The sequence below is a fragment of the Streptomyces spiroverticillatus genome (assembly GCA_014650415.1).
Lineage (GTDB): Bacteria > Actinomycetota > Actinomycetes > Streptomycetales > Streptomycetaceae > Streptomyces > Streptomyces spiroverticillatus.
This window is the reverse complement of sequence record BMUX01000007.1, coordinates 345,247-400,899: the sequence shown is the minus strand read 5'-3', so window position 1 is coordinate 400,899 and position 55,653 is coordinate 345,247. Positions and strand designations below refer to the sequence as shown.

Below are 55,653 nucleotides of genomic sequence, written 5' to 3'. Positions count from 1 at the left end.
GCCTTCCACGTCGCGGAGTGCGCCGACCGCCTCTTCCTGACACCCTCTCAACTCCCCTCCTCCGTAAGCGCCTTGTCCTTCGGCACGTGCTCCCTCGTACTGGAGCCGGGCGCGAGCGGGTACGAAGAGCTGATGCGGCGGGAGGCGGCACGCGGGGTGTTCGTCGCGCTCGACCCGAACATCAGGGCGGGCCTGATCGCCGACCCGGACGCCTACCGGGCCCGCTTCCGCAGCTGGCTGCCCCACGTCACCCTGCTCAAGCTGAGCGAGGAGGACGCGGACTGGCTGGGCCCGGACCTGCCCGGCTGGCTCGCGGCGGGCCCGGCGGCGGTGGTCCTCACCCGGGGCGCCAAGGGCCTGACCGCCTTCACCGCACACGGCGAATTCTCGGTACCCGGCGTCCCCGTCACCGTGGCGGACACGATCGGCGCGGGCGACACGGTGAACGCGGCCCTCCTCCACGCCCTCTCGCGCCGCGACCTGCTCTCCCGCGAGGCGGTGGCATCCCTGCCCGCCGACGCCTGGCACTCCCTGCTGACGTACGCGGCCCACGCAGCCGCCCTGACCTGCGCCAAGCCGGGCGCGGAGCCTCCTTACGCCGCCGAACTCCCTCCCGTCTAACCCCTCTCTCCTCGTATACATCTCCCTCCCCCTTGGGCGACGGGGCCCCCGGGGGCGGGACGGGCGGGCAAGGGGGCGGCCCGCCCGACACGGACCCACCCCCGTCCCGGCCCTCTCGCCACCGGCCCGCCCCGACACACCCCCCACACCCCGCACACCCCCCACACCGCCCCGCCCCACCCCCGTAACACCCCGAAATCCCCTCGTTACGCACCGAACGGCAACCCGAAACACCCCCTCCCTACCGTCACTCCCCACACCCCCACCCCCAACCCCACCCCAGGAGCACCCCCGTGACGGTCGATCAGACCCCCGCCGTCGAGCCCCACCCAACCCCAGCCCCCACCCCACCCACCTCCTCCTCCACCACCAGCACGGCGAGCGAAACCCTGGAGGACTACACCCTCCGCTTCGCCCCCCGCACCTACCGCCGCTGGACCCCCGCCGTCGTCGGCGCCTCCGCCCTCGGCGGCATCGCCTACATGGCCGACTTCTCCATCGGCGCCGGCATCGGCATGACCCACGGCACCGGCAACGCCCTGCTCTCCATCCTGGTCGCCGCCGCCGTCATCTTCGTTTCCGGCATCCCGCTCGCCTACTACGCCGCCCGCTACAACCTCGACCTGGACCTGATCACCCGCGGCTCCGGCTTCGGCTACTACGGTTCGGTGATCACCAGCGTCATCTTCGCGAGCTTCACCTTCATCTTCTTCGCGACCGAGGGCGCCATCATGGCGCAGGGCCTCAAGTACGCGCTGGGCATGCCCCTTTGGGCGGGCTACGCACTCTCCACCCTGATCATCATCCCCCTCGTCATCTACGGGATGAAGGCCCTCACCAAGCTCCAGTCCTGGACGAACCCCCTGTGGCTGGTCCTGATCGTCGCCCCGCTCGCGTACGTCGTCATCACCGACCCCGACTCCTTCACCCGCTTCCTCTCCCACAAGGGAACCGACACCACCACGGGCACGGGCATCTCCACCGCCGCCGTGATGCTCGGCGCGGGCGTCTGCCTCTCCCTGATGGGCCAGATCGGCGAGCAGATCGACTACCTGCGCTTCATGCCGCCCAAGACCGAGGCCAACAAGCGCTCCTGGTGGGCGGCCACACTGCTCGCAGGCCCCGGCTGGGTGGTCTTCGGCGCCCTGAAGCAGGCCATCGGCGTCTTCCTCGCCGTGTACATCGTGGACGCGGTCGGCGTGGCGGCAGCCGTCGAGCCGATCGAGCAATTCACCGCCGCCTTCAAGCAGTTGATGCCCGGCTGGCTGGTGGTCCCGCTCGCCCTGCTCCTGGTGGTCCTCAGCCAGGTCAAGATCAACGTCACGAACTCCTACTCGGGCTCCCTGGCCTGGACGAACTCCTACGCCCGCGTCACCAAGCACTACCCGGGCCGCACCGTCTTCGTCCTCGTGAACCTCGCCATCTCCCTCCTCCTCATGGAGGCGAACATGTTCGCCTTCCTCAACAACGTCCTGAGCTTCTACTCGAACTGCGCCATGGCCTGGGTCGTCACCGTCGCCACGGACATCGCGATCAACAAGTACGTCCTGAAGCTCTCCCCCAAGCACCCGGAGTTCCGCCGCGGCATGCTGTACGCGGTCAACCCGGTCGGCGTGGTCTCCTTCCTGGCCTCCTCGCTCCTCTCCATCGCCGTCTACTTCGGCCTCTTCGGCGACGCGCTCCAGCCGTACTCCCCGATCGTCGCCGTGGGCGTGGCCGTGCTCCTCACCCCGCTCATGGCCCTCGCCACCCGCGGCCGCTACTACCTGCGCCGCACGTCGGACGGCATCGACGAACCCCTCCTCGACGCGGACGGCAACCCGAGCGCCACAACGTACGACTGCGGTGTCTGCGCACAGCCCTTCGAGCGCCCGGACGTCCTCGCGAGCGCGAGCGGCGGCATCATCTGCTCGCTCTGCCTCACCACGGACCGGACCGGCGCCCACGTCCTCCCGGCCCAGTAGCCACACGTGGGGGGAGCCGGGACCAGGCTCCCGCCTCCCCCGTGTGCCCGGCCCCTGCCTCTCCGCGCGGAAGTCCCCCTTCTCTTCCGCTGGCTGACACGCCAGAAGCTAGGGAGCGGGGGCACTCGCCTCAGCGCGCACGACCAGTCGCCGCAGCGCGCACGGCCGCGTGCCCCAGCACGTACGACCACGCGCCGCACCGCACGCGACCGTGTGCCGCAACGCGCAGCCCGGGGACACCCACCGGAGGGGGAACGCCATGACGGACACCGACCCCACCAGGCCCGCACCCCGGCCGTCCCCTCCCCGTGCGCCCACCCTCACACCCGCCCTCACCCACACCGAAACCCTCCAGCACACCGTCTCGGAACTCCTCGTCCCCCTGCGCGTGACCGCCCCGCCCCACCTGCCCTTCCACGCCACCGTCACCTCGGCGGGGAACGCCGCGCTGCACACGGCCCGGCTGCGCAGCACCCCGCACTCCGTCCTGCGCACCCCCGGCCTGATCTCCTCGTCCGACGCCGACCTCTTCAAGGTCACCCTGCACCTGTCCGGCACGGCCCGCGTCGAACAGGGCGACAGACAACGCCGGGTGCGCCCCGGCGACCTGCTCGCCCTGGACACCACACGCCCCTATGCCCTGCACCTGCCCGACCCCTGCGACGTGGTGGTCCTCGGCCTCCCGCGCGGCCTGCTCGGCCCGCACGCCCGCGCCCTGACCCACCGCAGCGGCGAACCGATCCCCGCCGACACCGGCACGAGCGCCCTGCACACCCTCGCCCGACTCCGCGACCCCGACCTCTGCGCGGAATCGGTGGCCGCCCACCACCGCATCTCGGTACTCCCCCAAGCTCTCAACTTCGTTCGAGCAGGGGGTACCCCCTCCCTCCACCAGCTCTTCCAGGGCCGCGACCGCACCTTCACCGCCTGGCTCCGCCACGAACGCCTCACCCGCATCCGCCGCGACCTCGCCGACCCGGCCCTCTCCCACCGCACGGCGACCTCCATCGCCGCGGCCTGGGGCTTCCTGGACAGCACCCACCTCTCCCGTGCCCTGCGCGACGAATTCGGCTCCACGGCCGCCGAGTTGCGCAGGACCACGAACCCGTAATCTCGCCGAACGGCCCGGGACTCCGGGAAAAACGAAAAGCCGTGCCGGATTTCTCCGACACGGCTGACGACCCGCGAAAACGCTGGTCGGGACGACAGGATTTGAACCTGCGACCCCTTGACCCCCAGTCAAGTGCGCTACCAAGCTGCGCCACGTCCCGTTACTCGCCTGACCTGGGGTTTTCCCCGGCTGAGCGCGTACGAGAACAATACCGCACATCAGGACGTGGTTGCGAACGCCTTTACCCAGGTCGCGCCCACCCCGAGGGAGAGGCTTGACCTCAAGTCCACTTGATGTCCGAGGCTCGTGCACATGACGACACAGACGCACGAGAAGCGGACTCCGTACGGATACGAGGACCTCGGCCGCCTGATGGGCCTCATGACGGGCGCCGAGAAGCACGGCCCCGCCGCCACCTCGACGCTGGACGCGCTCTGGGTGCTCTACGACCGGGTGCTGCGGGTGACGCCCGAGACCGCCGGGGACAGGGGGCGGGACCGGTTCCTGCTGTCCAAGGGGCACGGGCCGATGGCGTACTACGCGGTGCTCGCCGCGAAGGGGTTCTTCGGCGAGGAGGTGCTGCCCGGGTTCGGTTCGTACGACTCGCCGCTCGGCCACCACCCGGACCGTCTGCTCGTCCCCGGTGCCGAGATCGGCAGCGGATCGCTCGGGCACGGGCTGCCGTTGGCGGTCGGCACGGCACTGGGCCTGCGGGCGCAGGGGCTGAGGGACCCGGCGGTGTGGGTGCTGCTCGGGGACGCGGAGCTGGACGAGGGCAGCAATCACGAGGCCCTCGCCTTCGCCGGGCCCGCGGGACTCGACCGGCTGCACGCGATCGTCGTGGACAACGCGTCCGCCACGCACGGCTGGCCCGGCGGCATCGCCTCCCGCTTCGAGGCCGCCGGCTGGTCCGCCGCCACGGTCGACGGCCGCGACCACGAGGCACTGTACGCCGCGTTCACCGCCCCGCACCCGGGCCGCCCGCACGTGGTCGTGGCCCGCGTCGAACCCAAGAAGTAGTGCAGCGGACGTCAACCTGCTTACCAAACAAGGGAGTTGACCATGGATACGATGCGGGACCGCTTCATCGCCACCACCTCACGCCTGCTGGACGAGGACCCCAGGGTCGCGGTCGTCCTCGCCGACATCAGCACGGACGGCTTCTCCGCCGCCCGGCGCAGGCACCCGGAGAGGGTGGTGAACGTCGGGATCAGGGAGCAGCTGCTCATCGGGGCGGGTGCCGGGATGGCACTCGCCGGGATGCGGCCCGTGGTGCACACCTTCGCCAGTTTCCTGGTGGAGCGGCCCTTCGAGCAGGTGAAGCTCGACTTCGGGCACCAGGACGTGGGCGGTGTCCTGGTCAGCGCGAACGCTTCGTACGACTGGCCTGCGGGCGGGTTCACCCACATGTCGCCGGGCGACGTGGCGCTGCTGGACACGCTCGACGGGTGGACGGTGCATGTGCCGGGGCACCCCGACGAGGCGGAGGCGCTGCTGCGGCACGCCGTCGCCGACGGGGACGAGCGGGTCTACGTACGGCTGTCGCTCCAGAGCAACGCGCAGGCCCGCGAGGTGCGCGGGGACGGAGGGTTCACCGCCGTGCGGCAGGGGCGCGGCGGGACCGTGGTCGCCGTCGGGCCGATGCTGGACAACGTGCTGGACGCGGTGGCGAGCCTGGACGTGACCGTGCTGTACGCGGCCACCGTACGGCCCTTCGACGGTGCGGCGCTGCGGGCCGCCGGGTACACCGACGTCGTCCTGGTCGAGCCCTACCTCGCCGGAACCTCGACCGCCGCCGCGAACGACGCGCTCGCCGACCTCCCGCACCGCGTGCTCGGCCTGGGTGTCGGGCAGCGTGAGCTGCGCCGGTACGGGGACATGGCCGAGCACCTCGCGGCGCACGGGCTCGACGCGGCCTCGCTGCGGGAGCGGATCGGCGCCTTCCTCGGGCGCTAGCGGGCGTCAGGACTCGGGGTCAGGCCCTCGGGGTCAGGCCCTCGGGGTTCAGGCCTCGGGCTCCGTCAGCTCCGGGTGGAGCGCCAGCAGTTTGCGCGGGGCGACCTGTCGCCAGGAGTCGAGGAGGATGGCGCGGAGCTCCTCCTCGTCCTCCAGGGCGGGCAGGCGGGCCCGCAGCCAGTCGTAGTTGTCGTCGTGTCCCTCCTTGATGAAGAACTTCTCCGGTTCCGCCTCGATCAGTTCGGCCCGCTCCTCCTTCGGGCACTTGAACGCCACCGACCTGTCGTCCTCGCCCAGCGCGGCGAACAGCTTCCCGGCCACCCGGAAGGTGGGGCTGCCCCAGGCGGGCTTCTCCGCTGTGTCCGGCAGGGCGAGCGCGACCCTGCGTACGTCCTCGGCATCGGTCATGGGAAAACCGTACGGGCCACCACTGACAATCGGCCCGAGCAGCAGGACCGAGCGGCCAACGCGGTCAGACGTGCTTGTCGAGCCAGGCCGTCAGGTCGTCCTGGACCTCGGCCCTGTTGGTCTCGTTGAGGATTTCGTGCCGGGCCCCCTCGTACCCCTTCCAGGTGAGGTCCTCGATGCCCGCGTAGCGCAGGTCCTCCAGGAGTTCGTGGACCAGGGTCATGCCCTGGTTGCAGGGGTCCTCGGTGCCGACCGCGAGGTGGAAGGGCAGGTCGGCGGGGATGCGGGCCAGGTTGCGCGGGTCGTTGAGCTTGCGGATGCCGTGCACCCAGTCGAGCGAGAGGCCCGTGCTGAAGGGGAAGCCGCAGCGCTCGTCGGCGGCGTACGCGTCGACCTCGGCCTCGTCGCGCGAGAGCCACTCGAAGCCCGTGCGGTGGGTGAACGCGTCGTTGAAGTTCGCGAACCGGTCGGCGGTGAAGGAGGCGACGGCGTCCCGGCCCTCCGCCTCGGCCTGCCGCTCCAGGTCCGTGATCGCCGCTTCGAGGTCCGTGCCGGGCAGCGAGCGGAAGACCCCCGACAGGATCACCCCGGCGAGCCCGTCCGGGTACTCCTGCGCGTAGTCGCGGGCCAGCATCGCGCCGAGGCTGTGCCCGAGCAGCACCACCGGCACGCCCGGGTGCAGGGTGCGGGCCTGGTCGCCGACCGTGCGCAGGTCGGCGACCATGTTCCGCCAGCCGTCGTCGCCCGCGACGCCGAGCCCTCCGGTGCCGGTGGCGGTCGCGCCGTGGCCCCGGTGGTCGGAGGCGAGGACCCCGTACCCGTGCGAGAGAAGGTGACGGGCGAAACGGTCGTAGCGCTGGGCGTGTTCCGCCGCGCCGTGCGCGATCTGCACCAGGGCGCGCGGGCGTCCGCTGTCGGGCAGCCAGGTGTACGTGGCGATCTGGACGCCGTCGTGCGCGGTCGCCGTGCCGGGGGTGCCGGGAGCGGTCATGGTCGGCCTGCCTCTCTGAGCTGGAGCTGACGGTGGCGGATGGGCTGCCCCCACGGGGGTACGGTGCTGACCCTCCCCCGGACCGGCCCGCTCATGCCAGCCCCCCGCACGCAGTGCCTCAGCCCCTGACCTGCCCCCGCTCGAAGTACGCCACCAGCTCCGGGTCCGGCTCCGCCACCCGGCGCGGTGTGCCGCCGTCGCGCAGCGAGTCCGTGGCCCGGACGCCCGCCGCCACGGCCATGCGTGCCGCCACCGGCGAGGTGTCCGTCGTACCTCCGTCCCGTACGAAGCGCAGGAACTCGTCCACGAGCAGCGGATCCGCGCCCCCGTGCCCTGCGTTGTCCTCGGCGGCCGGGATCTCGTGCGTCTCGTCGGCGTCGAAGCGGTGGCCGGAACGGCGGCTGTTCCACACCTTGACCTGGCCGCCGGGGCCGTCGCCGAAGTTCTCCAGGCGGCCCGCGTCGCCGATGACGGTGTAGTTGCGCCAGTAGTCGGGGGTGAAGTGGCACTGCTGGTAGGCGGCCAGTACGCCGTTGTCGAGGCGCATGTTGAGGAGGGAGACGTCCTCGACGTCGATCACGGGGTTGAGGGCGCGCTGGGTGTGCGGCGGCCAGTGGCCGTCCTTGGTGTACCAGTCGTCGGTCTTGGGCTCGCCCGGTGCGCGGCGGTGCGGGTTGTCGCCGTAGACCATGAGGTCGCCCATGGCCTGGACGTCGCGGGCGTAGCCGCCGGACAGCCAGTGCAGGACGTCGATGTCGTGGGCGGCCTTCTGGAGGAGCAGTCCGGTGGTGTGCTCCCGCTCCGCGTGCCAGTCCTTGAAGTACCAGTCGCCGCCGTAGCCGACGAAGTGCCGTACCCAGACGGTCTTGACCTCGCCGATCTTCCCGGCCCTGATCAGGTCGCGCATCAGGCGGACGACGGGCATGTGCCGCATGTTGTGACCGACGTACAGGCGGGTGCCCGTCTCGTACGCGGTGCGCAGGATGGTGTCGCAGTCCTCGACGGTGGTTTCCAGGGGCTTCTCGACGAAGACCGGTTTTCCGGCGCGCAGGGCCTGGCAGGCGAGGTCGGCGTGGGTGTGGTCGGGGGTGAGGACGAGGACGGCGTCGACGGACGGGTCCTCGATCACCGTGCGGTGGTCGGCGGTCAGGGCCGCGTCGGGGAAGGCCTCGGCGGCCAGGGCGCGGGCCCGCTCGTCGGGGTCGGCGAGGACGGCCACCTGGGCGCCGCGGCCGGGCCGGTGTGCCGTACGGGCGAGGCTGCCGCGCAGTCCGAAGCCGAGGACGCCGATCCGGAGGTCGGGCGGGGCGGGCATGTCCGGTGTGTCGGGTGTTTCGTGTGTGCCGGGTGTGTCCAGCAGATCGGTCATCGTGCGTGCTCCTCGTGCAGAGTCCCCTTGTCCGGTACGGGAGTTGACGTTAGCCCGCATACGTCCCGCAGGGCAGCCCACGCCTCACGCGACACCCCCGCCCCACCCGTCTCCGAGCCCACCCCTATTCGCGGCGCTCGATCTGCGCCATCAGCTCGGCGGCCATCGCCTTGATGGTCTCCAGGCCCTCCCGCCCCCACTGCCGGGGCTTGGTGTCCACCACGCAGATCGCGCCGAGCGCGATACCGTCCCGGTCGATGAGGGGTGCGCCGAGGTAGGAGCGGATGCCGATCTCGTCGACGACGGGGTTGCCCGCGAAGCGCGGGTAGTCGCAGACGTCCTCCAGGACGAGGGCCTTGCGGCGGGCCACCACGTGCGGGCAGTAGCCGTGGTCGCGGGCCATCGCCCGGCCGATCCGCCCGGCGGCGGCAGCGGCGCCCAGGTCGCTGCCGGAGTGGGTGCCGGTGGGGGTGTGCAGCCCGGCGAAGAACTGCCGGTTCTCGTCGATGAAGTTGACCATCGAGTACGGTGCGCGGGTCGCCTCCGCGAGCCGTACGGCAAACGCGTCCAGCATCGGGTCCGGCCGCCCGCCGAGCCCCAACTCCCGGAGCCTGCGCGCCCGTTCGGGCCCTTCCCGGTCGGCTGGGGTGAGCAGCAGATGGCCGATCCTGTCATGTTTCATAGGTGGGCTCCCGTCATGGGTGGGCTCCGTGGGCTGTGGTGGGGGCGGCGGGCGCGTGCGTGAGGAGGTGCTTGACGAGCGTGACGAGGGTGGCGATGCCGGAGGAGGCGAGACGGGCGTCGCAGATGACGATGGGGATCTCCGGGTTGAGGTCCAGGGCGCCGCGCACCTCCTCGGGCTCGTACCGGAAGGCCCCGTCGAACTCGTTTACGGCGACGACGAAGCCGATGCCGCGCTGCTCGAAGAAGTCGACGGCGGCGAAGCAGTCCTCCAGCCGCCGGGTGTCCGCGAGGACGACGGCGCCCAGCGCACCCTTGGAGAGCTCGTCCCACATGAACCAGAACCGTTCCTGCCCCGGGGTGCCGAAGAGGTACAGGACGTGGTCCTTGTCGAGGGTCATGCGGCCGAAGTCCATGGCGACGGTGGTCATGGACTTGTTCTCGACACCCTCCAGGCTGTCGGTGTCGGCACTCGCCTGGGTGAGGAGTTCCTCAGTGCTGAGCGGGTCGATCTCGCTGACCGCGCCGACGAAGGTGGTCTTGCCGACGCCGAAGCCGCCCGCGACGAGGATCTTCAGCGCGGTGGGGAAGACCTCTTCGGGATCGGGGCCACCGCCTCCGCAGCCGTCGCCCTCGTAGCCGTAGTCGCCCCCGTAGCCGGAGCCGTAGTCAGAGTTGTCGTCGTAGACCATCGAGCACTGCCTCCAGCAAGTCGCGGTCGGTCGGGGGGTGTTGGAGGATCGGGGCGTGGGTGAGGACCGCCCCGCAGTCCACCAGGTCGCTCAGCACGACCTTGGTGACGACTGCGGGCAGGCGCAGGTGTGCCGCGATCTCGGCCACCGACATGGGGTCGTCGCACAGGCCGATCGCCTGCGCGTGCTCGGGACCGAGGTGCATGGGCAGGGCGGCACCGGTGGCCATCACCATGGTCAGCAGGTCGAGTTCGACGCTGGGGCGGGTACGGCCGTTGCTGACCGTGAACGGGCGGACGAGCCGGCCTGCCGCGTCGTCGAGCCAGGGCCCGTCCTGCGGGGCCGCCACGTTCAGCGCCCCGGGCCGTTCGGTGCGACGCCCGCCCGTTGCCGCGCCGGGGTCACCAGGTACGGTCGTACGCTCTTGACCAGCATCGCCATCTCGTACCCGAGGACGGCCGCGTCCGCCTCCCGCCCGGCCAGCACGGCCAGGAAGGTGCCCGATCCGGCAGTCGAGACGAACAGCAGCGTCGAGTCCAGCTCGACCACCACCTGCCGGACCTCGCCGCCGTCGCCGAACCGCATTCCGGCGCTGCGGCCCAGCGAGTAGAGCCCGGAGGCGAGGGCGGCCATGTGGTCGGCGCTGTCGGTGTCGAGGCCGTGCACGGACTTCACCAGTCCGTCGGAGGAGAGCAGTACGGCGCTGCGGGTGTACGGAACCCGTTGTACGAGTCCGCTCAACAGCCAGTCCAGGTCGGTCGCTTGGCCGGTCGGCGCGTCGCTCGCCATGGGGGTCACTCCTTGGGGGTGGGGAAGTGCGTGTCGTGGGGATGTGCGGACTCGGGACCTGCGGTGGACGCGTCGTTGTCGGGACGCTCCTCCGTGCGCGGGTCCGCCGCCTCCGCCAGTCCGATGCCGCGCTGGAAGGCGGCCATCAGTCCGGGGTCGTGCAGCACGGGCTGCTCGTCGTCCTTGCGCGGGGCGGGTCCGTCCTTCAGTTGCGGTACGAGGTTCTCCTGGCTCCTGCGCCTCGGCAGCCGGGGCCTGCTGACCCGGCCGCGCACCGCACCGTCGGGCGTGGTGCGCGCGGTGCTGTGCACCGGCTCGGCGGGAACGGTGAACTGCGGCGGGGAGGTGAGCCCGTGGGTGACGCCGGGCACCGCGGCGGCCGGGTTGGGCCGGTCGGTGTGCTGGCCGCGCACGGGGAGCGGGGTGTTGCCGGTGGTCGTGGAGGGGGTGGCGGCGGGTGCGGACTGCGGCGGTTCCTGGTGGGGGACGGTGCCGGGTTCCTGGGTGCCTGCCCGCTCCCTCTTCCGGTCCCGTTCGCGCTCGCGCTCGCGCTCCCGCTCGCGCGAGGGCAGCGGCGGCGCGGTCTGCTGCGCGGCGGGCGCACCGGATATCGGGGGCGGGTCGGCCTGCGCGGAGGCGGCGGCCGGCTGGCGGGACGTACCCGTACCGGCGGTGTCGTGCTCCTCGCCGAGGAGGGATTCGGGGAGGACGAGCACGGCCTGGACGCCGCCGTAGATGTTGTTCTGGAGGCGGACGGCGATGCCGTGCCTGCGGGCCAGTGCGGACACCACGAAGAGGCCGATCCGGCCGTCCTGGAGGAGGTGCTGGACGTTGACCTGGTCGGGGTCGGCGAGCAGGGCGTTCATCTTGTTCTGCTCGGTGACCGGCATGCCGAGCCCCCGGTCCTCGACCTCGATGGCGAGCCCGGCGGTGACGAACTGGGCGCGCAGCAGCACGGTGGTGTGCGGGGCGCTGAACACCGTGGCGTTCTCCACGAGTTCGGCGAGCAGGTGGATGATGTCGGCGACCGCGTGGCCGCGCAGGGTGCCGTCGATCGGCGGCACCAGCTTGACCCGCGAGTACTGCTCGACCTCGGCGATCGAGGAGCGCATGACCTCGCTCATGGAGACCGGGTTGCTCCACTGGCGACGCGAGATGGCCCCGCCGAGCACGGCGAGGTTCTCGGCGTGGCGGCGGATGCGGGTGGCCAGGTGGTCGACGTGGAAGAGGCCCTTGAGCAGGTCCGGGTCCTCGACCTCGTTCTCCAGCTCGTCGAGGAGCTGGATCTCGCGGTGCACGAGGGACTGAAGCCGCCGTGCGAGGTTGACGAAGACCTCGACCTTCTGGTCGGTGCCCGCGCTGCTGGAGAACTTGGACGCCTGGACGACGGCGGTCACCGCCGCGTCGTGGGCGCGCCCCATCTCCTGGGCGAGCTGGTCGAACTCGTCGCCGCCGCGCGGTGCGCCGGGCGGCACGGTGCGCCGTATGTCGGGCTCCTCGCCGCGTCGCAGCGTGTCGACGACGGCGCGCAGCTCGTCCTGGCGGCGGGCGCTGGTGCGGCGCAGTTCGGCGCAGCGCTGCGTGACCGAGCGGGCCGCCCGCAGGGCGGCCACCACGGCGACGAGCACGGCGACGGCGGCGAGCACGGCGGCTGCCGCGAGGCCGATCCATAAGTTCTGGGTCGGACGGACCCCGGCGGTGCGGACCGTGTGCAGCACGGCACCGGCGCCGCTGAGGGCGACGACGACGGCGGGCAGTACGGCGGCGCGGAGCATCTGGGGACGCAGCTGCGCTTCGGGAGTGGACGCCGCGGGGGGACGGGCTCCCGGCCGGCCGTGCCGCCCGCCCTCGCGGCGGTCTGCTCGCGCGGCTGGTGCGCGAAGATGAGACATCAGCGTCCTCGGTACGTGGGGCCCCACGGATTCGGCGTGCAGGGCCCTCCTGGTCTCAGGGCCTGCGTCCGGTCCGGTTTCCGGGGCCGGAGCAGGGCTGGGCTCAACTCGGGTGATGCGGGCCCCCGTTGATCACCGGGCACTCACAGTAGTCGGGAACATTCCATGGGTGAGGGGCAGTTGCCAAACTTGCCCGCCCGGCGTCCCGCTCTGGTATGAGCGTTCGTACGGGCAGACGAAAACCGGCCGCCCCCGGGATGCGGGGACGACCGGTGTGCGGTGCTGCATGACAGCTATGCGGACGCCGCTGTCTCCTTCTGTACGACGACGGGGGACGTCACCGTCGCCGAGGCGGCCGGGGTTTGCGCACCGGGCCTGCGGACCGCGACGCCGCGCCACCAGGGGGTGGACGGCACGGACTGCGACGTGGGTTCGAAGGGCTCGCCCGGGCACGGCAGGGCGATCGCCGCACCGGCCTTCGCGGCGGCGGTGACGGTGCCCTCGCCCGGCTCGTCCCACGGGTGCGGGGCGAGGTTGAAAGTGCCCCAGTGGATCGGCAGCATGACGCCGTGCGGGCTGCCGCCCTGGAGGTCGAGGTGGGTGCGCATGCCCTCTTCGGGGGTCATGTGGATGTCGGGCCAGTGCGGGCTGTAGGCACCGATCTGGATCATCGTGGCATCGAACGGTCCGTGCACCGCGCCGATGTCCTTGAATCCCTCGAAGTAGCCGGTGTCACCGCTGTGGAAGATGCGGTGCTCGGGGCCCGCGACCGCCCAGGACGCCCAGAGGGTGTGCTGTTGGTTGCGCAGGCCGCGGCCGCAGAAGTGGCGGGCCGGGGTGGCCGTCAGGGTCAGCCCGGCGACCTCGGTGGACTCGTTCCAGTCCAGCTCGCGGATGCGGCTCTCGGGGATGCCCCAGTGCTCCAGGTGCGCGCCGACGCCGAGCGGGACCGCGAAGAGCGCGCCGCTCGCCTTGAGGGCGCGGATGCTGGGCATGTCGAGGTGGTCGTAGTGGTCGTGCGAGATGACGACGACGTCGATGTCTCCGAGGGAGGCCAGCGGCACGGGCACGGGGTGCAGCCGCTTGGGTCCGGCGAAGTCGAACGGGGAGCAGCGCTCGCTCCACACCGGGTCGAAGAGCACCCGGCTGCCGTCGATCTCGGCGAGGACGCTGGAGTGGCCCATCCAGGTCAGGCGCAGCCCGGAGGCGGGCGGCTCCTTGATGTCGGCGAGAGTGGTGGCGTGCACGGGCACGGTGCCCGCGGGTGCGCGCAGGACCCGCTCGTCCTTGCGGAAGTACGTCTTCAGCAGGCTGGAGGTCGATTTGGGCGAGGGGCGGGCGGCCCGGGTGCCTTCGGGGTTCTGGAAGACGCCGTCGGCGAAGTTCGGCGAGCGGCGGATGCGTTCCATGCGCTCCCCGGCGGGATCGGCTCCGAACGCCGCGGTCCTCAGCCCTCGCAGTTTTTCGCGCAACGGCTTCTGCGGGGAATCCGCACTGGTCACGGCACCTCCAAGGGGTCGACTTCATTCCATTATGTGCACCCGTGTGCGACGTCCGGGAAACGGGCCCGTGACGGTCGGCCGCCGAAAGGGGGGCGCTTTCTTCAGGGAGAACGGTCGCTGCGCCGCTCGTATGCCCGGCCGTCCTCCCTGTGGAACACGCGTCGACCGCCGAGCGGTCAGTCCAGCTCGTACACGGCGGTCACGACGACCTCGTCCTTCACCTGGCCCGGGGCGACGGGCACCGACGGCGGCGCGTCGGCGAGCGCCCCTGCGGGCACCTCGACCGGGCGCGGTCGGCCGGGGTCGGACTCGGTGAGCGAGACCAGCCTGCCGAGCGAGCGGCCGCTGAGGCGGGCGTGCTGGGCGGCCTTCTCCCGGGCGTCGAGGTGGGCGGCCCGGCGGGCGGCGGCACGCAGCGGCGCGGGATCGGCGACGTCGAAGGTCACCCCGCTGACCCGGCCCGCGTTGCCCGCCGCGTCCATGGCGGCCTGGATGACGGCCCCGGTGCGGGAGAGGTCGCGCACGCGGACCGAGAAGCCCTGTCCGGCCTGGTAGCCGGTCAGCCGCTGATTGCCGTTGTCGTACTGGTACACGGGGTTCAGGGAGAGGTTCTCGGTGCGTACGTCGCGGTCGGCGACGCCCTGGGCCCGGACGGCGGCGAGCAGCGCCTGGGCGGCGGTCGACTGGGCGGCCAGCGCTTCCTTCGTGGTCAGCGCGGTGGCCTCGACGCCCATGGCGACGAAAGCGGTGTCGGGGGTCGCGGTGGCCTCCCCCGATCCGGTGACGGTCACCGTGGCGGGTGCGGGGTGCGAAACACCGGCCGTGGCCGGGGCCGAGGCGAGCGCGGACGCGGGCACGGCACCCGCGACGAGCAGGCCGCCCGCGAGGGCGGTGGCGACGAGCACACGCGAGGGAATCAGGCGCGGGGCGGGCGGGAGCAGGGGCATGGAGGGGTGGGTCCTTCCGGGAGCCGGAGCCGCGAAGCGCCCCGGCGGAACAGAGTGGGGGGACATCCCAGCAGCTTCGGGTCCCGGCAGATCCGCGCCACCCCGACGGCACCGGCCAAGTTCACCCTCCGGAAGCCCCTGGCTGGCGTTCCGGTGTGGGGACCGGTAAGGGGTACGAACCCGCCATACTGGGCCGCGACGGGGAGTTGCGGGGCAGGAGAGGGGAACGTGGTGGCTCAGCAGGGGCAGCGGCAGGACGGTCCGCACGAGAACGGCAGGCACGACGTCCTGGTGATCGGCGGCAGCGGCGTGGACACGGTGGTGCGGGTGGACCAGCTGCCGGTGCCGCTGGCGGACTCGGTCGGGGTGGCCCCGATCACCGAGTGGCCGGGGCACACGGGCGGCAACGTCGCGCTGGGCCTGCGGGCGCTGGGCCTGGGCGTGAAGTTCCTGGACGTGATCGGGGACGACTGGATCGGCGGGCAGGTGCGCGAGCGGCTCGCCAAGGGGGATGTCGACTTCGAGCCGCTGATCTCTCCGGCGGGCACCCGGCGGGCGGTCAACCTGGTGGACCCGACGGGCCGGCGGATGTCGTTCTACGACGCCCGCGACCCGGAGGACCTGCGGATGCCGCACGACTTCTACGCGCCGCACGTCCGCCGGGCCCGCCACGTCCACGTGTCGATCATGGGCTTCGCCCGGCACCTGCTGGACGACCTGGTGGCCTCGGGCGTCCCGCTCTCCACCGATCTGCACGACTGGGACGGCGTGGCCGACCACCACCGCGACTTCGCGCTCCGCGCCGACCTGGTGTTCCTGAGCGCCGCCGGTGCGGGCGAGCGGATCGGCGACGTGATGCGGGAGATCCTGCGCGAGGGCCGGGCCGAGGCCGTCGTGGCGACGGCGGGCGCGGGCGGTTCGTACCTGCTGACCCGTGACGGCGGCAGCACCCCGCGACCGGTGGCGGCGACCGTCCCGCCCGCCCCGGTGGTCGACTCCAACGGTGCGGGCGACGCGTATGTCTCGGGGTTCCTGTACGGGCGTCTCGCGGGCCGGAGCCTTCAGGAGTGCGCCCGGTTCGGCGCGCTGGCGGGGGCGTACGCCTGCACGGTGCCGGGCAACACCTCGCTGATCGGCCCCGAGGCGCTGCTGCCGGAGCCGGCGGACCCCACGGCGTAGGGGCCCCGGCGCGCACCTCGCCAGATCCGGCCCCGTCAGGTTTGGCGCAGTGGTGTGTACACGTCTCCTTCCAGTCCGAAGGTCCAGGCGACTCCCTCCTTCGCGGTCCTCGTGGTGGGCGGCACCCGCAGCCAGTAGGTGCGGTGGGTGCCGTCGGGTTCGGCGGTGGAGTTGACGACCTCAACCATCACCGCGTCCTCGTCGTCCGGCAGGGCGATCCGCCAGAGGATGCCGGTCTCGTCGCGGTGCACGGGCTCGGCCCCGGACTCGGCGAGGTAGCGGTCGTAGCCGTAGAACTCCAGCATCACGCGGCGCAGTTCGGCGTTCTCCTCGTCCCGGATCCGCTGCGGCGTCAGCCCGGCCAGCTCGTCCAGGAACTCGGCGGGCACCGGCATGCCCCGCCAGGCGTACAGGGCGAAACCGTCGGGGTAGGCCAGGGCGGGGCCTTCTCCGCAGTCCAGCCGTCCGGCCTCGTCGCGGTGGAGAGCGACGGGGCGTTCGCTGATCACCACGGCGTTCTCGTACGGCCACCACCAGCCCGCGTTCCGGGCGACCAGGGACAGGCCCGCGAGCCGGTCGCCGCAGCCCTCGAACGCGGAGAGCCAGGCCGCGTCGTGCTGGCCGAGCACGGCGTCCAGGAGCAGCATCCGCACGTCCGCCGCGTCCTCGGGGCGCACCGTCAGGTCCTCCACGACCGCCGCCCGTATCCGGTCGGCGAGCGCCCGGGTCGGGTCCCAGAGCCGTGCCCCGGTGGCGGACCAGTGGGCGGCCCAGCCGGCGGGCCCCAACTCGTCGTGCACCCGCCGCCGTTCCTCGGCCCAGGGGGCGGTGCGGACCTCGTTCCGTACGGAGCGGCCCGCGTCGGCGAGTATCTCGACGGCCTGGACGGCGGCCCTGGGCGAGTCGGCCCAGACGATCCGCGTCGGCTCGGCGAGGCCCGCCGTGCGGTAGGCGAGCCGTACGCCCTCCTCCGCCGCGGCCCTGTCGGCGGCTCCGGTGGCGGCGGCCACCTCGCGCCAGTCGTGCGTGTCCCGCGTCTTCAGCTCCTGCATGTCCGAACTCCCCGTTCTCTGTTGCCCATTGCTCTGTTCCTCGCGGCCGGTGTCCGCATGCCGTGTCCGCCCGTCAGTGTCAGTCGGCGACGACACGGAACGCCCCCGGCACGTACTCCCGCTGACGCACCACCCGGTACCAGCCCTTCGGCAGGGGTACGACCGCGTGCTCCTCGTGCACGACCCGTCCGCCGTCCGGGAGATGGAGCAGCATCGGGTCGAACGGCCCGCCTTCGCGCACCAGTCGGCCGGGGCCCTGCACCGCGTGCGCATGGCCCGTGACTTCGCCCAGGGCCAGCACCAACCGGCCCCGCCCGTCGCGCGATTCACCGGGCGCCCCCACGGCGTACGCGGGCACCGCCGACTCCTCCAACGGCACGATCAGAACGTCCCCTTGCCGGTACACAGCTCTCCCCTTCCCAGACCGCCACCCGCTGTGACTGCCATGTCCCAAACGCTAAGGGCCGGGTCTGACAATCGGCGTTGAGCTGCGGAAACGGCCCCGGCGGGCGGCGATGTCAGTGGCTCTTGGTAAACCTTTTCGCACACCAGTCGGTCGTACGGCGTCAGGAGTTCGCGGAGATGTACAGCATTGACCACCTCTCGGAGTTCCACGGCCTGCCGGTCGTGGCCTTCCCCGAGCCGGACAACGACGTCGAGCTGCCCGAAGCCGACGCTGCGGCCTGGTGCATCCACGCCAATGCGTGGGAGGGCAGGGAGAACTGGCAGGACGCCTTCCACAGGTTCCTCGCAACGGTCGATGCCGGCCGGGTGCGGGCCCTCGTCGTCGGCTCGTGGGGAGCGACGTACGAGAACGACTCCAGCTTGCCCATCGGCCTGATCACGGCCGCCGCGGATCGTCTGACGAGCCTGGAGGCGGTCTTCGTCGGCGACATGACGTCGGAGGAGAACGAGATCTCCTGGATCGAGCAGTCCGACGTCACGGTCCTGCTCGCCGCGTTCCCGGGCCTGCTCGAACTGGGCGTGCGCGGCGGCACGGGCCTCGTCTTCCCGCCGACCCGGCACGAGAAGCTGCGCCGCCTGACCCTCGAGACGGGCGGCCTGCCCGGGGAAGTCGTGCGCGGCATCGCCTCCAGCACCTTCCCTTCCCTCACCCACCTCGACCTGTGGCTCGGCGTCTCGGAGTACGGCGGCGACGCCGAACTCTCCGACCTGGCACCGCTGCTGGGCGGCGTCCGCTTCCCCGGCCTGACCCATCTCGGGCTGCGCAACAGCGAGATCCAGAACGAGGTCGCCGAGGCCGTCGCCGCCGCGCCCGTCGTCGCCGGCCTGCACACGCTGGACCTCTCCAACGGGGTCCTGGGCGACGAGGGCGCGGCGGCCCTGCTGGAGGGCCAGCCGCTCACCCACCTCGCCTGCCTGGACCTGCACCACCACTTCCTCTCCGAGGAGATGGAGCAGCGGATACGGGAGGAACTGGAGCCGCACGGCGTGCTGGTGGACCTGGACGGCCGCAACACGCCGTGGGACGACAGGGGCCCCGAGGGCCGGTTCACGTCGGTGGCGGAGTGAGGCGACGGTGAACCATCCCTCCCACCCCGACACCTTCCACGGCCTGCCCGTGCACACGCTGGTGCCCCGGGACACGTCGGCCGCGGACGGCCCGGCTCCCGTACTTCCGGACGCGGGCTCGGTGGCCTGGCGCCTGGACTGCCTGTACGACGAGACGCCGTTCGCCGACCTGTGGAGCGAGTTCCTGGAGACGGTGGACTGCGCCCGGGTGCGTGCCCTGGTGATCGGTCCGTGGTGGGACGACACCTATCTGCCGATGCGTCCCGTCGTCGAGACATTGGCTGCGGCGGCCGACGGATTCCCGGCGCTGCGCGGCCTGTTCGTCGCCGACGTGGTCAGCGAAGAGTGCGAGATCTCCTGGCTGGAGTCCGCGGACATCACCCCGCTGCTGGAAGCCTTCCCTCTGCTGGAGGAGCTGGCAGTGCGCGGCGGGGGCGACCTGAGCGACACGGCCGACGTGCTGGCCCTGCGGCCGGTCCGGCACGAGGCACTGACGTCCTTGACCATCGAGTCCGCGGGCCTGCCGGGCCCCGTGGTGCGCGCGATCGGCGCGTCCCGGCTTCCGCAGTTGGAGACGCTGGAACTGTGGCTCGGCGTCCCGGACCACGGCGGAGACACGACGGCCGCCGACTGCGCCCAGCTGCTGGCCGGGGCGGGTCTCCCCCGGCTCCGGCATCTCACTCTGGCCAACAGCGAGGTCCAGGACGCCATCGCGACGGCGGTCGCCTCGGCCCCCGTGGTCGCCCGGCTCAGCACCCTGGACCTCGGCATGGGAACGCTCAGCAACACGGGAGCTGAGGCCCTGCTGACCGGGCAGCCGCTGACCCACCTGCGCGAACTGCGCCTCGACCACCACTACATCGACGACGCCTGGCAGGAGCGACTCAAGACCTCACTCGCACCGCACGGCGTGCGGGTGTCTCTCACCGAGGACGTCCGCTGGGACACGGAGCCCTTCGACACCTACCGCTTCGTCGCGGTCTCGGAGTAGCCCCATGGACCTCAGGAACGACACCCGCACCCCCCGCTTCGCCGTCGTCGGCATCCCCGGCAACCGCCGCGTCACCCTCTTCCAGGACGCCGTGCTGGCCGCCGGACTGCCCGCCGCCCGCGTCGTCCCCTGGCTGGACGTCCTCCACGGCCGGGCCGCCTTCCTCCCGGGCGAGACCGTACGCATCGACTCGCCCGGCGAGGACCCCGAGGTGGACCGGCTCCTGCGTGGCACCGACGACTCCACCCGGGTCGAGGGGACGGCCCGCTGGTACGGCGCGTTCACCGCAGCGGTACGTGAGTTGGCGCACGGCGCCGAGGAGTGCACCCTGCTCGACGACCCGGCCGATCTCGCCGCCCTGTTCGACAAGCGCCTGTGCCACGGCGTCCTGGACGCGGCAGGGGTGCCCGTCCCCTCCTCGCCCACCTCCGGGCCCGCCCGCCCCGAGGTGCGCGGCTGGGACGACGTACGAGAGCTGATGCGGCAGCATCGGATGCCGCGTGCGTTCGTGAAGCTCGCGCACGGCTCGTCCGCGTCCGGGGTGCTGGCCGTCGAGACCGCCGGGCCCGGCCGGGTCATGGCCACCACCTCCGTGGAGCGCGACGCGCAGGGCAGGCTCTTCAACTCCCTGCGGGTACGCCGCTGCACGACCGAGGCCGAGGTCGCCGGGCTGGTCGACGCGCTCGCCCCCGACGGACTGCACATCGAACGCTGGCTGCCCAAGGCCTCCCAGCAGGGCCGGGCCGCAGACCTGCGCGTCGTCGTGGTGGACGGCCGGGCCACCCACGCCGTCGTACGCACCAGCCGCTCCCCCATGACCAACCTGCACCTGGGCGGGACACGCGGCGACCTGGACGCGGCGCGCGCCTCCGTCGAGGCGGCGGGCGGCAGTTGGGCCGCCGCCCTCCAGGTGTGCGAGCGGGCCGCCGCCTGCTTCCCCGGCACCCTCTGCGTCGGCGTGGACCTGCTGCCCTCGACCGGCTGGCGGCGCTTCGCGGTCGGCGAGGTCAACGCCTTCGGCGACCTGCTGCCCCGCCTCACCGGCCTGCCCGGCAGCGGCGCGGAGGGCCTGGACACCTATGCCGCCCAAGTGGCGGCCGTACAGAGAAACGTACAGAGACGAACAAGGAACGAGCACCGTGCAAGAACCTGAGCCGCAGCCCCCGCACGCCGACGACCTCGACATGAACGAGATCGTCGGCACCCACGACCTGCTCCTCGTCACCCTGGACACCCTCCGGTACGACGTGGCCGCCGAACTGGCCGCCGCCGGACGCCTGCCGAACCTCGCCGCCCACCTGCCCGGCGGCCGCTGGGAGCAGCGGCACGCCCCCGGAAGCTTCACCTACGCCTCCCACCAGGCGATGTTCGCGGGCTTCCTGCCGACGCCCGCAGCGCCCGGCCCGCACCCGCGCCTGTTCGCCGCGCGCTTCGCCGGCAGCGAGACCACGGCCGGGCGCACCTTCGTCTTCGACACCCCCGACCTGGTCTCGGGCCTCGCGGACGCGGGATACCGCACGGTGTGCATCGGCGGTGTCGGCTTCTTCAACAAGCAGGGACCGCTCGGCTCCGTCCTGCCAGGAATGTTCCAGGAGAGCCACTGGGAGCCGGAGTTCGGGGTCGCCTCCCCCACCTCCTTCGAGGCGCAGGTGGCCTGCGCCGAGAAGACCGTCGCCGCGCTCCCGGACGACCAGCGGCTGTTCCTCTTCGTCAACGTGCCCTCCCTGCACCAGCCGAACTGGTTCCACCTGCCCGGCGCCACCCGCGAGGCGGGGGACTCCCGGGCCACGCACGCCGCCGCGCTGGAGTACGTCGACCGGCACATCGGCCGCCTCTTCGCCGCCGCGAGCAGCCGGCGCCGCTGCTTCGCGATCGTCTGCTCCGACCACGGGACGACGTACGGCGACGACGGCTACACCGGTCACCGGCTGGGCCACGAGGCCGTCTGGACCGTCCCGTACGCACACTTCTTCCTGGAGCAGGGGACCCGCGCATGACCACCGAGGCCACCACCCCCCGCCCCTACCAGAGCTACGTCTACGCCTACCCCCACAAGACCGCCTACCGCCCGCTCCCCGATCGGCCGCCACTCCGTGAGCTGTGGGCCGGGCAGTCCCGGGACGCGCTCTCGCTGTACCTGCACATCCCGTTCTGCGAGGTCCGCTGCGGGTTCTGCAACCTCTTCACCCGCGTCGGCGCCCCCGACGAGCTGACCGGCCGCTACCTGGACGCCCTCGACCGGCAGGCCACCGCAGTCCGCGACGCCCTCGGCGACGACGAGCCGGTGCGCTTCGCCGCCGCTGCCTTCGGCGGCGGCACGCCCACCTTCCTGACCGCCGCCGAGCTGGAGCGCCTCTGCGACATCGCCGAGAAGCGCATGGGCGCCGACCTGCGCGCGGTCCCGCTCTCGGTGGAGACCTCCCCGTCCACGGCGACTCCGGACCGCCTCGCCGTCCTGGCCGATCGGGGCACGACCCGGCTGAGCATCGGCGTGCAGAGCTTCGTCGACACCGAGGCCCGCGCCGCCGTACGCCCGCAACGCCGCGCCGACGTCGAAGCGGCCCTCGGCCACATCCGCACGGCGGGCGTCCCGGTCCTCAACATCGACCTGATCTACGGCATCGACGGCCAGACCCCCGCCACCTGGCGCACCAGCCTCGACGCCGCCATCGCCTGGCAGCCCGAGGAGCTGTACCTCTACCCGCTGTACGTCCGCCCCCTGACCGGCCTCGGCAGGCTGGGCGCGGCGGCCGACGCCGCCTGGGACGAGCAGCGGCTGCGCCTGTACCGGCAGGGCCGCGACCACCTCCTGGAACACGGCTACGAGCAGGTGTCGATGCGGATGTTCCGCCGCACGGACGCCCCGCGCGACCTCGGCGAGGGCCCCGTCGACCACGCCTGCCAGACCGACGGCATGATCGGCCTGGGCTGCGGCGCCCGCTCCTACACCCCGTCGCTGCACTACTCGTTCGACTACGCCGTCGACATGCGCGAGATACGCACGATCATCGACGCCTACACGACGACCGAGGACTTCTCCCGTGCCGAGGTCGGCCGCCCCATCACGCCCGACGAGGCCCGCCGCCGCCATCTCCTCCAGTCGGTCCTCCAGGCGGAAGGGATGCCGGCAGCGGACTACCGCGACCGGTTCGGGACGGACCCGTACGAGGACTTCCGCGCCGAACTGGAGCGCTTCGCCGCCCGGGGCTGGCTCGACACGGGCGCGCCCGCGACGCTGCTGCGCCTCTCCCCCGAGGGTCTGGCCCACTCGGACGCGCTGGGCCCCGAGCTGTTCTCCGACTCGGTACGGGCCGCCATGGCCGCGTACGAACAGAAGTAGGGCGGCTGTCGTGGACCTGACCATCCTGTACCGGGGCCCGCTCGCCTCGTGCGACTACGACTGCCCCTACTGCCCGTTCGCCAAGCGCCGGGACTCCGGCGAGCAGTTGCGCGCCGACCGGGCGGCGCTGGAGCGGTTCACCGCGTGGGCGGCACAGCAGACCGGCGACCGGCTGTCCGTGCTGTTCACCCCGTGGGGCGAGGGCCTGGTCCGCTCCTGGTACCGGCGCGCGCTCACCGAGCTGTCGCACCTGCCGCAGGTGCGCCGGGTCGCCATCCAGACGAACCTGAGCTGCCGCACCGACTGGCTCACGGACGCGAACCTCGACACGCTGGCGCTCTGGTGCACCTTCCATCCGGGCCAGACGCCGTACGACCGCTTCCTCGCCAAGTGCCGGGACCTGCACGCCCGGGGCGTACGGCACAGCGTCGGCGTCGTCGGCTTCCCCGAGCACCTGGAGGAGGCCCGGCGGCTGCGCGCAGCACTCCCCGACGAGGTCTATCTGTGGGTGAACGCGGCCGAGGGCCGGACGTACGCGGACGAGGAGGCGGCCCGCTGGACGGACCTCGACCCCCTCTTCCCCTACAGCCGCGACCCGTACCGCTCGGCCGGGCTGCCCTGCCGCACCGGCGCGTCGGTGATCTCCGTCGACGGCGAAGGCACCGTCCGCCGCTGCCACTTCGTCCCCGCGTCGCTCGGCAACCTCTACGACGGCTCGTACCGCGCGGCCCTGAAGCCGCGCCCCTGCCCGCTGGCCGTCTGCGACTGCCACATCGGGTACGTCCATCTGGAGACGCTGCCGCTGTACGACACGTACGCGGGCGGTGTCCTGGAACGGATACCCGCCGTGGTACCGCCGCAGCGCCCCCTTCTCCCGCTGCTGCCGACCCGGTAAGGAGGGTCAGAGCGGAAGGAGGTCCGGCCGCTTCGCCTCGACGTGGTCGCCCGAGCTCTCGCCGCGCAGCCGTCGCCCGATCCACGGCACCAGGTGCTCGCGCGCCCAGTCGATGTTGTCGCGGCGTGCTTCGAGGCGCCCGCGCGGTGCCATCGGCGGCCACGCCTGGTCGGGGTCGGCCGGGATCTCCAGGCCGAGCACCTGGCCGGCCCGCAGGGCGACCCGGGTGTGCCCCTCGGGCGAGAGGTGCAGCCGGTCGGAGTCCCAGGCCCGCCGGTCCTGCACGGACTTCAGCGACCACAGGTCCAGGACCGGGCAGTCGTACCGGTCGGCGATGGCCCGTACGTGCGCCGAGTACGTGGCGACCTTGCCGCGCAGATGGCGCAGCACCGGGACGCCCCGGGTGTCGAAGCCGGTGGTCACCATGACCGTGCCGACCGCCGAGGTGAGGTCGGCGACGGCCTTCTCGAACCGCTCGGCGACGTCGTCGGGGTCGGTGCCGGGCCGGATGATGTCGTTGCCGCCCGCACAGAAGCTGACCAGGTCGGGGGCGAGCTCCTTGGCCCGGGGGACCTGGTCGGCCACGATCTGGTCGAGCAGTTTGCCGCGTACGGCGAGGTTTGCGTATCGGAAGGTGTGCTCGGGTACCCGGTCGTCCAGGAGGACGGCGAGCCGGTCGGCCCACCCGATGAACGCGCCGCCGGGGCCGGGGTCTCCGACCCCTTCGGTGAAGCTGTCCCCGATCGCCGCGTACGACCCGATGGTGCCTGCGCTGAATGATCTCGAATCGTCTGCCACGTCGATACATCCTTCACTTTCGCAAGTGACCTACGCCACCGTAGGGAGGGGTTGACGGGGGGTGAGATATGCCACCGGTCAAGATTCATCCAACCCGGAATACACAGGTGACGCCTCCGGAAACGAGTCTCGCCCCCGCACCGAAGGGGTGCGGGGGCGAGTACGCCGGTCGGAGCAAGCCGGCGGGAGAGGTACTAGAGCGGGACGCCGTTGCTGCGCAGGTAGCCCAGCGGGTCGATGTCCGAGCCGTAGCCGGGGCCGGTGCGGATCTCGAAGTGCAGGTGCGGGCCGGTGGAGTTTCCGGTGGAGCCCGAGTAGCCGATCTGCTGGCCGCCGGAGACGCTCTGGCCGGAGCGGACGCCCAGCGCGGAGAGGTGGGCGTACTGCGAGTAGCGGCCGTCGTTGTGCCGGATGACGACCTCGTTGCCGTACGCGCCGCCCCAGCCGGCGGAGACCACGGTGCCCGCGGCGACGGCCTTGACCGGGGTGCCGGAGGAGGCGCGGAAGTCGACACCGGTGTGGTAACCGCTGGACCAGCTGCCGCCGGAGGCGCGGTACGGGGTCGAGACGCCGGAGGGGACGGGGGCGCTGAAGCCGGAGCGCTGCGTCTGCCGCTTGCTCTCGGTGCGCTGCTCGGTCCGCTTCTCGGAGCGCTGCTCGACGCGGTTCTCCGTACGCTTCTCGGTGCGCTGCTCCGTACGCTCCACCCGCTCGGTCCGCTGCTGCTGCGGCACCGGCGCGGAGGCCTTCTGTTCGGCGGCCGCGGGGGTCTTCCCGCCGAGGGTGAGCTTCATGCCCGGGAAGATCAGCGAGGGGTCCTCGCCGACGACCTTCTTGTTGTCGCCGTAGACCTTCTGCCAGCCGCCGCGCACGTCCTGGTCCGCGGCGATCTTCGACAGGCTGTCGCCGGACACCACGGAGTACGTACGGGTGTCGGTCTTCGGCGCAGAGGCGGCGGAGGCCGCGGAGGGGGCGGCGGCGGGAGCAGCGGGGGCCACCTGCTGCGGCAAGGCCGTGCGCTGCTGCGGCAGCTGGGCCTTGGGCGCCTCCTGCGGCAGCGCGACCGGGGCCGCGCCCTTCTCGGCGGCGTGCGCGCCAGTGGCGCCGATGAGCGGAAGGGCCAGTGCCGCACCGCCCGTACCGGCGGCGACGAAGCCCCGGGTCAGCGAGGAACTGGACTTCGGGCGGCGGTGCTTACCCTTTGCGGGCATGACGGATTCCTCTCCGGCGCCTGCGAGGTGAGCTGTCGGGTTCGGGCTGGAGCTGCCCGGCAGCGCTCCACTGGGAACGCTGCTTCACCCCGAGCCGTTCCGGTGGACTGTTCTCCTCCGGTACGGCGTACTACCTGGGTCCCCCGCTCCTGCCACACGAAGAAATGGGTTGTGGACTCCGAGCGGTGGCAGGATTCGGCGGTCCACCCGGATTGACGGTGACCGTAAGCGAGTGCAGACCGCCGGAACAAGCCGTTCCCGTCTTCTCCCTGCGCCGGACACGCCTTCTCCACGTTTCTCCCGGTGGCGCGCAGCCGTCCCGGGCGTCATGTCCCGCCTCTGGCCTGCCGTTTGACGCCTCGGCAGCAGAAGTCACGGCTTTCCCTATGATTCTGCTCACTCGCACCCCAGTACGCCCCAGATGGTTGCCCGAGGCCCCCATTTCGGGACGCTTCTGTCGTATCGTCGGCCAGTGCCCCTCGTCGGCGTGCCCGCGCCGGCGAACGACCTTGAGGAGCACTCGTGACGCAGCAGGCATCGCCGTCGGCCGAACCGGATCTCGCAGGCGTACGGAACTTCCGCGACGTGGGCGGTCTGCCCACCGGCGACGGCCGGCGGACGCGTCACGGGCGGCTCTTCCGCAGCGGCCACCTGGCGCACGCCACCGAGGCCGACACGGTGTTCTTCGACTCCCTCGCCCTGCACACGATCTTCGACTTCCGCAATGCGGCGGACCAGAAGCTGGAGGGCCCGGACGTCGAGCTGACGGGCGTACGGAACGTGAACATCCCGCTGAGCGACCCGGCGGACGGCGCCGAGTTCTGGCGGATGGTGCGCGACGGGAACATCGACCAGCTCCGCGAGATCCTCGACGACGGCAAGGCCGCCGCGCGCATGACCGCCTCGTACCGCCGCATGATCAAGGACCGCACCGCCGAGCACAGCCGGGTGCTGCACGCCCTGGCCGAGGACAGTGTTCCGGCGCTGATGCACTGCGCGGCGGGCAAGGACCGCGCGGGCCTCGCGATCGCGGTGACGCTGCTGGCCGTGGGCGTGGAGCCGGACGCCATCCGGGCGGACTACGTGAAGTCCAACGACCCGCACCGCCGCTACCGGGTGCGCCGCAGCAGCGACGCACCCGAGGCGATGAACGCCGAGGTCATGACCTTGCTCGCGCCGCTCTTCGACGCCCGCGTGGAGTACCTGGACGCGGCCTTCGCCACCATCGAGGAGATCTGGGGCACCACGGACGCCTACCTGGAGCAGGGCCTGCGGCTGACCCCCGAGGTCCGCGCGGCGCTGCGCGAGCGACTCACCGAATAGCCGGCAGCCAACGGCCGGCACCGAGTGACCGGGTCGCTCACGCGTCGCCGATCGTGAAGAGCAGGAAGATGAACGCCGCGATGATGTGCCCGACCACGATGTAGAGGAAGACCCGCACCACCAGCCCGTGCGGCGCCTTGTCCGCGACGAATCCGTCCGGTCCCGCCTTGCCCGCGCCGTCCTGCCACTCGGCACCGCGGTCGGAGCCGGGCCGGGCGGCGTCGGCCGCCTCCTGGGCGGCCCGGGCGATGGCGCTCATCGCGGCGGTCTGCGCCTCGGTGAGCTTCTGTGCCGGGGTGGGCCCGGGCGCCTTCACGAGACCCTGCGGCTGGGCGGCGGCGAACTCGGGCATCTCATGACTCCTGGGGCAGGCAGAGCCCGGCGACGGTGCTCTGCATCAGTGTGTGGAGGAAGAGCAGCTCGGCCCCACCGGGCGTCACCGCGGTGATCCGGTGCGGGGTGAGCGAGTCGAAGTGGGCGCTGTCGCCCTCGTCCAGGGTGTGCACACGCTCCCCGAGGACGAGGCGCAGGCGGCCCTTCAGTACGTACAGCCACTCCTCGCCGGGATGCACCCGTACGAGGTCCTGCTGAGCGGCGTGGGGCACGTGGACGCGCAGTGCCTGCATGGCCCTGCCGTGGCTGCCTGCCTGCCGGTACGTCCAGCCGTCGGCCTCGCGGGCGGTCATCTCCCCGGCGCGCACGACGGCGTCCGGGTCGGCGGCCGTCTCGCCGAGGACCTCGGAGACGGTCGTACCGTAGATGCGGGCGAGCGCGAGCAGCATCGGCAGCGAGGGCTGGCGCTGTCCGGTCTCCAGCCGGGAGAGGTGCGCGGGCGAGAGCCCGGCGCGACGGGCCGCGGCCTCCAGCGTGAAACCGCTGCTGCGGCGGAGTTCTCGCAGGTGGGGGGCGACGGAGGGCATGTCCACTGCTCCCTCGGCCGCCTCTTCGAGGCGTGGCGTCATGCATCCATTGAGCCAGAGCCGTTGCCTCCGAGGCAAACTTCTTGCCTCGGAGGCAAAAAGGCTCAGCGGTTCGCGACCGCCTGCTTGACCAGTGTCCTGCCGAAGTCCCACATCAGGCCACCGCCGGAGTGTGCGTCGTCCATTACGGCGGTGAACGCTGCCACGAAGCGGTCGACCTCCTTCTCCCCCACGGTCAGCGGCGGAATCAGCTTGATCACTTCCAGGTGGTCGCCGGACACCTGGGTGAGGATGCGGTGCTTCTGGAGCAGCGGTACGACGACCATCTGCGCGAAGAGCCCCTTGCGGGCCGCCTGGAGCATCGTCCACCGGCCGCGCAGCTTCAGCGAGGACGGCCGCCCGAACTCGATGCCGATCATGAGGCCGCGCCCGCGCACGTCGTGCAGCAGCTCGTACTTCCCGATCAGCGCGGCCAGCCGCGACTTCAGCAGCTCCCCCGTCCGCCGGGCGTTGGCCACGACTTGTTCGTCCTCCATCACGGACAGCACGGCGAGCCCGGCTGCCATCGCCTGGGCGTTGGACCCGAAGCTGGCGGAGTGGACCAGCACCCGGTCCATGGACGAGTAGACCTTCTTGAAGATCCAGTCCTTGCCGAGCGTCGCCCCGACGGGCACGTACCCGCCCGACAGCGCCTTGGCCACGCACACCAGGTCCGGCTCGACGCCGTCCTCGTGCTGGTACGCGTAGAAGTCCCCGGTCCGCCCGAGACCCGTCTGCACTTCGTCCGCGATGAGCAGCGCCTTGTGCTTGTGCAGCAACTCCTGGGCGGCGCGCAGGAATCCGGGCGGGGACTCCAGCACGCCCTTGCCCTGAATGGGCTCGACGACGAACCCGGCGACGTCGCCGCGCTTCAACTCCCGCTCCAGGGCGGCCAGATCACCCAGCTCGATCGCGGTGTCGGGCAGCAGCGGCGCGAACCCGTCCCGGAACCCCTTCTCACCGTTGACCGAGAGCGATCCGGTGGTGAGCCCGTGGAAGGCGTGCGAGCAGTAGAGGATCCGCGGCTTCCCGGTCGCGTACCGGGCGAACTTCAGCGCGGTCTCGACCGCCTCCGTACCGCTGTTGCCGAAGAACACGCGGTCCAGGTGCGGACTGTGCGTGAGCAGCTTCTCGGCGAGCAGCCCCGGCAGCGGCTGGCAGTCGAAGCGGGTGAGGTCGGCGAGGGAGGCGTCCAGCACGTCGTGCAGGGCCTTGCGGACGACGGGGTGGTGCCGGCCGAGGCCCATCACCCCGAATCCGGCGAGCATGTCGAGGTAGTCGTTGCCGTCGGCGTCCCAGAAGTACGCGCCCTCGGCCCGCTCGTACACCCGGTCGAAGCCGATGGTGTGGAGCATGCGCGGGAGCTGGTGGTTGAGGTGCCGGGCGTGCAGCTCGTACCGTTCCCCGCCGCGTGCGGCGAGCAGCCCCGCCAGGTCGAAACCCTTGGCGGCCGTGTCACCGGCGGGTGCGGGAGCCTCGGGCGCGTCTTCGGTCATTCCGTCAGTTCTCCTTCTCTACGGTCTTTTCGCTGTCGTACGGAGTCATGGCCGCCCCGATCCGGCCGGCGATCTCCACGGGCGTGAGTCCGATGTCGGCCAGCACCTCGCCGCGCTTGGCGTGCGCGAGGAACTGCTCCGGGATGCCGAAGGTCCGCAGCGGTACGTCCACGGAAGCGTCCTGCAGGGCCTGCCCGACCGCAGAACCGACGCCCCCGGCACGGGAGTTGTCCTCGACCACGGCGACCAGCGAGTGCAGTGCGGCGAGCGGTGCCAGCGCCGGGTCGACGGGCTTGACCCAGCGCGGGTCGACGACGGTGCAGCCGATGCCCCGCTCCCCCAGCAGCTTCGCCGTCTCCAGGGCGACCCCGGCGAGCGCCCCGACCGACACCAGCAGCACCTGCGGGTCCTCGTCCCGGTGCAGTACGTCGAGTCCGCCGACCTGGTCCAGGGCGGGGTACTCGGGGCCGACCGACTCTTTGGGGAAGCGCACCACGGTGGGCGCGTCGTCGACGGCGACCGCCTCCCGGAGCTGCGCCCGCAACTGCGCGGCGTCGCGCGGGGCGGCGATCCGCAGGCCCGGTACGACCTGGAGGATCGACATGTCCCACATGCCGTTGTGCGAGGGCCCGTCGGCTCCGGTGACCCCGGCCCGGTCCAGTACGAACGTCACACCGCACTTGTGGAGGGCGACATCCATCAGAACCTGGTCGAAGGCACGATTGAGGAATGTCGCATACACCGCGAACACAGGATGCAGGCCGCCGGTCGCAAGGCCCGCCGCCGACACCGCACCGTGCTGCTCCGCGATCCCCACGTCCCACACCCGATGGGGATACGCCTCGGCGAACTTGGTCAGCCCCACCGGGTGCAGCATCGCGGCCGTCAGCGCCACCACGTCCGGCCGCTCGGCCCCCACCTTCACCATCTCGTCGCCGAACACCGAGGTCCAGGAGGGACCGTTGGACGGCGAGAGCGGCTCGCAGGTGAGCGGGTCCATCGCGCCCACCGCGTGGAAGCGGTCGGCCTCGTCCTGCTCGGCGAAGGCGTACCCGCGCCCCTTCTGGGTGAGGCAGTGCACCAGTACGGGACCGTGGAAGCGCTTGGCCCGGCGCAGTGCGGACTCCACCGCCGCGACGTCGTGCCCGTCGATGGGACCGACGTACTTCAGGCCCAGGTCCTCAAACATGCCCTGCGGTGCGAAGGCGTCCTTGAACCCCTTCTTCGCGCCGTGCAGCGACTCGTACAGCGGCTGTCCGACGACCGGGGTGCGCTGGAGCAGTTCCTTGCCCCAGGACAGGAAGCGCTCGTAGCCGTCGGTGGTCCTCAGCGTGGCCAGGTGGTTGGCGAGGCCGCCGATGGTCGGCGCGTAGGAGCGTTCGTTGTCGTTGACGACGATGATCAGCGGGCGGTCCTTGGCTGCGGCGATGTTGTTGAGCGCCTCCCACGCCATGCCGCCGGTCAGCGCCCCGTCCCCGATGACGGCGACGACGTGGTCGGGCCGGCCGAGCACCTCGTTGGCCTTGGCGAGCCCGTCCGCCCAGCCGAGGACGGTCGAGGCGTGGCTGTTCTCGATGACGTCGTGCACGGACTCGTCCCGCGACGGGTACCCGGACAGCCCGCCCTTGCCGCGCAGCTTGGAGAAGTCCTGCCGTCCGGTCAGGAGTTTGTGCACGTAGCTCTGGTGGCCGGTGTCCCACAGGATCCGGTCGACCGGGGACTCGAAGACGCGGTGCAGCGCGACGGTCAGCTCCACCACGCCCAGATTGGGGCCGAGATGGCCCCCGGTCCTGGCCACCGCCCGGATCAGGAACTGCCGGATCTCCTCCGCCAGTTCGACGAGTTCTGCATCGTCCAGCGCCTTCAGGTCCCGCGGACCCCGGATACCTTCCAAGATCGCCACGTCGGCCCCCTCTCGGATTGTTCAGCTCACCGTGACGTCGGGGCGGCCCGAGGGCACTCCGGCGTCCTCCATGCTCTCGGCGATCTTCATCGCCTCTTCGATCAGGGTCTCGACGATCTTCGACTCGGGGACGGTCTTGACGACCTCGCCCTTCACGAAGATCTGACCCTTCCCATTGCCCGAAGCGACCCCCAGATCCGCCTCGCGCGCCTCACCGGGCCCGTTGACCACGCAGCCCATCACGGCCACCCGCAGCGGCACTTCCATGCCGTCGAGCCCGGCCGTCACCTCTTCCGCCAGCTTGTACACGTCGACCTGCGCCCGCCCGCACGACGGGCACGACACGATCTCCAGGGTCCGTTCCCGCAGCCCGAGCGACTGGAGGATCTGGAGCCCGACCTTGACCTCCTCCACGGGCGGCGCGGACAGCGAGACCCGGATGGTGTCGCCGATGCCCTCGCTGAGCAGCGCCCCGAAGGCCACCGCCGACTTGATCGTGCCCTGGAAGGCGGGGCCCGCCTCGGTGACGCCCAGGTGCAGCGGGTAGTCGCACTGCGCGGCCAGCAGCCGGTAGGCGTTGACCATGACCACCGGGTCGTTGTGCTTCACCGAGATCTTGATGTCCCTGAAGCCGTGCTCCTCGAAGAGCGACGCCTCCCACAGCGCCGACTCCGCGAGTGCCTCCGGGGTGGCCCTCCCGTACTTGGCGAGCAGCCGCCGGTCCAGCGATCCGGCGTTGACGCCGATCCGGATCGGCGTCCCGGCCGCCGTGGCCGCCCGGGCGATCTCGCCGACCTTGTCGTCGAACTGCTTGATGTTGCCCGGGTTCACCCGCACCGCCGCACATCCGGCGTCGATGGCGGCGAAGACGTACTTGGGCTGGAAGTGGATGTCCGCGATCACCGGGATCTGCGACTTCTTGGCGATCGTGGCGAGAGCGTCGGCGTCGTCCTGCGTCGGGCAGGCCACCCGTACGATCTGGCAGCCCGCGGCGGTCAGTTCCGCGATCTGCTGGAGGGTGGCGCCGATGTCGGAGGTACGGGTCGTGGTCATGGACTGCACGGACACGGGCGCGTCCCCGCCGACCGCCACCGGCCCGACCTGGATGCGCCGCGAGGTGCGGCGTATCGCGAGCGGTCGGGCCGGCAGCGCGGGGAGCCCCAGCTGCACCGGAACTCCTGCGGTCATCACGTCACCCGCGGTTTCCCGAAACGGTTTCGCGGGCGGCGCGGATGGACTCCTTGAGCGAGCCCATCGTGGCGAGGACGGCCGTCGGCTCGTAGCCGCAGTGCGCCATGCAGTTCGCGCACCGTGGGTCCTTGCCGCGCCCGTACTTCTCCCAGTCGGTCTTCTCGATGAGCTCGCGGTACGTGGGAACGTACCCGTCGCTCATCAGGTAGCAGGGCCGCTGCCACCCGAACAGGGAGTAGTTCGGGATCGCCCAGGCCGTGCAGGAGAAGTCGGCCTTGCCCTCCAGGAAGTCCAGGAAGAGCGGCGAGTGGTTGAGCCGCCACTTCTTCCGGTTCCCCCCGGCGAACGCCTTGCGGAAGAGCTCCCTGGTCTGCTCGACGCCCAGGAAGTGCTCCTGGTCGGGGGCCTTCTCGTAGGCGTAGGCGGGCGAGATCATCATCTCGTCCACCTCCAGCTCGTCATTGAGGAAGTTGAGCACCTCGATGATCGTCTGGGGGGTGTCGGTGTTGAAGAAGGTCGAGTTGGTGGTGACCCGGAAGCCGCGCCGCTTGGCCTCCTTGATCGCCTCCACCGCCTCGTCGAAGACGCCCTCCTTGGCCACCGACTCGTCGTGCCGCTCGCGCAGCCCGTCGATGTGGACCGCGAAGGCGAAGTACGGCGAGGGCGTGAACTTCTCGATCTTCTTGCGCAGCAGCATGGCGTTCGTGCAGAGGAAGACGTACTTCCTCTTGGCCACCAACTGACGCACGATCTCGTCGATCTGAGGGTGCATCAGCGGCTCGCCACCGGCGATGGAGACCATCGGGGCACCCGATTCGAGCACCGCCCCCACGGCCTGCGCCACCGGCATGCGCTGCTTGAGCACTCCGGCCGGGTGCTGGATCTTGCCGCAGCCCTCGCACTTGAGGTTGCACGCGAAGAGCGGTTCCAGCTCGACGATCAGCGGGAACTTCTCCCGCTTGCGGACCTTCTGTTCGAACAGATACGTCCCGACCCTGATGGTCTGACGGAGCGGCATTGCCATCTGGCTCACCTCCTGGGGAGCAGCAAAGAACGGTGCCATTCGTAAAACGCCGGAAGAACGTGGCGCAGAACACGGAACGCCGATATTCCACCGCTGAGAGTGCCGAGCCGCAGGAGCTCGTGCTCGGGTGCGTCCACGACCACCCGGACGGCGGCAACGGGCCGGGGGCCGGCCCGCAGGGCGCCTGCGAGGGTCGCCGCGGACTCCATGTCCACGCCGATCGCGCCCTCCGCGCGCAGTACGGCCCGCTCGGCCGTCCCGCGCACGACGTGGTCGCTGCCGGCCAGCGGCCCGGTGTGGACCACCCGTTCCGGCAGCGCTCTGGCCACCGCGTCGGCCAGCAGCTCCACGTCCGTACAGGCCGTGTTGCCCCGGCGGTCGCGGGTCTCGGTGGCGACGACGAGGTCGCCGGGGTGCATGCCCGCGGCGAGCCCGGCACAGAACCCGGACGCGATGACCGCCGCGTCCTGGGCCGGGCCCTCCTCGGAGAGGGTGCGGGCGATGGCGTAGTCGGCGGCTTCCGGGCCCATTCCGGTACGGAGTACGAGGACGGGTCCCGCCGCGCCGCTGCGGTCGCCGCCGCGCAGGGCGAGGCGCTCGATGCCGAGCGCGCAGGCGATCAGCAGCGGCTTGGTACTGCCGGGTCCGGGTGAACCCGGGGTTCGGGTCAATGCAGCCCCCTTGAGCGGGCGGTGGTCCGGTTCAGGACCTGGAGGTCGGGAAGACGGGCTCCCCGTGGACGTACCGGCCGAGTGCGGTGAGCGGGAACACCTGCCGGTAGAGGTGGTAGTTGATGGAGAAGTCCCAGGGGAATCCGGTGCCGGTGAAGTACGGCTCGTCCCAGGATCCGTCGGGCAGCTGGGTCTCGGCGAGCCAGGCGATGCCCCGCTCGGTGGCCTTCGACTCGCTCTCCCCGGCGGCGATCAGCGCGAGGAGCGCCCAGGCGGTCTGCGAGGCGGTGGACGCCCCGTGCCCGACCCAGTCGGCCTCCTTGTACGAGCGCAGATCCTCGCCCCACCCGCCGTCGTCGTTCTGTACGGATTCCAGCCAGGCCACCGCGCGGCGGATCGCGGGGTGCGATCCGGGCAGTCCGGCGGCGGTGAGCGCGGGCACCACGGAGCCGGTGCCGTACACGTAGTTGACGCCCCAGCGTCCGAACCAGGCGCCGTTGGGCTCCTGTTCGGCGAGCAGCCAGGTGATGCCGCGCCGGGTGCGCGGGTGGTGGGCCTTGCCCTCGACGGCCAGCATCTCCACCACGTGGGCGGTGACGTCGGCGGACGGCGGGTCGATGACCTCGCCGAAGTCGCAGAACGGCAGCCGGTTGGGGAAGGCGCTGGTGTTGTCGGCGTCGAAGGCGCCCCAGGCACCGTTCTTGGACTGCATGCCGAGGTTCCAGCGCACTCCGCGGGCGATGGCTCCCTCTATCCGCTCGCGGTCCGGGTGCTGGACGCGCCGCAGGGCGAGGATGACCTCCGCGGTGTCGTCGATGTCGGGGTAGTTGTCGTTGTGGAACTCGAACGCCCAGCCGCCCGGCGGGAGTTCGGGCCTGCGCACCGCCCAGTCGCCGGGCCGTACGATCTCCTCCGCCAGCATCCAGTCGGCGGCCTTGACCAGTGCCGGGTGGTCGGCGGGGACGCCCGCGTCGGCGAGCGCGATGGTGGCCAGGCAGGTGTCCCAGACCGGGGACTGGCAGGCCTCGATCATGCGGGCCCCGTCCTCGCGCCAGATCGCGAACCGGTCCAGGGACTCCAACCCGGCCTTCATGACCGGGTGTTCGAGGTCGTAGCCGAGCAGGTGCAGGGCGATCAGCGAGTACACGGCGGGCGGTTGGATGCCGCCCCAGCAGCCGTCGTTCTCCTGCCGTTCGATGATCCAGCGGGCCGCCGACTTCATCGCGGTGCGCCGCAGCGGCGGCGGGGCGAACCGGTGGTAGACGTGCAGCGCCTTGTCGAGCCGCTGGAAGACACCGTCCCAACTGGCCGGTGAGGCCAGCCTCTTGCGCGGGCTGGGGTTGCGCGGATCGGTGTGCAGCTCGTCCAGCGCGAAGGGCGCGGGCCGCACCGGCCGCTTCGCGGAGACCACCGTGAGCGGCACGATCGTCTGCCGTGCCCAACAGCCGAAATCGTAGATATTGAGAGGGACCCACTTGGGGAAAAAGATCAGCTCGGGCGGGAGTTCCGGCAGGTCGTCCCACTTCCACCAGCCGAAGAGGGCCAGCCAGATGCGGGTGAAGACCCGGCTCGCGGCGATCCCGCCCCGGGCCCGCACCCAGGCGGCCGCCCGCGTCATGTGGGGCTCGTCCGGGAGGTCACCGGCCAGCCGCAGGGCGACGTACGCCTCGATGGTGGTGGAGAGTTCCCCGGGGCCCTTGTAGAAGGTGGCCCAGGTGCCGTCCTCGCGCTGCTCGCCCCGGATGAACAGGGCGGCCGCCTGGACGGTCTTCTCGTCCTGGATCCCGAGGAACTGCCTCAGCAGCAGGTCCTCGGCGTCCATGGTCACATTGGTTTCCAGGTCGCCCTTCCACCAGCCCTGGGCGTCCTGCCGGGCGAGCAGATGTGCCGTCGCCCGCTCCGTGGCCAGCCGGGCCGCGTCCAGGACGTCGGGTGCGGCGGCGGTGGCCGTCGTAGAAGTGGTGGTGGTCTGGCTGGCCGAAGTCGCCCCGGGGTCCACGGCCCCGCTGCTTCCGTCGGTCGTCGCTGTCATGGTTTCCCCTTCGTGCAGTTGGACTTCTGCTGTGCTGGGGTTTCCGTCGCCCGGCGCCCACGAGGGGTGCCGGGCGGCGACTGCGAGTCATATGCGCCGGGTGGCCGTCACCTCTTTCGTACGACCACGAAATCGGCGAGCGCGGTCAGCTGCGCCCGCACCTGCTCCGGCATGTCGACACCGTGCAGCGCCTCGATGGCGACCGCGTGCTGGCGGCGGGCCTCCTGAGTGGTCCACTCGCGGCCGCCGGCTTCCTCGATGAGGGCCGCCCGCATGGCGAACTCCTCCTCGGAGAAGGTGTCGAAGTCGTGGGACTCGGCGTCCGCCTTGAGCAGTTCGCCGAGCTTCTCGGAGGCCGGTCCGCCCGCGGCGAGCGCGGCGACGACGGGCAGCGACTTCTTGCGCTGGCGCAGGTCGCTCCACGTCTGCTTGCCGGTCGAGTCGGGGTCGCCCCAGATGCCGAGCAGGTCGTCGACGGCCTGGAAGGCGAGGCCGAGGTGGTAGCCGTACGCCTCCAGGGTGTCGGCCGTCTTGTCGTCGGCGCCGCCGAGGACCGCGCCGATGGACACCGCGCAGGCGAGCAGGGCGCCGGTCTTGTTGCCCTCCATCTCCAGGCACTCCTCGACGGTGACCCGCTCGCGGTGCTCGAAGGAGATGTCCTGGGCCTGCCCGTCGATCAGCTTGCGGGTGGCGGTGGTCAGGCGGCGCGTGGCGCGTCCCGCCTCGACCGTGCCGATCTCCAGGAGGAGTTCGTTGGCGAGCGCGAAGAGGGCGTCGCCGACGAGGATCGCCTGGGCCGGACCGTGCACCTTCCACACGGTGTCGCGGTGGCGGCGCTGCTCGTCGCCGTCCATCAGGTCGTCGTGCAGCAGCGAGAAGTTGTGCACGAGCTCCACGGCCACCGCGCCGGGCACGCCGACCTCGGGGGTGGCGCCCGCGGCCTCCGCGGACAGCAGCGCCAGCGCGGGCCGGACGGCCTTGCCGCCGTCGCCGTCGGCGGGACGCCCCTGGGCGTCGATCCACCCGAAGTGGTAGGCCGCGACGGAGTCCATGGGCGGCGCGAGCCGGTCCACGGCGGCACGCAGCACCGGGGCGGACATGGCCCTGCCGCGCTCCAACAGCGCCGCGATGTCCACGGTGTCGACAGCCGGGTTCGCCGGGGTCACAGGCTCTCCTCTTGTTCCATAACTGATGCTCATGCCGCCTCCAGTGGCGGAAGTTCATAGGGGCGGCCGAGTGCCGAGAGCGCGGCCTGCGCCGCGGTGAGACCGCTGCGCACGGCGCCCTCCATGGTCGCGGGCCACCCGGTGGCGGTCCACGCACCGGCCAGGTAGAGCCCAGGCGCACGGGTGCGCGTGCCGGGGCGCAGGCGCCCGACGCCGGGCGTGGGGGCGAACGTCGCGGTGCGCTCCCGGGTGACGAAGAAGTCCCTGACCTCGGCTCCCCGGGTGGCGGGCAGCAGCCGCTCCAGCTCGGGGAGGTAACGCTCCCTCAGCTCGGCGACGGGTGCGTCGATCTCGTCGGCCGCGTCGGACTGGGACAGCGCCAGGTACTGGCCGCCGCCGGTGAGCCCGGAGGCCTCGGTGCGGTCGAAGACCCACTGCACGGGGGTGCCGAGCGCGGCGAAGAACGGCTTGCGCAGCACCTTGCGGTCGTACACGACGTGGACGTTGAGGATCGGCGAGACGCCGATCTCCTGGAGCCGGTCCTGCTCGTCCAGCGCCCCCTTGGGCAGCAGGGCGTGCGTTTCCTTCTGCGGTACGGCGAGGACCACGGTGTCGGCGGCGATCTGCTCCCCGCCGGCCTCGACGACCCAGCCGCCCTTCTTGCTGCGGGTCAGGGAGTCGGCCTTGACGCGCAGTTCGGTCCGTACTCCGGCGGAGTCGAGGGCCTTGCGGGCGCGGGTGTCGTGGAGGTCGCCGAGCGGGACGTGGGCCCAGCCGATGTCGGCGGCGCCCGGGTCGGAGAGCAGCCCGGTCTTGAAGACCTTGGCGGCGAGCCCGAGGGAGGCCTGCGGGGCGCGCACGTTGAGGGTGGCGACGCCGACCAGGTCCCAGAGCGCCTCGATGGTGCGCGGCGACTGCCCGTGCTGGGCGAGCCAGGTCGCGAAGTCGACGGCGTCCAGCGCCGGGTCCTCCGGGTCGAGCCCCTTGAGCGCGAGGGCGGCACGGCCGACGGACGCCCGTTCCGCCATCGACAGGTGCGGGTACGTGGCGAGGCTGGCGGCCAGGTGCAGCGGTACGGGCAGGGCGGTGCGCCGCAGCGTCCCCAGCCGCGGGCCGCGCGGGTCGCCGACGTCGAGCACCGGCACTTCCAACCGGCGCTGGATCGGTGCGAGTTCGGCCGCGTCCACGCGGTCCAGGAACCAGCGGTACGCCGTGCAGCAGCGCAGGTAGACGTGCTGCCCGTTGTCGACGGTCAGGTCGCCGCGCTGGAAGGAGAACGCGAGACCGCCGAGGCGGGGCCGCCCTTCCAGCAGCGTGACGCGCACGCCCGCGCCCGCGAGTTCGAGGGCGGCCGTGACACCCGCGAGACCGCCGCCGACGACGACGGCGGTGGGCGCGGGCGGCATGGTGTCGTGTGTCATGCACCCTCCCCCGGGCGATGTGCCGTGCAGAACGCCGACGCCACCTGCGCAGGCGTGGTCGTTGCAGGCTTCGTCGTTGCAGTCAGGGACGCGTCAGACCGGCGGAGGGTTGCGCACCGGTTCGACGAATTCCGCGGATTCTGTGGGTTTCGCTCGTTCCACGCCGTGCACGCGGTGCGCGGCTTGCGCACCGGATTCGGATGTTTCACGTGAAACGCTCTTCCCGCCCCTTTCAAGGACGCCTCCGGGCGGTCTGCCGGGAGATGTGACGCGCGTCCAGCCCGGAGAGTCCGCGCACGGCGACGTAGGCCTTCTCACGTCCGGGCAGCGAGACCCGGCCGCGCAGGACGGCCTCGGGGTCGCGCTCGATGCGGTCCAGGAGTCTGCGGTAGATGCCCGCCATCGCCGCGACGCAGGCTCCGCTGCGCCGGTCGAGGTGGGGCAGCAGCCGGTAGCCCTCGGCGAACAGGGCGCGGGCGCGCCGCACTTCGAAGTGCACGAGCCCGGCGAAGTCGGAGCCGGGCGGCGGGGTGGAGCTGTGGAAGCCTTCCGAGCAGCCGAACTTGGCGAGGTCCTCGGCGGGCAGGTAGGTCCGCCCGTTGCCCGCGTCCTCGCGGACGTCGCGCAGGATGTTGGTGAGCTGGAGGGCGAGGCCGAGCGTATCGGCGTACTCGGGGGCACGGTCGGCGTCCCGTGCGCCGGACGGTGTGCCGAACACACCCAGCGACAGCCGCCCGATGGCTCCCGCGACGCACCGGCAGTAGACCTTGAGGTCGTCCCAGGTCTCGTACGTCGCCTCGTGGACGTCCATCAGGACGCCGTCGATGAGTTCGTCGAGCCCGCCGAGCGGGATCGGGAAGCGGCGCGCGGCATCGGTGAGCGCGACGGCCACCGGGTCGGTGTCGTCCTCCTCGATGTCGCCCGCGCTGATCCGGGCGAGCAGCGCCCGGGTCTCCCCGAGGCGCTTCTCCTTGACCTCCGGCGGCAGCGTGCCGTCGCCGATGTCGTCCACGCGCCGGGAGAAGGCGTAGAGCGCGGACATCGCGTTGCGCTTGTCGGTGGGCAGCAGCCGGATGCCGTACGCGAAGTTGCGCGCCTGCTGTCCGGTCACCGCCTCGCAGTAGCTGTACGCGGCGAGTACCGGTGCGGACGTCTCGTCGAGTCCCTCCATGGTCCGGCTCACCCCTCTCTTCGCAGAGTCGCTCCCACTTCGCGCAGCAGACTGAGCTTGGTGGGCTTGGGCGGTCCAGGGAGTACGTCGAATCCGGCGGCGTGCACCGCCTTGAGGGCGGCGCGACCACCGGCGACGAAGCCGGCCAGCAGAAGCCTCAGTCTGCCGTGCACGCTACCCACGAGCGGGGGTCCTTCATTCAGGAGGCGCGAGGCGCGTTCCGCTTCGAAAGCGACCAGTGAGCGCACCGAGGAGTTGGCGCTCGGCGCGGCAAGGTCGTTTTCGGACACGTGGAAGCGCCGCATGTCCTCGGCCGGGAGGTAGATCCGGTCCCGGGCCAGGTCCTCGGCGACGTCCTGGAGGTGCTCGACGATCTGGAGCGCCGTGCAGACGGCGTCGGAGCGGCGGACGCGTTCGGGGCTGGTGGTGCCGGTGAGGGCGAGGACCAGGCGGCCGACCGGGTTGGCGGACTTCTCGCAGTAGGCGAACAGGTCGTCGTACGTCTCGTAGCGCGCGACCGTCTGGTCCTGCCGGTTGGCCTCGATCAGCCCGAGGAAGGGCTCGGGGGTGAGGGCGCGGCGGCGGACGGTCGACTGGAGGGCGAGCAGGAGCGGGTGGCGCGGCGTGGAGTCGAACACGCGGTGCAGGTCGGCCTCGAAGGCGTCCAGCATGGCGAGCCGGTCGTCCGTCTGCTCCCGGTCGAGTCCGAGGAGTTCGGCGTCCCGGCCGCCGGGGGCGAGGTCGCCGTCGCCGATGTCGTCGACGAGGCGGGCGTACCCGTAGACGGCCATGAGGTCGTCGCGCCAGGCGCGGGGCAGGAAGAAAGGAGCCACGGGGAAGTTCTCGTCCGCGGCCTTGTCGAGGGTGGTGCGCTCAGGGGCGCCGTGGTGCGCCTCCCGGACTCCGGTCATCGCCGACCGCCCTCCACGAGGACGGCGAGAGCATCTCGGAGCTGGAGATTTTCCATTGCCATTGCCGTCACACCTCCCGTTCTACACTGCCGACTCAAAACATCCCATTTCGGACACGCCGCCCGTCATCCGACGGCAGCGAGTGCTCTGAGGCGGGGCCCCGAGGGGGTATCGCCCCACTTGCCGCGAATCAGCACCGGTACAGCTTACGTTGTACAACGCGAAGCATCTCCTCGGGGTGTTGCGCGCATTACAACAACACTCCAATCGGAGCCAACCTTCCCCGGCCGTGGGCCAGTTGGCCGAACGGCCGAAACCTGACGCCCTGTCGGACCGGGTCGGGCGGGGCTCACTCGCGTACACAGCCGCAGGGCCCCCGCCGGTTCCGGCGGGGGCCCTGCGGACGGTCTCGGCGACCGGCGCTACTTGCCGGTCTCCTTCTCGTACGCCTTGACGACCTCCTCGGTGGGGCCGTCCATCAGCAGCTCGCCCTTCTCCAGCCACAGGACGCGGTCGCAGGTGTCCCTGATCGACTTGTTGCTGTGGCTGACCAGGAAGACCGTGCCGGCCTCCTTGCGGAGTTCGCGGATCCTCTCCTCCGAGCGGATCTGGAACTTCCGGTCACCGGTGGCGAGGGCCTCGTCGATCATCAGGACGTCGTGGTCCTTGGCCGCCGCGATGGAGAAGCGCAGACGCGCCGCCATGCCGGAGGAGTAGGTCCGCATGGGAAGGGTGATGAAGTCGCCCTTCTCGTTGATGCCGGAGAAGTCGACGATGCCCTGGTAGCGCTCGCGGATCTGCTCGCGCGACATGCCCATGGCGAGACCGCCGAGGATGACGTTGCGCTCACCCGTGAGGTCGTTCATCAGCGCCGCGTTGACGCCCAGCAGCGAAGGCTGGCCATCGGTGTAGACCTTGCCGCTCTCGGCGGGCAGCAGGCCCGCGATGGCGCGCAGCAGGGTCGACTTGCCGGAGCCGTTGGAGCCGATCAGGCCGATGGCCTCGCCGCGGTACGCCGTGAAGGACACCCCGCGCACCGCGTGCACCTTGCGCACGCCGCGGACCTCGTCGACCTTCTTGCCGCGCAGGATGCGGTTGAGGGCGGCGGTCGCGCCGCCCTTGCCGCCGCCACCGGTGTTCACCCGGTAGACGATGTGCACGTCGTCGGCGATGACCGTGGGGACGCGTCCCTTGTTGTTGTCCTCAGCCACGGCCGTAACGCTCCTCAGACTTCCAGAAGTACACGAAGCCGAGCACCCCGAAGAGAACCGCCCAGGCAGCGGCGGCCGCCCAGACGTGCGGCGGCAGGTTCTCCGACCCGTACCCGTCGATCAGCGCGAAGCGCATGAGGTCCATGTAGACGGCCGCCGGGTTCCACTGGAGGATGTCGGCGATCCAGGCGGGCTTGTCCTTCAGCATCACCGGGATGCTGAACATGACGCCCGAGGCGTACATCCAGGTCCGCATGATGAACGGCATCAGCTGCGCCAGGTCGGGGGTCTTGGAACCCATCCGCGCCATGATCATCGCGAGGCCCGTGTTGAACATGAACTGGAGCACCAGCGCCGGGATCACCAGCAGCCACGACCAGGTCGGGAAGTTGCCGAAGGCCATCACGATGAGCAGCAGCACGCCCATCGAGTACAGCAGTTGCTGGAGCTGCTGGAGCGAGAAGGAGATCGGCAGCGAGGCCCGGGGGAAGTGCAGCGCGCGCACCAGGCCGAGGTTGCCGGAGATCGCCCGCACGCCCGCCATCACCGAGCTCTGGGTGAAGGTGAACACGAAGATGCCGGTGACCAGGAACGGGATGTAGACCTTCTTGTCCATCCCCCGTCCCGCGTCCAGGATCAGCCCGAAGATCAGGAAGTAGACCAGCGCGTTGAGCAGCGGGGTCGCCACCTGCCACAACTGGCCCAGCTTGGCCTGGCTGTACTGGGCCGCCAGCTTGGCCGAGGAGAACGCCATGATGAAGTGGCGCCGCCCCCACAGCTGCTGGACGTACTCGCGCAGTCCGGGACGGGCGCCGCTCACCGAGAGGTGGTACTTGGCGGCGAGCTGCGCCGGGGTCAGTCCCTCGTCGGGAGAGGGAGGGACGCTCATAGCGACCGCTCCGTCTTGGGAAGTGTCACTCACAAGTGGAAACTTTCGTCTTCAAAGATGCGCGAACCGGTCGGGCGCTGGCGCGCGGGTATCCGGGTCCCGGGAGACAAAACCCGATGCTTGCCGCCCCGGGAGGGCTGTTCCGAGCCTGTCAGATGACGGGTGGTCGGCCCAGACGGGTCAGCCGCCATACCGTACGCCACTTCATGGGACGTCGCGGACCCGCGGGGGTCTTCCAGCCCTCCTTGAAACCGCCGAACCAGGCCTTGAGCGCCTCCCCCGAGGGGCGCCGGGCGAGGGTGAGCAGCAGCCAGACGCCGACGTACACCGGCACCAGGGGCGCGGGCAGGTTGCGGCGGGCCAGCCAGACCCGGTTGCGGGCCACCATGCGGTGGTAGGTCGCGTGCCGGGCGGGCGAGGTGGTGGGGTGGTTGAGGACCATGTCGGCGCGGTAGTCGATTCCCCAGCCGGCGTCGAGAGCCCGCCAGGCGAGGTCGGTCTCCTCGTGGGCGTAGAAGAACGCGTCCGGTAGTCCGCCGACCTCCGCGAAGACCTTCGTGCGGACGGCGTTGGCGCCGCCGAGGAAGGTCGTCACGCGCGAGGAGCGCATCGGGTCCGAGGCGCGCAGCCGGGGGACGTGGCGGCGCTGGGTGACGCCGGTGTCCGGGTCGGCGATGCGGAAGCTGATGATGCCCAGCTCCCGGTCGGCCTCGAAGGCCTTGCGGCACAGTTCGGCGGTGTCGGTGTTCGGCAGGAGGCCGTCGTCGTCCAGGAAGAGCAGGACGTCGACGTCCGACCCGGCGGGCCCGAAGGCCTCGATGCCGACGTTGCGGCCACCGGGGATGCCGAGGTTCTCGGGCAGGTCCACGGTGCGTACGTCGTCGGGCACGCCCGTGACGGGGGCTCCGTTGCCGACGACGACGATGTCGATCGGGTCGCCGTCCTGCTTGCGGACGGAGTCGATCAGGGCGTTCAGGTCGTCCGGGCGGGTGCCCATCGTGATGATGACCGCGCCGACCTTGAGGGGGCTCTGCCCCTGGGCGGCACTCACTTCAGCCTGCTGGAGGCGAGGATGGACACCAGGTGAAGCAGCGTCTGGAGCAGGGCGATGCCCGCGAAGACGGCGACGCCGAGGCGGGTGAAGAACAGGTCGTCGCGGACCGCGTCGAAGATCGCCAGGACCAGGATCAGCAGCGACGCCTCGATGCCGAGGATCAGCCGGTGGAACTGGAGCATGGAGGCGAGCCTGCGGGCCAGAGCCATCTTCGAGGAGCGCGGCACGCTCGCCGACTCCGCGACCGGCGGCTTGCCGCCCTGGTGGCGGGCGACGGCGACCAGGTCGGTCTCGGCCTTGATCAGGATCGCGCCGAGCGCGGCCAGCGTGCCGAGGAAGGCCCACAGCCAGTCGATGCGTCCTGTGCCCCAGATGTCCGCGGCGCGCAGGCCGACGCCGACGAGCACGGCGGCGTCCGTCAGGTACGCGCCGACGCGGTCGAGGTAGACGCCGTTGAGCGAGAACTGCTTCTTCCAGCGGGCGACCTCGCCGTCGACGCAGTCGAGGAGGAGGTAGAGCTGTACGGCGACGACGCCGAGCACCGCGCCCCAGATCCCGGGCACCAGCAGCGCCGGTGCGGCGAGGACGCCGCAGACGGTCATGACGTACGTCAGCTGGTTGGGGGTGATGCGGGTGTTGACCAGGTACCGGTCGACGCGCAGGGAGATCTCGCGCATGTACAGGCGGCCGCCCCAGTGCTCGCCGCTGCGCCGGTCCTTGACGCCCGCGGGGTGAACGACGGGACGGAGTTCAGCTACTGATGGTCGTCTTGACATAGTCGGCGTAAGCGTCCCTGATCTGGTCTGCGGACAGGTCGAGGTGTTCCAGGATCGTGAAGCGTCCCGGACGGGTCTGGGGGGCGTACTCGACGGCCTGGACGAACTCGTCGACGGTGAAGCCGATGTCGCCGGGCAGTACGGGCAGTTCGTGTCTGCGCAGTACGTCGGCGAAGAGTGCGGCCTCCTCGTGCGCGCCGCGCAGGTGCATGGCGAAGGTGGCGCCGATGGCGACCTGTTCGCCGTGCGGGGCGGAGCGCTTGGGGAAGAGCAGGTCGAAGGCGTGGCTGATCTCGTGGCAGGCGCCGGACGCGGGGCGGCTGTCGCCGGCGACGGTCATGGAGATGCCGGTGAGGACCAGGCCCTCGGCGAGCACCTTGAGGAAGGAGTCGTCGCGGATGGTGCCGGGGTGGCGGAGCACCGCTTCGCCCGCCTGGCGGGCCATCGCGGCGGCGAGGCCGTCGATGGGGTCGCCGTGCACCTCGTGGGCGAGTTCCCAGTCGGCGACGCAGGAGATGTTGGAGACGGCGTCGCCGATTCCGGACCGTACGAAACGGTCGGGGGCCTCGCGGATCACGTCGAGGTCGATGACCACGGCGATCGGGGTGGGGACTCCGTAGGAGCCGCGCCCGTTGTCGTTGTCGAGGGTGGCGACCGGGGAGCAGAGGCCGTCGTGGGCCAGGTTGGTCGCCACGGCCACCATGGGCAGGCCGACGCGGGCCGCCGCGTACTTCGCGACGTCGATGATCTTGCCGCCGCCGAGGCCGACGACCGCGTCGTAGCGCTGCTTGCCCTTGATGTCGTCGGCGAGCTTGACCGCCGAGTCCAGGGTGCCGTCGGCGACCGGGTACCAGTCGGCGTCGGGCAGGTCGGGGGCCAGGCGCTCGCGCAGGGCCTGGCCGGAGCCGCCGCTGATGGCGATGGCCAGGCAGCCCGAGCCGGAGATCCGCTGGTCCGCGAGGAGACCGGCGAGATCGTCCAGGGCGCCCCGGGAGATGTCGACGGTCAGCGGGGAGGGGATCAGGCGGGTCAGTACTGGCACGCGATCTCCCGGCCCTTGGCGAGGTCGTCGTGGTTGTCGATCTCGACCCACTTGACGTCACCGATGGGGGCCACGTCGATCTGGAAGCCGCGGTTGACGAGCTCCTGGTAGCCGTCCTCGTAGTAGAGGTCGGGGTCGCGCTCGAAGGTGGTCTTCAGGGCGTCGGCCAGCTCGTCGGCGGCCTCGCCCTCGATGAGGGTGACGCCGATGTACTCACCGGTGGCCTCCGCCGGGTCCATCAGCTTGGTGATCTTGCTGACGCCCTTGGCGGGGTCCACGACGACCTTCATCTCCTCGTCGGCGAGCCGCTTCACCGTGTCGAGCGCGAGGATGATCTTCTTGCCGTCGCCGCGGGCGGCGAGCAGCGTCTTCTCGACGGAGACGGGGTGCACGGTGTCGCCGTTGGCGAGGATCACCGTGTGCCGGATCGAGTCGCGGCCGCACCACAGGGAGTAGGCGTTGTTCCACTCCTCGGCCTTGTCGTTGTCGATCAGGGTGATGTTGAGGCCGTACTTGGCCTCCAGCGCCTCCTTGCGGTCGTAGACGGCTTCCTTGCGGTAGCCGACGATGATCGCGACGTCGGTGAGGCCGATCTCGGCGAAGTTGCCGAGGGTGAGGTCGAGGATCGTGGTGTCGCCGTCCACGGGCACGAGGGCCTTGGGAAGCGTGTCGGTGTAGGGACGCAGACGCCGTCCGGCGCCCGCCGCCAAAACCAGGCCGATCATGCGGTTTCTCCTTCGTCGTGTACGGCGGGTGCTCCCGAGGAGACCCAGAAACGGATGCTCTCGGCGAGCACCACCAGGGCGATGACCACGGCGAGGACCGTGAGTGCGAGGGGGAAGTCGAGCGTGGTCGACAGGGCGGCGAGAACGGCCACCACCAGCGTGCGGCCCTCGTGGCCGCCGACCGCCCGCACCAGCCAGTTCGGCGGGGCTCCGGTGCCGCCCTTGATGCGGTACACCGTGTCGTAGTGATGGTAGGCGACCGCTGCGACCAGCCCGAATGCGGCGGGGAGCGCCCCGGGGACGTCCGCCTTCGCCGCGAGGACCAGGACCGTGCAGTACTCGGCGATCCGGAAGAAGGGCGGCAGGAGCCAGTCGAGGGAGCCCTTGAGGGGCCGGCTGACGGCGAACCCGGAGAGCATCGCGTAGGCGACCGCGACGACGATCACGCGCCAGTCGCCGAACGGGGCGACGACGACCGTGGCCAGCAGCAGGACGGCTGCGAAGCCGGCGACGACAGGGGCGGCCGTGCGGCCCTTGGCCTGAACCTTGGCGACGAACTCGGCGAGCGGCCCGGAGTCCGCCAGGTCCGCCAGCGCCTGCGCCGCCCGGTCGGTGCGGGTCGCACGCCGGGTCAGCGAGCGCAGCACGCGGCCCGCCGTGGTGTAGCAGGCGGCGAAGGCGCAGCCGATGAGCAGGGCGTAGAAGACGATCCGGGGCGTGGTGACGGCCGTCAGGACGGCGATCATGGCCCAGCGCTCGCCGATCGGCAGCACGATCATGCGCCGTACCCAGACCGTCCAGCCGACGCTGTCGAGCTTGTCGGAGAGGGCGGCGGTGGGGCTGGTGTTGCCGGTGGCGTCGTGGTTGGCCTCGTTGAAGGAGAAGTCGACGACATGGCGGCAGGTCTGGAGGACCATCGCGCCCAGTGCCAGGGCCCATACGTCGTCGCCGCCGCGGATCGCGCCGAGGGCGAGGCCCGCGTAGTAGGCGTACTCCTTGGCGCGGTCGAAGGTGGCGTCGAGCCAGGCGCCCATCGTCGAGTACTGGAGCGAGTAGCGGGCGAGCTGCCCGTCCGTGCAGTCCAGGACGAAGGAGAGGAGCAGCAGCACGCCGGCCGCGACGTAGCCGCCCCGGGTTCCGGTCGCCGCGCAGCCCGCCGCTATGAGCGCGGTGATCAGGGAGGCGGTGGTGACCTGGTTCGGGGTGAGGCCGCGGCGCGCGCACCAGCGGGCGATGTAGCGGGAGTAGGGGCTGATGCAGTACGTGGTGAAGAAGCCGTCGCGGGACTTCACGGCGGTGCGCAGCCGGATCGCCTCGTCGTCGACGGCGGCGACGGCCTGCTCGGCCTCGGTGCGGGAGGCCTGGTCGGCCGGTACGGCCGCCACGAGCGACCCGAGCTCCGGACGCTGTACGGCGACGCCTTCGGCGTCGAGCGCGGCCGCGATCTCGTCGGGCGTGCCCGGCGCGGTGTGTGCGGCCCGGCTGAGCGCGGCCCTGGCCTCGGGCTGCGCGGTGAGTGCGCCGGGGACGGCGGCCGCGGGGAAGCGGGGGTCGGTCAGGCCCAGGCGCAGGGAGTGCAGATGGCCGACGAACCGGGGGTCGACGAGCGCGACGCGGTCACCGGCGGGCGCCCCGTCGAGGAGCTTGGCGGCCTCGGAGGGGTCGGCGGCGGACCGTACGTCGAATCCCAGCGACCGCAGCTCGCCTTCGAGCGACGACCCGGGTACCGGCGGGCCCGTGAGGATTGCGGTCGACAGACGAACTCACTCCTTGAGCATGGCTACACGCCTGAGCATGGCTTCGGGAGCCGCACCCTTCGGGTCCGCGCACGGGCGGGCGGGGCGGCATCGGCAGAGGCTATCGGATGAACGGAACCTTGATTTCACTGCCCGTTCAGGCTTCCGGCAGGACCGCACCGGGCGACGCCGGGGCCGCCGCGATCATCATGGTCGATTCCCGCCCCGCCCCACAAACCGCGTCCCCCGGCCCGCATCCCCGGCCGTGGGACGGCGGCCCGGCGAGATCGTCCCGACTCTCTGACCTGCAGTCATTTCCGCAGGTCAGGGCACATGACAACGGTGTTCAGTCCCGGCTTGCCCATACCCCCCACCCGTAGTTCACTGGGGTGGCGGGCCGCTCGGTCCGACACCACTCGTCACGTCTCAGGAGGCGGCTCTTCATGGGGGCTGGGCACGATCACGGGCACACGCACGGGGGGCCGCCGCCCACCGGAACGGCGGCCGCCGCCTACAAGGGGCGGTTGCGCATAGCCCTGGCCATCACGCTGAGCGTGATGGTGGTCGAGATCGTCGGTGGTGTGCTCTCCGACTCACTCGCGCTCATCGCGGACGCCGCGCACATGGCGACGGACGCGCTGGGGCTGGCGATGGCGCTGCTGGCGATCCACTTCGCCAACCGGCCGGCCACCCGGAACGCCACCTTCGGGTACGCCCGGGCGGAGATCCTGGCGGCGCTGGCGAACTGTCTGCTGCTGCTCGGCGTCGGCGGCTACGTGCTGATCGAGGCGGTGGAACGGTTCATCACCCCCGCCGAGACCAAGGGCGGCCTTGCGATCGTCTTCGCGCTGGTCGGCCTGGTGGCCAACATGATCTCGCTGTCGCTGCTGGTCAAGGGGCAGAAGGACAGCCTGAACGTGCGCGGCGCCTACCTGGAGGTGCTCGCGGACGCGCTCGGCTCGGTGACCGTGCTGGTGTCGGCGACCCTGATCCTGCTGACGGGCTGGACGTACGCGGACCCGATCGCCTCGCTCGTGATCGGCCTGATGATCGTCCCCCGTACGGTGAAGCTGCTGCGCGAGACCCTGTCCGTGCTGCTGGAGGCGGCGCCCAAGGGTGTGGACATGGGTGAGGTGCGCGAGCACATATTGCGGACACCCGGTGTGGAGGACGTGCACGATCTGCATGCGTGGACGATCACGTCGGGAATGCCGGTGCTGTCGGCGCACGTGGTGGTGAGCCAGGACGTCCTGGATTCGGTCGGGCACGAGAAGATGCTGCACGAGTTGCAGGGGTGCCTCGGGGACCACTTCGACGTCGAGCACTGCACCTTCCAGCTGGAGCCGAGCGGGCACGCGGCACACGAGGCGAAGCTCTGCCACTGAACGTCAGAGGCGGGCTGTCGGTGTGGACTGTTAGAGTGCTCGAAGAGACGTTCGGTCTCGGACGAAACGTGAGCGATGAAGGCTGATGAGTTGATGACTGTCGTGACGCGCGCTGCTGGCTGCGGCATACGGACCGTCCTCATCACCCGGTCCCTCGGCTGACCACTCACCTTTCCGGTTCATCCGTGGGGACCCTTTCCTGACAAGGGATCCACGTTGTCCGACAACGTCATCTTCGACGCCTTCATGACCCTGCACCGCGACCTGCCCCGGCAGAGTCCTGGTTCGGACGACACCACCCGGCACTTCCTCTCCCTGGCCTCCCTCGCGGGACGGCTGCCCGAGCGGCCGCGCGTCCTCGACCTGGGCTGCGGCCCCGGCCGTGCGTCGCTGCTGCTCGCCGCCGAGGCCGGTGCGCGGGTGACCGCCGTCGACCTCTACGAGCCGTTCCTCGACGAGCTGCGCGAAGCCGCCGCCGCCCGGGGGCTCGGCGACTCGATCCACGCCGTCAACGCCGACATGGGCGTCCTGGACGGGCCCGAGTTCCAGGACGGGTCCTTCGACCTGATCTGGGCCGAGGGTTCGGCGTACATCATCGGCTTCGACACCGCTCTCGCGCGGTGGAAGCGCCTGCTCGCGCCGGGCGGCGTGCTCGTCGTCTCCGACTGCGAGTGGGTCGCCGAGGAGCCCTCGGCAGGCGCCCGCGCCTTCTGGGATCCGCAGTACCCGCTGCGTACGCGCGCCGAGCACGCGGCGTCGGCCGTCGCCGCCGGCTACGACGTCCTCGGTACGTACCTCCAGCCCGACAGCGACTGGGACGAGTACTACGGCCCGCTCGGCGAGCGGGCCGCCAGCGCCGATCCGGCCGTGCCCGGCATGGCCGAGGCGCTCGCGATGTGCCGCGAGGAGCTCCGCGTCCGCCGCGAGCACGGCTCGGACTACGGGTACACCGGGTACGTCCTGCGGCCCGTCGACCCGCGCTGGCGGACCCGGCCCGAGACGGCCGCGGACCGCGCGGCCGTGCACGCGGTCAACGCCGCCGCCTTCGAGACCGAGGGCGAGGCGGACCTGGTGGAGGCGCTCCGCAAGGACCCCGAAGCCTGGCTGGACGGGCTCTCGTACGTCGCCGAGGCGCCGGACGGTTCGGTGGCGGCGTACGCGCTGATCACCCGCTGCCACGTCGGCGGCGCCCCGGCGACCGCGCTGGCACCGGTCGCGGTCTCTCCCGAGTACCAGCGGCAGGGGGCGGGGGCGGCGGTCACGCGGGCCGTGATCGACGCCGCCCGGGCCCGCGGGGAGAAGCTGCTGCTGGTGCTGGGGCACCCGGAGTACTACCCGAAGTTCGGGTTCACGCCGGCGTCCCGGCTGGGCATCAGGCCCGGTTTCGAGGTGCCGGACGAGGCCATGATGGCGCTCGTGCTCGACGACGGTACCGAGCCGCCGCGCGGTGAGATCGCGTACCCGGCGGCGTTCGGGGTCTGATCCGGTCGCCGAATGGGAAGTCCTGCCCCTGTCGCACCCGCGACAGGGGCAGGTTTCTTTTTCTGTCCGGCGCGTATTTCGCCCGCCTGTACGGACGACCTGCGGGCGAAGTACGGACAAGCGGCTTTTGTACGGCAGACTTGGCAGCCGGGCACCGAAGCGAAGGATGGTTATGCCGACCACACCAGCCACTGCGGCGAACAGCGCACAGAACGGATCAGCGGGCGCCGAGGCCCCCGAGATCCTCCTCGAACTGGTCGACGAGAGCGGCAACACCATCGGCACCGCGGAGAAGCTCTCCGCCCACCAGCCCCCGGGGCAGCTGCACCGCGCGTTCTCCGTCTTCCTCTTCGACGAGACGGGGCGGCTGCTGCTCCAGCAGCGCGCGCTCGGCAAGTACCACTCCCCCGGTGTGTGGTCCAACACCTGCTGCGGCCACCCGTACCCGAACGAGGGCCCCTTCGCGGCGGCCGCCCGGCGGACGTACGAGGAGCTGGGCGTCTCCCCCACGCTGCTCGCCGAGGCGGGCACGGTCCGCTACAACCACCCGGACCCGGCGTCCGGGCTGGTCGAGCAGGAGTTCAACCACCTGTTCGTCGGGCTGGTGCAGTCGACGCTGCGGCCCGACCCGGAGGAGGTCGGGGACACCGCGTTCGTGACGCCCGAGGAGCTGGCGGAGCAGCACGCGAAGGACCCGTTCTCGGCGTGGTTCATGACGGTGCTGGACGCGGCGCGGCCGGCCATCCGGGAGCTGACCGGCGACGCGGTGGGCTGGTAGGCCCCTCCAGGGTTCTGGTTTTCCAGGGTTCTACCGCGGAGTGAGCGGCAGGGCGGCCCAGATCACCTTGCCGCCGCTCGCGGTGTGCTCGACGTCGCAGACGCCGCCGGACTCGGCGGCGATCTCCCGTACGAGCAGCAGCCCGCGGCCGCCGGTCTGCGCGTAGTCCGTCTCCAGGGGCCTGGGGCGGTACGGATGGCTGTCCTCGACGGACACCCGTATCCACTCCGCGCCGATCGCCACCTCCACGGCCAGTTCCGGGGAGAGCAGCGCCGCGTGCTTGACGGAGTTGGTGACCAGCTCGGAGACGATCAGCAGGAGACCCTGCACCAGGTCGTCCGGCGCGGGCACCCCCTGGCGCCGGATCAGGTCGCGCACGGCGTGCCGGGCCTGGGGCACGGAGATGTCGACGGCCGGGGCGGTGAAGCGCCAGACTCCCTCGTAGGACTGCGGCGGCTCCGCGGAGTCGTCCGGTCCGTCGCCCGGTGGGGCGCCCACGGCCCCGTCCGGGGGTGGGGCGCTCCCACGGCTCTCCATCATCGGGCACCCGCCCTCACGCTCGGTCGTGACCACGATTCGAGTGTTCGGGGCACAGCGGTCCGTACCAGCGGGCTGATCACAATTTGACGGAAATCGACGGATTGAGACCGGGACTGCAACCGTCGAAGGCGATTGTCGTCCGGTTGACCGTCAGTTCGCCGACCGGTCCTGATCTTCCGGCTTGTGGAAGTCGGTCCGCTCCGGGGCCTGTACGGGCGGCTGCCGAGCGGGGTCCGGGCGCGGGGCCTCGGGATTCTCGGGAGTCTCCGGCGTCGGCGGGGTCTTCGCGGCCTTCTCGGCGGCCTTCGCGTCGTCCGAGTCCATCGCCTCCGACACCATCGTCATGACCCGGCGGCCGCCGATGCCGATGGAGACCAGCCCGAGCCCGTCGAAGAGCAGGGCCAGCGAGAAGAAGGTGCCGAGCACGTACAGGCTGGAGTGCGGCCAGTCGAAGAGCACCAGGATGCCGAGCAGCAGGCCGAACGCGCCCTGCACGAGGGTCCACCCGAACTGCGGACCGCGCACCACCACGCTGCCGACCACCCGGAAGAGTCCGCCGGTGAGGAAGAGGAGCGCGGCGAACATCGTGAGGGCCTCGGCGGTCACGACCGGGTGCCGGATGACGACGATGCCGGCGGCAATGTTGAGGGCCGCGACGACGACGCCGAGCCAGAAGAAGTTGGAGCCGCGCGACTGGACGGACTGGAGCAGCCCGACGAGTCCGCCGACGAGCAGCAGCCAGCCGAAGAGCACCATCGAGGTGAGGGTGGCGAAGCCGGTGTAGACGAGTCCGAACAGGCCGCCGATCACCAGCAGAACGCCGAGGAAGGCCAGCCAGCCGAAGTTCCGGCTCAGTTTCTTGCTCTCGCGGGTCTCTCGCACCATGTGAGCGCTCCTCGGTCGGCCCCCGTGCCTGCCTCGGCCCCCCGATGCCCCCGATCATAGGTTCGGGTGCGACGGATAGCATCCGGCCCATGCAACGGCTTCCCCGGGTGACGCACTCCATTACCGAATCGACCGCGACAGTGGTGCTGAGCAATCCCGCCAAACGCAACGCGATGACCGCGGACATGTGGCGCGAGCTGCCGGAACTGCTGGGCCGGCTGGCCGTCGACCCCGAGGTGCGGGCTTTGGTCCTTACGGGTGACGGGCCGACCTTCTGCGCCGGGGCGGACATCTCCTCCCTGCGCGACTTCACGGAGCCCGGGAGCACGCCGCAGGAGCTGGCGGTACGGGCCGAGGAGGCCCTCGCCGCCTTCCCGAAGCCGACGCTGGCGGCGGTGCGGGGGTACTGCGTGGGCGGCGGGAGCCAGCTCGCGGCGGCGTGCGACCTGCGGTTCGCGGAGGAGGGCGCACTGTTCGGAGTGACGCCGGCGAAGCTGGGGATCGTCTACCCGGCGTCCTCCACGCGGCGGCTGGCGGCGCTGATCGGGCCGTCGGCGACCAAGTACCTGTTGTTTTCGGGTGAGTTGATCGACACCGGGCGGGCGCTGCGCACCGGGCTGGTGGACGAGGTGCTGCCGGAGGGGCAACTCGCCAAGCGGGTGGGCGAGTTCGTACGGATTCTGGTCTCGCGGTCGCAGCTCACGCAGGCGGCGGCGAAGGAGTTCGCGGACGGGCGCACCGACCGGGACGAGCACTGGGCGGAGCAGATGCGCGAAAGCGGCGACACCGCGGAGGGGGTCGCCGCCTTCCTGGAGCGCAGGGCGCCGCGCTTCACGTGGAGCGCGTAAGGTTTCCCTGGCAGCCTTTTTGACGGTACGTCAGACCGTCAGCTCGGCGCGGCAGTACGCGACCACCTCGGCCGGGGCCTTGTCCGGCGAGCCCGCGTCGTAGGGCGGCTGGGGGTCGTACTCGGTCATGAGCTGGATGACCTGAGCGACCATGTCTCCCTGGAGCTTGCCGACGAGGGTCAGGCCCATGTCGATGCCGGAGGAGACGCCTGCGGCAGTGACGTACTTGCCGTCGAAGACGACCCGCTCCCCCGTCGGGCGTGCGCCCAGCCCCTCCAGGGTGTCCATGGCCAGCCAGTGCGTGGTGGCCCGGCGGTTCTCCAGGAGGCCCGCGGCGGCCAGGGCCAGTGCGCCCGTGCAGACGGAGGTGGTCCAGGTCGTGGTGGGGTCGACGGCGCGCAGCCAGTCCAGGAGCGGCTTGTTCTCGGTCTGGTTCGTCGCGTCGGGGCCGCCGGGGACCACGACGATGTCGGGGCGGGTGACCTCGGCGAAGGACTTGGTGGCGACGACGGAGAGGTCGCCCCGGTCGTTGCGGACCGGGCCGGCCTGCTCGGCGACGAGGACGGTCTCCGCGCCGGGGATGTTGCCGAGGGTCTCGTAGGGGCCGATGGCGTCCAGCGCGGTGAAGTTCTCGTACAGGGCGATGGCGATCTGCATGGCTGTGAATGCCTTTCCGGGATGGGGTGGTGAAGGAGCGTCAGGCGGTGGGGGCCGTGCTGCGGAAGCGGCGGCGGTATTCGGCGGGGGCCGTGCCGAGGGCCTTGACGAAGGCGCGGCGCATCGCCTCGGGGGTGCCGTAGCCGCAGGCGCGGGACACGCACGCGATGCCGTCGGGGCCGTCCTCCAGGAGGCGGCGGGCGTGTTCGAGGCGTACGCGGTCCACGTAGCGGCCGGGGGTGGTGCCCGTCTCGGCGTGGAAGGCGCGGGCGAAATGCCGGGGCGAGAGCTGCGCGCGGGCGGCGAGGGTCTCGACGGAGAGGTCGGCGTCGGGGTGTTCGGATATGTACTGCTGTACGTCGCGCAGGGGCGCGCGCTGGGCCGTCTGGGCGGAGAGCTGGGCGCTGAACTGGGCCTGGTTGCCCGGGCGGCGCAGGAAGACGACGAGGTGACGG

General features: G+C 71.4%; 55 protein-coding genes, 1 tRNA gene and 1 riboswitch (2 of these 57 cut by a window edge). Of the genes, 18 read left to right on the top strand and 38 right to left on the bottom strand.

Annotated elements, in window-relative coordinates; translation table 11 throughout:
* The 3 genes from IE269_RS21150 to IE269_RS21140 form a co-directional block, all read left to right on the top strand.
* Positions 1-621, top strand: the 3' portion of a protein-coding gene (locus IE269_RS21150) for a carbohydrate kinase family protein (RefSeq protein WP_189824599.1). It extends 291 nt beyond the left edge of the window; the window shows 621 of its 912 coding nt (coding positions 292-912); the start codon falls outside the window, past its left edge; it ends in the stop codon at positions 619-621.
* A gap of 293 nt (positions 622-914) precedes the next feature.
* Positions 915-2,585: a purine-cytosine permease family protein gene (locus tag IE269_RS21145; protein WP_189824598.1), complete on the top strand. Its 1,671-nt coding sequence runs from the start codon at positions 915-917 to the stop codon at positions 2,583-2,585.
* A gap of 259 nt (positions 2,586-2,844) precedes the next feature.
* Positions 2,845-3,696, top strand: a complete 852-nt coding sequence (locus IE269_RS21140) for an AraC-like ligand-binding domain-containing protein (protein WP_189824597.1) — start codon at positions 2,845-2,847, stop codon at positions 3,694-3,696.
* A gap of 83 nt (positions 3,697-3,779) precedes the next feature.
* On the opposite strand, the gene IE269_RS21135 is transcribed toward IE269_RS21140, so the two are convergent.
* Positions 3,780-3,856: transfer RNA gene (locus IE269_RS21135), tRNA-Pro, on the bottom strand.
* A gap of 152 nt (positions 3,857-4,008) precedes the next feature.
* Here IE269_RS21135 and IE269_RS21130 point away from each other — a divergent pair.
* Positions 4,009-4,716, top strand: a complete 708-nt coding sequence (locus IE269_RS21130; RefSeq protein ID WP_189824596.1) for a thiamine pyrophosphate-dependent enzyme — start codon at positions 4,009-4,011, stop codon at positions 4,714-4,716.
* Positions 4,717-4,758: 42 nt separating this feature from the next.
* Entirely contained in the window at positions 4,759-5,652 is an 894-nt protein-coding gene (locus IE269_RS21125; RefSeq protein ID WP_189824595.1) for a transketolase family protein, read from the top strand.
* A gap of 48 nt (positions 5,653-5,700) precedes the next feature.
* On the opposite strand, the gene IE269_RS21120 is transcribed toward IE269_RS21125, so the two are convergent.
* From IE269_RS21120 to IE269_RS21075, 10 genes are all read right to left on the bottom strand, one after another.
* Positions 5,701-6,060, bottom strand: coding sequence for an MmcQ/YjbR family DNA-binding protein (locus tag IE269_RS21120; protein ID WP_189824594.1), 360 nt, complete (start codon positions 6,058-6,060; stop codon positions 5,701-5,703).
* A 64-nt stretch (positions 6,061-6,124) separates the two neighbouring features.
* On the bottom strand, positions 6,125-7,051 hold the full coding sequence (locus IE269_RS21115) for an alpha/beta fold hydrolase (protein ID WP_189824593.1): 927 nt from the start codon (positions 7,049-7,051) through the stop codon (positions 6,125-6,127).
* A 118-nt stretch (positions 7,052-7,169) separates the two neighbouring features.
* Positions 7,170-8,366, bottom strand: coding sequence for a Gfo/Idh/MocA family protein (locus IE269_RS21110; protein WP_229898027.1), 1,197 nt, complete (start codon positions 8,364-8,366; stop codon positions 7,170-7,172).
* Between the two features lie 178 nt (positions 8,367-8,544).
* On the bottom strand, positions 8,545-9,102 hold the full coding sequence (locus IE269_RS21105; protein ID WP_189824591.1) for a GAF domain-containing protein: 558 nt from the start codon (positions 9,100-9,102) through the stop codon (positions 8,545-8,547).
* A gap of 13 nt (positions 9,103-9,115) precedes the next feature.
* Positions 9,116-9,793, bottom strand: coding sequence for a GTP-binding protein (locus IE269_RS21100; RefSeq protein ID WP_189824590.1), 678 nt, complete (start codon positions 9,791-9,793; stop codon positions 9,116-9,118).
* Complete coding sequence (locus tag IE269_RS21095) at positions 9,771-10,142, bottom strand: DUF742 domain-containing protein (protein WP_189824589.1); 372 nt, start codon at positions 10,140-10,142, stop codon at positions 9,771-9,773. The genes IE269_RS21100 and IE269_RS21095 overlap by 23 nt, the downstream gene beginning before the upstream one ends.
* A gap of 2 nt (positions 10,143-10,144) precedes the next feature.
* A complete protein-coding gene (locus tag IE269_RS21090) occupies positions 10,145-10,582 on the bottom strand; it encodes a roadblock/LC7 domain-containing protein (protein ID WP_189824588.1) in 438 nt (145 codons plus the stop codon).
* Between the two features lie 5 nt (positions 10,583-10,587).
* Positions 10,588-12,474, bottom strand: coding sequence for a sensor histidine kinase (locus tag IE269_RS21085; protein ID WP_189824587.1), 1,887 nt, complete (start codon positions 12,472-12,474; stop codon positions 10,588-10,590).
* A 293-nt stretch (positions 12,475-12,767) separates the two neighbouring features.
* Complete coding sequence (locus IE269_RS21080; protein ID WP_438817589.1) at positions 12,768-13,976, bottom strand: MBL fold metallo-hydrolase; 1,209 nt, start codon at positions 13,974-13,976, stop codon at positions 12,768-12,770.
* 176 nt (positions 13,977-14,152) lie between these two features.
* On the bottom strand, positions 14,153-14,923 hold the full coding sequence (locus tag IE269_RS21075; RefSeq protein WP_189824585.1) for an SIMPL domain-containing protein: 771 nt from the start codon (positions 14,921-14,923) through the stop codon (positions 14,153-14,155).
* Positions 14,924-15,211: 288 nt separating this feature from the next.
* On the opposite strand from IE269_RS21075, the gene IE269_RS21070 reads away from it, so the two are divergent.
* Positions 15,212-16,102, top strand: a complete 891-nt coding sequence (locus IE269_RS21070) for a carbohydrate kinase family protein (protein ID WP_189824726.1) — start codon at positions 15,212-15,214, stop codon at positions 16,100-16,102.
* Between the two features lie 35 nt (positions 16,103-16,137).
* Here the strand turns inward: IE269_RS21070 and IE269_RS21065 are convergent, their stop codons facing one another.
* Together IE269_RS21065 and IE269_RS21060 are read right to left on the bottom strand one after the other, a co-directional pair.
* Positions 16,138-17,154: a DUF6745 domain-containing protein gene (locus tag IE269_RS21065; protein ID WP_189824584.1), complete on the bottom strand. Its 1,017-nt coding sequence runs from the start codon at positions 17,152-17,154 to the stop codon at positions 16,138-16,140.
* 79 nt (positions 17,155-17,233) lie between these two features.
* A complete protein-coding gene (locus IE269_RS21060; RefSeq protein WP_189824583.1) occupies positions 17,234-17,560 on the bottom strand; it encodes a hypothetical protein in 327 nt (108 codons plus the stop codon).
* 176 nt (positions 17,561-17,736) lie between these two features.
* Between IE269_RS21060 and IE269_RS21055 the strand changes: the two genes are divergently transcribed.
* The 6 genes from IE269_RS21055 to IE269_RS21030 are packed head-to-tail and all read left to right on the top strand — an operon-like array spanning position 17,737 to position 23,913.
* The gene (locus tag IE269_RS21055) at positions 17,737-18,687 is read left to right on the top strand and encodes an STM4015 family protein (RefSeq protein ID WP_189824582.1); all 951 of its coding nucleotides are present in this window, start codon (positions 17,737-17,739) and stop codon (positions 18,685-18,687) included.
* Between the two features lie 7 nt (positions 18,688-18,694).
* Entirely contained in the window at positions 18,695-19,678 is a 984-nt protein-coding gene (locus IE269_RS21050; RefSeq protein ID WP_189824581.1) for an STM4015 family protein, read from the top strand.
* Positions 19,679-19,682: 4 nt separating this feature from the next.
* Positions 19,683-20,831, top strand: a complete 1,149-nt coding sequence (locus IE269_RS21045; protein WP_189824580.1) for an STM4014 family protein — start codon at positions 19,683-19,685, stop codon at positions 20,829-20,831.
* 31 nt (positions 20,832-20,862) lie between these two features.
* Positions 20,863-21,675, top strand: a complete 813-nt coding sequence (locus IE269_RS21040) for an STM4013/SEN3800 family hydrolase (protein ID WP_189824725.1) — start codon at positions 20,863-20,865, stop codon at positions 21,673-21,675.
* Positions 21,672-23,018, top strand: coding sequence for an STM4012 family radical SAM protein (locus IE269_RS21035; RefSeq protein ID WP_189824579.1), 1,347 nt, complete (start codon positions 21,672-21,674; stop codon positions 23,016-23,018). The genes IE269_RS21040 and IE269_RS21035 overlap by 4 nt, the downstream gene beginning before the upstream one ends.
* A gap of 10 nt (positions 23,019-23,028) precedes the next feature.
* Positions 23,029-23,913: an STM4011 family radical SAM protein gene (locus IE269_RS21030; protein WP_189824578.1), complete on the top strand. Its 885-nt coding sequence runs from the start codon at positions 23,029-23,031 to the stop codon at positions 23,911-23,913.
* Between the two features lie 6 nt (positions 23,914-23,919).
* Here IE269_RS21030 and IE269_RS21025 read toward each other — a convergent pair whose 3' ends face one another.
* Positions 23,920-24,711, bottom strand: a complete 792-nt coding sequence (locus tag IE269_RS21025; RefSeq protein ID WP_189824577.1) for an SGNH/GDSL hydrolase family protein — start codon at positions 24,709-24,711, stop codon at positions 23,920-23,922.
* Positions 24,712-24,905: 194 nt separating this feature from the next.
* Positions 24,906-25,922, bottom strand: a complete 1,017-nt coding sequence (locus IE269_RS21020) for a M23 family metallopeptidase (RefSeq protein WP_189824576.1) — start codon at positions 25,920-25,922, stop codon at positions 24,906-24,908.
* A gap of 4 nt (positions 25,923-25,926) precedes the next feature.
* A riboswitch (cyclic di-AMP (ydaO/yuaA leader) is annotated at positions 25,927-26,103 on the bottom strand.
* Between the two features lie 341 nt (positions 26,104-26,444).
* Here IE269_RS21020 and IE269_RS21015 point away from each other — a divergent pair.
* Positions 26,445-27,245, top strand: coding sequence for a tyrosine-protein phosphatase (locus IE269_RS21015; protein ID WP_189824575.1), 801 nt, complete (start codon positions 26,445-26,447; stop codon positions 27,243-27,245).
* Between the two features lie 37 nt (positions 27,246-27,282).
* On the opposite strand, the gene IE269_RS21010 is transcribed toward IE269_RS21015, so the two are convergent.
* The 19 genes from IE269_RS21010 to IE269_RS20920 form a co-directional block, all read right to left on the bottom strand.
* A complete protein-coding gene (locus tag IE269_RS21010; RefSeq protein WP_189824735.1) occupies positions 27,283-27,597 on the bottom strand; it encodes a DUF6126 family protein in 315 nt (104 codons plus the stop codon).
* 1 nt (position 27,598) lies between these two features.
* A complete protein-coding gene (locus tag IE269_RS21005; protein ID WP_189824574.1) occupies positions 27,599-28,207 on the bottom strand; it encodes a helix-turn-helix domain-containing protein in 609 nt (202 codons plus the stop codon).
* 62 nt (positions 28,208-28,269) lie between these two features.
* On the bottom strand, positions 28,270-29,700 hold the full coding sequence (locus IE269_RS21000; RefSeq protein WP_189824573.1) for an aspartate aminotransferase family protein: 1,431 nt from the start codon (positions 29,698-29,700) through the stop codon (positions 28,270-28,272).
* 4 nt (positions 29,701-29,704) lie between these two features.
* Positions 29,705-31,603: a 1-deoxy-D-xylulose-5-phosphate synthase gene (gene dxs / locus IE269_RS20995; RefSeq protein ID WP_189824572.1), complete on the bottom strand. Its 1,899-nt coding sequence runs from the start codon at positions 31,601-31,603 to the stop codon at positions 29,705-29,707.
* A gap of 21 nt (positions 31,604-31,624) precedes the next feature.
* Positions 31,625-32,791, bottom strand: coding sequence for a flavodoxin-dependent (E)-4-hydroxy-3-methylbut-2-enyl-diphosphate synthase (gene ispG, locus IE269_RS20990; protein ID WP_189824571.1), 1,167 nt, complete (start codon positions 32,789-32,791; stop codon positions 31,625-31,627).
* Positions 32,792-32,795: 4 nt separating this feature from the next.
* Positions 32,796-33,818, bottom strand: a complete 1,023-nt coding sequence (gene hpnH / locus IE269_RS20985) for an adenosyl-hopene transferase HpnH (protein ID WP_189824570.1) — start codon at positions 33,816-33,818, stop codon at positions 32,796-32,798.
* Between the two features lie 5 nt (positions 33,819-33,823).
* The gene (locus tag IE269_RS20980) at positions 33,824-34,489 is read right to left on the bottom strand and encodes a phosphorylase family protein (RefSeq protein WP_189824569.1); all 666 of its coding nucleotides are present in this window, start codon (positions 34,487-34,489) and stop codon (positions 33,824-33,826) included.
* 31 nt (positions 34,490-34,520) lie between these two features.
* Positions 34,521-36,521, bottom strand: coding sequence for a squalene--hopene cyclase (gene shc, locus IE269_RS20975; RefSeq protein ID WP_189824568.1), 2,001 nt, complete (start codon positions 36,519-36,521; stop codon positions 34,521-34,523).
* Between the two features lie 107 nt (positions 36,522-36,628).
* Positions 36,629-37,720 (bottom strand): polyprenyl synthetase family protein, encoded by a 1,092-nt coding sequence (locus tag IE269_RS20970; RefSeq protein ID WP_189824567.1) that lies wholly within the window; start codon positions 37,718-37,720, stop codon positions 36,629-36,631.
* Positions 37,717-39,108, bottom strand: coding sequence for a hydroxysqualene dehydroxylase HpnE (gene hpnE / locus IE269_RS20965; protein ID WP_189824566.1), 1,392 nt, complete (start codon positions 39,106-39,108; stop codon positions 37,717-37,719). The genes IE269_RS20970 and hpnE overlap by 4 nt, the downstream gene beginning before the upstream one ends.
* Positions 39,109-39,340: 232 nt before the next feature.
* Complete coding sequence (gene hpnD, locus IE269_RS20960) at positions 39,341-40,279, bottom strand: presqualene diphosphate synthase HpnD (protein WP_189824565.1); 939 nt, start codon at positions 40,277-40,279, stop codon at positions 39,341-39,343.
* A gap of 8 nt (positions 40,280-40,287) precedes the next feature.
* A complete protein-coding gene (hpnC, locus tag IE269_RS20955; protein WP_189824564.1) occupies positions 40,288-41,190 on the bottom strand; it encodes a squalene synthase HpnC in 903 nt (300 codons plus the stop codon).
* A gap of 422 nt (positions 41,191-41,612) precedes the next feature.
* Complete coding sequence (locus tag IE269_RS20950; protein ID WP_189824563.1) at positions 41,613-42,401, bottom strand: ABC transporter ATP-binding protein; 789 nt, start codon at positions 42,399-42,401, stop codon at positions 41,613-41,615.
* A complete protein-coding gene (locus IE269_RS20945; protein ID WP_189824562.1) occupies positions 42,394-43,323 on the bottom strand; it encodes an ABC transporter permease in 930 nt (309 codons plus the stop codon). Before IE269_RS20945 ends, IE269_RS20950 begins: the two co-directional genes overlap by 8 nt.
* Positions 43,324-43,441: 118 nt before the next feature.
* Positions 43,442-44,287 (bottom strand): glycosyltransferase family 2 protein, encoded by an 846-nt coding sequence (locus IE269_RS20940; protein WP_189824724.1) that lies wholly within the window; start codon positions 44,285-44,287, stop codon positions 43,442-43,444.
* A 50-nt stretch (positions 44,288-44,337) separates the two neighbouring features.
* Positions 44,338-45,120: a CDP-alcohol phosphatidyltransferase family protein gene (locus IE269_RS20935; protein WP_189824561.1), complete on the bottom strand. Its 783-nt coding sequence runs from the start codon at positions 45,118-45,120 to the stop codon at positions 44,338-44,340.
* Positions 45,095-46,162, bottom strand: a complete 1,068-nt coding sequence (locus IE269_RS20930; RefSeq protein WP_189824560.1) for an iron-containing alcohol dehydrogenase family protein — start codon at positions 46,160-46,162, stop codon at positions 45,095-45,097. Before IE269_RS20930 ends, IE269_RS20935 begins: the two co-directional genes overlap by 26 nt.
* Positions 46,150-46,887, bottom strand: coding sequence for a phosphocholine cytidylyltransferase family protein (locus tag IE269_RS20925; RefSeq protein ID WP_189824559.1), 738 nt, complete (start codon positions 46,885-46,887; stop codon positions 46,150-46,152). The genes IE269_RS20930 and IE269_RS20925 overlap by 13 nt, the downstream gene beginning before the upstream one ends.
* Positions 46,884-48,587, bottom strand: coding sequence for a DUF5941 domain-containing protein (locus IE269_RS20920; protein ID WP_229898031.1), 1,704 nt, complete (start codon positions 48,585-48,587; stop codon positions 46,884-46,886). The genes IE269_RS20925 and IE269_RS20920 overlap by 4 nt, the downstream gene beginning before the upstream one ends.
* Here IE269_RS20920 and IE269_RS43250 point away from each other — a divergent pair.
* The 4 genes from IE269_RS43250 (at position 48,468) to idi (ending at position 52,268) form a co-directional block, all read left to right on the top strand.
* Entirely contained in the window at positions 48,468-48,755 is a 288-nt protein-coding gene (locus IE269_RS43250) for a hypothetical protein (RefSeq protein ID WP_229897973.1), read from the top strand. The two genes, IE269_RS20920 and IE269_RS43250, sit on opposite strands and share 120 nt — an antisense overlap.
* A gap of 311 nt (positions 48,756-49,066) precedes the next feature.
* Complete coding sequence (locus tag IE269_RS20915; RefSeq protein ID WP_189824558.1) at positions 49,067-50,008, top strand: cation diffusion facilitator family transporter; 942 nt, start codon at positions 49,067-49,069, stop codon at positions 50,006-50,008.
* A 246-nt stretch (positions 50,009-50,254) separates the two neighbouring features.
* Positions 50,255-51,490 carry a bifunctional class I SAM-dependent methyltransferase/N-acetyltransferase gene (locus tag IE269_RS20910; RefSeq protein ID WP_189824722.1) on the top strand — a complete coding sequence of 412 codons (1,236 nt, stop codon included), beginning with the start codon at positions 50,255-50,257 and terminating at the stop codon, positions 51,488-51,490.
* Between the two features lie 172 nt (positions 51,491-51,662).
* Positions 51,663-52,268, top strand: coding sequence for an isopentenyl-diphosphate Delta-isomerase (gene idi / locus IE269_RS20905; RefSeq protein WP_189824557.1), 606 nt, complete (start codon positions 51,663-51,665; stop codon positions 52,266-52,268).
* Positions 52,269-52,298: 30 nt separating this feature from the next.
* Here the strand turns inward: idi and IE269_RS20900 are convergent, their stop codons facing one another.
* Together IE269_RS20900 and IE269_RS20895 are read right to left on the bottom strand one after the other, a co-directional pair.
* Positions 52,299-52,805 carry an ATP-binding protein gene (locus IE269_RS20900; RefSeq protein ID WP_189824721.1) on the bottom strand — a complete coding sequence of 169 codons (507 nt, stop codon included), beginning with the start codon at positions 52,803-52,805 and terminating at the stop codon, positions 52,299-52,301.
* A gap of 153 nt (positions 52,806-52,958) precedes the next feature.
* Positions 52,959-53,693 carry an HdeD family acid-resistance protein gene (locus IE269_RS20895; RefSeq protein ID WP_189824556.1) on the bottom strand — a complete coding sequence of 245 codons (735 nt, stop codon included), beginning with the start codon at positions 53,691-53,693 and terminating at the stop codon, positions 52,959-52,961.
* Between the two features lie 89 nt (positions 53,694-53,782).
* Between IE269_RS20895 and IE269_RS20890 the strand changes: the two genes are divergently transcribed.
* Positions 53,783-54,541: an enoyl-CoA hydratase/isomerase family protein gene (locus IE269_RS20890; RefSeq protein ID WP_189824555.1), complete on the top strand. Its 759-nt coding sequence runs from the start codon at positions 53,783-53,785 to the stop codon at positions 54,539-54,541.
* A gap of 30 nt (positions 54,542-54,571) precedes the next feature.
* Here IE269_RS20890 and IE269_RS20885 read toward each other — a convergent pair whose 3' ends face one another.
* Together IE269_RS20885 and IE269_RS20880 are read right to left on the bottom strand one after the other, a co-directional pair.
* On the bottom strand, positions 54,572-55,198 hold the full coding sequence (locus tag IE269_RS20885) for a DJ-1/PfpI family protein (RefSeq protein ID WP_189824554.1): 627 nt from the start codon (positions 55,196-55,198) through the stop codon (positions 54,572-54,574).
* A 40-nt stretch (positions 55,199-55,238) separates the two neighbouring features.
* A protein-coding gene (locus tag IE269_RS20880) for a GlxA family transcriptional regulator (protein ID WP_189824720.1) crosses the window boundary here: on the bottom strand, positions 55,239-55,653 show its 3' portion. The gene runs 527 nt beyond the window's last position; only the last 415 of its 942 coding nucleotides appear in the window; its start codon lies off the right edge, out of view — the gene reads right to left on this strand; it ends in the stop codon at positions 55,239-55,241.

Bases quoted from the DNA above. Each gene is read 5' to 3' on its own strand.
- IE269_RS21120 (WP_189824594.1), bottom strand. From the start codon at position 6,060: ATGACCGATGCCGAGGACGTACGCAGGGTCGCGCTCGCCCTGCCGGAC.
- IE269_RS21125 (WP_189824595.1), top strand. From the start codon at position 4,759: ATGGATACGATGCGGGACCGCTTCATCGCCACCACCTCACGCCTGCTG.
- IE269_RS21040 (WP_189824725.1), top strand. From the start codon at position 20,863: ATGAACGAGATCGTCGGCACCCACGACCTGCTCCTCGTCACCCTGGAC.
- IE269_RS20910 (WP_189824722.1), top strand. From the start codon at position 50,255: ATGACCCTGCACCGCGACCTGCCCCGGCAGAGTCCTGGTTCGGACGAC.
- IE269_RS20925 (WP_189824559.1), bottom strand. From the start codon at position 46,887: ATGATCGGCCTGGTTTTGGCGGCGGGCGCCGGACGGCGTCTGCGTCCC.
- IE269_RS20895 (WP_189824556.1), bottom strand. From the start codon at position 53,693: ATGGTGCGAGAGACCCGCGAGAGCAAGAAACTGAGCCGGAACTTCGGC.
- IE269_RS21065 (WP_189824584.1), bottom strand. From the start codon at position 17,154: ATGCAGGAGCTGAAGACGCGGGACACGCACGACTGGCGCGAGGTGGCC.
- IE269_RS21090 (WP_189824588.1), bottom strand. From the start codon at position 10,582: ATGGCGAGCGACGCGCCGACCGGCCAAGCGACCGACCTGGACTGGCTG.
- IE269_RS21100 (WP_189824590.1), bottom strand. From the start codon at position 9,793: ATGGTCTACGACGACAACTCTGACTACGGCTCCGGCTACGGGGGCGAC.
- idi (WP_189824557.1), top strand. From the start codon at position 51,663: ATGCCGACCACACCAGCCACTGCGGCGAACAGCGCACAGAACGGATCA.
- IE269_RS20940 (WP_189824724.1), bottom strand. From the start codon at position 44,287: ATGGGCACCCGCCCGGACGACCTGAACGCCCTGATCGACTCCGTCCGC.
- IE269_RS20890 (WP_189824555.1), top strand. From the start codon at position 53,783: ATGCAACGGCTTCCCCGGGTGACGCACTCCATTACCGAATCGACCGCG.
- IE269_RS20970 (WP_189824567.1), bottom strand. From the start codon at position 37,720: ATGAGCATCAGTTATGGAACAAGAGGAGAGCCTGTGACCCCGGCGAAC.
- IE269_RS20900 (WP_189824721.1), bottom strand. From the start codon at position 52,805: ATGGAGAGCCGTGGGAGCGCCCCACCCCCGGACGGGGCCGTGGGCGCC.
- IE269_RS43250 (WP_229897973.1), top strand. From the start codon at position 48,468: ATGGCCGACGAACCGGGGGTCGACGAGCGCGACGCGGTCACCGGCGGG.
- ispG (WP_189824571.1), bottom strand. From the start codon at position 32,791: ATGACCGCAGGAGTTCCGGTGCAGCTGGGGCTCCCCGCGCTGCCGGCC.
- shc (WP_189824568.1), bottom strand. From the start codon at position 36,521: ATGACAGCGACGACCGACGGAAGCAGCGGGGCCGTGGACCCCGGGGCG.
- hpnE (WP_189824566.1), bottom strand. From the start codon at position 39,108: ATGACACACGACACCATGCCGCCCGCGCCCACCGCCGTCGTCGTCGGC.
- hpnC (WP_189824564.1), bottom strand. From the start codon at position 41,190: ATGACCGGAGTCCGGGAGGCGCACCACGGCGCCCCTGAGCGCACCACC.
- IE269_RS21055 (WP_189824582.1), top strand. From the start codon at position 17,737: ATGTACAGCATTGACCACCTCTCGGAGTTCCACGGCCTGCCGGTCGTG.
- IE269_RS21110 (WP_229898027.1), bottom strand. From the start codon at position 8,366: ATGCCCGCCCCGCCCGACCTCCGGATCGGCGTCCTCGGCTTCGGACTG.
- IE269_RS20935 (WP_189824561.1), bottom strand. From the start codon at position 45,120: ATGTCAAGACGACCATCAGTAGCTGAACTCCGTCCCGTCGTTCACCCC.
- IE269_RS21115 (WP_189824593.1), bottom strand. From the start codon at position 7,051: ATGACCGCTCCCGGCACCCCCGGCACGGCGACCGCGCACGACGGCGTC.
- IE269_RS21105 (WP_189824591.1), bottom strand. From the start codon at position 9,102: ATGAAACATGACAGGATCGGCCATCTGCTGCTCACCCCAGCCGACCGG.
- IE269_RS21130 (WP_189824596.1), top strand. From the start codon at position 4,009: ATGACGACACAGACGCACGAGAAGCGGACTCCGTACGGATACGAGGAC.
- IE269_RS21010 (WP_189824735.1), bottom strand. From the start codon at position 27,597: ATGCCCGAGTTCGCCGCCGCCCAGCCGCAGGGTCTCGTGAAGGCGCCC.
- hpnD (WP_189824565.1), bottom strand. From the start codon at position 40,279: ATGGAGGGACTCGACGAGACGTCCGCACCGGTACTCGCCGCGTACAGC.
- IE269_RS21045 (WP_189824580.1), top strand. From the start codon at position 19,683: ATGGACCTCAGGAACGACACCCGCACCCCCCGCTTCGCCGTCGTCGGC.
- IE269_RS21000 (WP_189824573.1), bottom strand. From the start codon at position 29,700: ATGACCGAAGACGCGCCCGAGGCTCCCGCACCCGCCGGTGACACGGCC.
- IE269_RS21020 (WP_189824576.1), bottom strand. From the start codon at position 25,922: ATGCCCGCAAAGGGTAAGCACCGCCGCCCGAAGTCCAGTTCCTCGCTG.
- IE269_RS20885 (WP_189824554.1), bottom strand. From the start codon at position 55,198: ATGCAGATCGCCATCGCCCTGTACGAGAACTTCACCGCGCTGGACGCC.
- IE269_RS21085 (WP_189824587.1), bottom strand. From the start codon at position 12,474: ATGTCTCATCTTCGCGCACCAGCCGCGCGAGCAGACCGCCGCGAGGGC.
- IE269_RS21140 (WP_189824597.1), top strand. From the start codon at position 2,845: ATGACGGACACCGACCCCACCAGGCCCGCACCCCGGCCGTCCCCTCCC.
- IE269_RS21005 (WP_189824574.1), bottom strand. From the start codon at position 28,207: ATGACGCCACGCCTCGAAGAGGCGGCCGAGGGAGCAGTGGACATGCCC.
- IE269_RS21075 (WP_189824585.1), bottom strand. From the start codon at position 14,923: ATGCCCCTGCTCCCGCCCGCCCCGCGCCTGATTCCCTCGCGTGTGCTC.
- IE269_RS20915 (WP_189824558.1), top strand. From the start codon at position 49,067: ATGGGGGCTGGGCACGATCACGGGCACACGCACGGGGGGCCGCCGCCC.
- IE269_RS21035 (WP_189824579.1), top strand. From the start codon at position 21,672: ATGACCACCGAGGCCACCACCCCCCGCCCCTACCAGAGCTACGTCTAC.
- hpnH (WP_189824570.1), bottom strand. From the start codon at position 33,818: ATGGCAATGCCGCTCCGTCAGACCATCAGGGTCGGGACGTATCTGTTC.